Origin of the sequence: Bartonella vinsonii subsp. berkhoffii ATCC 51672, assembly GCF_902825225.1 — a bacterium.
Taxonomy (GTDB): domain Bacteria; phylum Pseudomonadota; class Alphaproteobacteria; order Rhizobiales; family Rhizobiaceae; genus Bartonella; species Bartonella berkhoffii.
Genome location: NZ_CADEAK010000001.1, coordinates 173,015 through 230,685 on the forward strand (window position 1 = coordinate 173,015; position 57,671 = coordinate 230,685).

54 protein-coding genes and 1 pseudogene (2 of these 55 running past the window's edge) are annotated in these 57,671 nt (G+C 38.5%); 32 read left to right on the top strand and 23 right to left on the bottom strand.

The features are described from left to right. Positions 1 to 565, bottom strand: the 5' portion of a protein-coding gene (gene lptC, locus J7R10_RS00630) for an LPS export ABC transporter periplasmic protein LptC (RefSeq protein ID WP_010704471.1). 80 nt of this gene lie to the left of the window's left edge; only the first 565 of its 645 coding nucleotides appear in the window; the start codon lies at positions 563 to 565; its stop codon lies beyond the left edge, outside the window. Between the two features lie 190 nt (positions 566 to 755). Between lptC and ihfB the strand changes: the two genes are divergently transcribed. From ihfB to J7R10_RS00665, 7 genes and pseudogenes are all read left to right on the top strand, one after another. Next, positions 756 to 1,034 carry an integration host factor subunit beta gene (gene ihfB / locus J7R10_RS00635; protein ID WP_010704470.1) on the top strand — a complete coding sequence of 93 codons (279 nt, stop codon included), beginning with the start codon at positions 756 to 758 and terminating at the stop codon, positions 1,032 to 1,034. An 8-nt stretch (positions 1,035 to 1,042) separates the two neighbouring features. Beyond that, positions 1,043 to 1,338: pseudogene (locus tag J7R10_RS00640) on the top strand (lipopolysaccharide assembly protein LapA domain-containing protein). 24 nt (positions 1,339 to 1,362) lie between these two features. Then, complete coding sequence (locus tag J7R10_RS00645; RefSeq protein WP_010704468.1) at positions 1,363 to 2,295, top strand: class I SAM-dependent methyltransferase; 933 nt, start codon at positions 1,363 to 1,365, stop codon at positions 2,293 to 2,295. 2 nt (positions 2,296 to 2,297) lie between these two features. Further along, a complete protein-coding gene (locus J7R10_RS00650) occupies positions 2,298 to 3,152 on the top strand; it encodes a TrmH family RNA methyltransferase (protein WP_010704467.1) in 855 nt (284 codons plus the stop codon). Further along, entirely contained in the window at positions 3,142 to 3,645 is a 504-nt protein-coding gene (lspA, locus tag J7R10_RS00655; RefSeq protein WP_010704466.1) for a signal peptidase II, read from the top strand. The genes J7R10_RS00650 and lspA overlap by 11 nt, the downstream gene beginning before the upstream one ends. A 664-nt stretch (positions 3,646 to 4,309) precedes the next feature. Beyond that, complete coding sequence (locus J7R10_RS00660; RefSeq protein ID WP_010704465.1) at positions 4,310 to 5,083, top strand: Bax inhibitor-1/YccA family protein; 774 nt, start codon at positions 4,310 to 4,312, stop codon at positions 5,081 to 5,083. A 110-nt stretch (positions 5,084 to 5,193) separates the two neighbouring features. Continuing rightward, the gene (locus J7R10_RS00665) at positions 5,194 to 6,063 is read left to right on the top strand and encodes an endonuclease/exonuclease/phosphatase family protein (protein ID WP_010704464.1); all 870 of its coding nucleotides are present in this window, start codon (positions 5,194 to 5,196) and stop codon (positions 6,061 to 6,063) included. Positions 6,064 to 6,068: 5 nt separating this feature from the next. Here J7R10_RS00665 and polA read toward each other — a convergent pair whose 3' ends face one another. The 6 genes from polA to J7R10_RS00695 form a co-directional block, all read right to left on the bottom strand. After that, positions 6,069 to 8,975, bottom strand: a complete 2,907-nt coding sequence (gene polA, locus J7R10_RS00670) for a DNA polymerase I (protein WP_010704463.1) — start codon at positions 8,973 to 8,975, stop codon at positions 6,069 to 6,071. A gap of 338 nt (positions 8,976 to 9,313) precedes the next feature. Then, the gene (gene dnaQ, locus J7R10_RS00675) at positions 9,314 to 10,021 is read right to left on the bottom strand and encodes a DNA polymerase III subunit epsilon (protein WP_010704462.1); all 708 of its coding nucleotides are present in this window, start codon (positions 10,019 to 10,021) and stop codon (positions 9,314 to 9,316) included. Positions 10,022 to 10,025: 4 nt separating this feature from the next. Beyond that, positions 10,026 to 10,613 (bottom strand): dephospho-CoA kinase, encoded by a 588-nt coding sequence (gene coaE / locus J7R10_RS00680; protein ID WP_010704461.1) that lies wholly within the window; start codon positions 10,611 to 10,613, stop codon positions 10,026 to 10,028. Further along, positions 10,610 to 11,488, bottom strand: coding sequence for a shikimate dehydrogenase (locus J7R10_RS00685; protein WP_010704460.1), 879 nt, complete (start codon positions 11,486 to 11,488; stop codon positions 10,610 to 10,612). Before J7R10_RS00685 ends, coaE begins: the two co-directional genes overlap by 4 nt. After that, complete coding sequence (locus J7R10_RS00690; RefSeq protein WP_010704459.1) at positions 11,481 to 12,077, bottom strand: Maf family nucleotide pyrophosphatase; 597 nt, start codon at positions 12,075 to 12,077, stop codon at positions 11,481 to 11,483. Before J7R10_RS00690 ends, J7R10_RS00685 begins: the two co-directional genes overlap by 8 nt. Positions 12,078 to 12,084: 7 nt before the next feature. Then, complete coding sequence (locus J7R10_RS00695) at positions 12,085 to 12,903, bottom strand: pyruvate, water dikinase regulatory protein (RefSeq protein WP_010704458.1); 819 nt, start codon at positions 12,901 to 12,903, stop codon at positions 12,085 to 12,087. A 560-nt stretch (positions 12,904 to 13,463) separates the two neighbouring features. Between J7R10_RS00695 and rho the strand changes: the two genes are divergently transcribed. The 6 genes from rho (at position 13,464) to J7R10_RS00725 (ending at position 20,444) form a co-directional block, all read left to right on the top strand. Next, positions 13,464 to 14,729, top strand: coding sequence for a transcription termination factor Rho (gene rho, locus J7R10_RS00700; RefSeq protein WP_010705954.1), 1,266 nt, complete (start codon positions 13,464 to 13,466; stop codon positions 14,727 to 14,729). Positions 14,730 to 14,758: 29 nt separating this feature from the next. Beyond that, entirely contained in the window at positions 14,759 to 16,066 is a 1,308-nt protein-coding gene (gene mnmE / locus J7R10_RS00705) for a tRNA uridine-5-carboxymethylaminomethyl(34) synthesis GTPase MnmE (RefSeq protein ID WP_010705953.1), read from the top strand. Between the two features lie 108 nt (positions 16,067 to 16,174). After that, complete coding sequence (gene mnmG / locus J7R10_RS00710; RefSeq protein ID WP_010705952.1) at positions 16,175 to 18,043, top strand: tRNA uridine-5-carboxymethylaminomethyl(34) synthesis enzyme MnmG; 1,869 nt, start codon at positions 16,175 to 16,177, stop codon at positions 18,041 to 18,043. Next, the gene (gene rsmG, locus J7R10_RS00715) at positions 18,043 to 18,699 is read left to right on the top strand and encodes a 16S rRNA (guanine(527)-N(7))-methyltransferase RsmG (RefSeq protein WP_010705951.1); all 657 of its coding nucleotides are present in this window, start codon (positions 18,043 to 18,045) and stop codon (positions 18,697 to 18,699) included. The genes mnmG and rsmG overlap by 1 nt, the downstream gene beginning before the upstream one ends. Then, on the top strand, positions 18,696 to 19,493 hold the full coding sequence (locus tag J7R10_RS00720) for a ParA family protein (protein ID WP_010705950.1): 798 nt from the start codon (positions 18,696 to 18,698) through the stop codon (positions 19,491 to 19,493). Before rsmG ends, J7R10_RS00720 begins: the two co-directional genes overlap by 4 nt. Before the next feature lie 45 nt (positions 19,494 to 19,538). Next, positions 19,539 to 20,444: a ParB/RepB/Spo0J family partition protein gene (locus J7R10_RS00725; protein WP_010705949.1), complete on the top strand. Its 906-nt coding sequence runs from the start codon at positions 19,539 to 19,541 to the stop codon at positions 20,442 to 20,444. Positions 20,445 to 20,488: 44 nt separating this feature from the next. Here J7R10_RS00725 and J7R10_RS00730 read toward each other — a convergent pair whose 3' ends face one another. From J7R10_RS00730 to dapF, 6 genes are all read right to left on the bottom strand, one after another. Beyond that, positions 20,489 to 20,923, bottom strand: coding sequence for a hypothetical protein (locus J7R10_RS00730; RefSeq protein ID WP_338071497.1), 435 nt, complete (start codon positions 20,921 to 20,923; stop codon positions 20,489 to 20,491). Between the two features lie 56 nt (positions 20,924 to 20,979). Continuing rightward, positions 20,980 to 21,741, bottom strand: coding sequence for a hydroxyacylglutathione hydrolase (gene gloB, locus J7R10_RS00735; protein ID WP_010705947.1), 762 nt, complete (start codon positions 21,739 to 21,741; stop codon positions 20,980 to 20,982). A 68-nt stretch (positions 21,742 to 21,809) separates the two neighbouring features. Beyond that, a complete protein-coding gene (locus tag J7R10_RS00740; protein WP_010705946.1) occupies positions 21,810 to 22,499 on the bottom strand; it encodes a septation protein A in 690 nt (229 codons plus the stop codon). Next, positions 22,496 to 23,737: a signal recognition particle-docking protein FtsY gene (ftsY, locus tag J7R10_RS00745; RefSeq protein ID WP_010705945.1), complete on the bottom strand. Its 1,242-nt coding sequence runs from the start codon at positions 23,735 to 23,737 to the stop codon at positions 22,496 to 22,498. Before ftsY ends, J7R10_RS00740 begins: the two co-directional genes overlap by 4 nt. 14 nt (positions 23,738 to 23,751) lie before the next feature. Next, complete coding sequence (gene mtaB / locus J7R10_RS00750) at positions 23,752 to 25,035, bottom strand: tRNA (N(6)-L-threonylcarbamoyladenosine(37)-C(2))-methylthiotransferase MtaB (RefSeq protein ID WP_010705944.1); 1,284 nt, start codon at positions 25,033 to 25,035, stop codon at positions 23,752 to 23,754. After that, the gene (gene dapF, locus J7R10_RS00755) at positions 25,035 to 25,886 is read right to left on the bottom strand and encodes a diaminopimelate epimerase (RefSeq protein WP_010705943.1); all 852 of its coding nucleotides are present in this window, start codon (positions 25,884 to 25,886) and stop codon (positions 25,035 to 25,037) included. Before dapF ends, mtaB begins: the two co-directional genes overlap by 1 nt. A 225-nt stretch (positions 25,887 to 26,111) precedes the next feature. Between dapF and J7R10_RS00760 the strand changes: the two genes are divergently transcribed. The 8 genes from J7R10_RS00760 to lpdA all read left to right on the top strand — a co-directional run bounded on the left by J7R10_RS00760 (position 26,112) and on the right by lpdA (position 37,238). Then, positions 26,112 to 26,657: an AprI/Inh family metalloprotease inhibitor gene (locus J7R10_RS00760; protein WP_010705942.1), complete on the top strand. Its 546-nt coding sequence runs from the start codon at positions 26,112 to 26,114 to the stop codon at positions 26,655 to 26,657. 99 nt (positions 26,658 to 26,756) lie between these two features. Further along, entirely contained in the window at positions 26,757 to 27,935 is a 1,179-nt protein-coding gene (gene zapE, locus J7R10_RS00765) for a cell division protein ZapE (RefSeq protein ID WP_010705941.1), read from the top strand. 282 nt (positions 27,936 to 28,217) lie between these two features. Beyond that, a complete protein-coding gene (gene mdh / locus J7R10_RS00770) occupies positions 28,218 to 29,180 on the top strand; it encodes a malate dehydrogenase (protein ID WP_010705940.1) in 963 nt (320 codons plus the stop codon). A 92-nt stretch (positions 29,181 to 29,272) separates the two neighbouring features. Further along, entirely contained in the window at positions 29,273 to 30,469 is a 1,197-nt protein-coding gene (gene sucC / locus J7R10_RS00775; RefSeq protein WP_010705939.1) for an ADP-forming succinate--CoA ligase subunit beta, read from the top strand. Positions 30,470 to 30,472: 3 nt separating this feature from the next. Next, the gene (gene sucD, locus J7R10_RS00780; RefSeq protein WP_010705938.1) at positions 30,473 to 31,375 is read left to right on the top strand and encodes a succinate--CoA ligase subunit alpha; all 903 of its coding nucleotides are present in this window, start codon (positions 30,473 to 30,475) and stop codon (positions 31,373 to 31,375) included. A gap of 156 nt (positions 31,376 to 31,531) precedes the next feature. Continuing rightward, a complete protein-coding gene (locus J7R10_RS00785; protein ID WP_010705937.1) occupies positions 31,532 to 34,531 on the top strand; it encodes a 2-oxoglutarate dehydrogenase E1 component in 3,000 nt (999 codons plus the stop codon). Positions 34,532 to 34,563: 32 nt separating this feature from the next. Beyond that, a complete protein-coding gene (odhB, locus tag J7R10_RS00790) occupies positions 34,564 to 35,799 on the top strand; it encodes a 2-oxoglutarate dehydrogenase complex dihydrolipoyllysine-residue succinyltransferase (RefSeq protein ID WP_010705936.1) in 1,236 nt (411 codons plus the stop codon). Between the two features lie 32 nt (positions 35,800 to 35,831). Beyond that, complete coding sequence (gene lpdA / locus J7R10_RS00795) at positions 35,832 to 37,238, top strand: dihydrolipoyl dehydrogenase (RefSeq protein ID WP_010705935.1); 1,407 nt, start codon at positions 35,832 to 35,834, stop codon at positions 37,236 to 37,238. 151 nt (positions 37,239 to 37,389) lie between these two features. Here lpdA and J7R10_RS00800 read toward each other — a convergent pair whose 3' ends face one another. Further along, positions 37,390 to 38,628 (bottom strand): saccharopine dehydrogenase family protein, encoded by a 1,239-nt coding sequence (locus J7R10_RS00800; RefSeq protein ID WP_010705934.1) that lies wholly within the window; start codon positions 38,626 to 38,628, stop codon positions 37,390 to 37,392. 57 nt (positions 38,629 to 38,685) lie between these two features. Further along, positions 38,686 to 39,783: a carboxynorspermidine decarboxylase gene (locus tag J7R10_RS00805; protein WP_010705933.1), complete on the bottom strand. Its 1,098-nt coding sequence runs from the start codon at positions 39,781 to 39,783 to the stop codon at positions 38,686 to 38,688. Between the two features lie 155 nt (positions 39,784 to 39,938). On the opposite strand from J7R10_RS00805, the gene J7R10_RS00810 reads away from it, so the two are divergent. From J7R10_RS00810 to mnhG, 7 genes are all read left to right on the top strand, one after another. Next, positions 39,939 to 40,376: a BA14K family protein gene (locus J7R10_RS00810; protein WP_010705932.1), complete on the top strand. Its 438-nt coding sequence runs from the start codon at positions 39,939 to 39,941 to the stop codon at positions 40,374 to 40,376. Between the two features lie 241 nt (positions 40,377 to 40,617). Next, the gene (locus J7R10_RS00815; RefSeq protein ID WP_010705931.1) at positions 40,618 to 43,539 is read left to right on the top strand and encodes a monovalent cation/H+ antiporter subunit A; all 2,922 of its coding nucleotides are present in this window, start codon (positions 40,618 to 40,620) and stop codon (positions 43,537 to 43,539) included. After that, positions 43,539 to 43,880, top strand: coding sequence for a Na+/H+ antiporter subunit C (locus J7R10_RS00820; RefSeq protein WP_010705930.1), 342 nt, complete (start codon positions 43,539 to 43,541; stop codon positions 43,878 to 43,880). The genes J7R10_RS00815 and J7R10_RS00820 overlap by 1 nt, the downstream gene beginning before the upstream one ends. Continuing rightward, the gene (locus J7R10_RS00825; protein ID WP_010705929.1) at positions 43,880 to 45,502 is read left to right on the top strand and encodes a monovalent cation/H+ antiporter subunit D; all 1,623 of its coding nucleotides are present in this window, start codon (positions 43,880 to 43,882) and stop codon (positions 45,500 to 45,502) included. Before J7R10_RS00820 ends, J7R10_RS00825 begins: the two co-directional genes overlap by 1 nt. Then, entirely contained in the window at positions 45,499 to 45,984 is a 486-nt protein-coding gene (locus tag J7R10_RS00830; protein WP_010705928.1) for a Na+/H+ antiporter subunit E, read from the top strand. The genes J7R10_RS00825 and J7R10_RS00830 overlap by 4 nt, the downstream gene beginning before the upstream one ends. Continuing rightward, on the top strand, positions 45,981 to 46,262 hold the full coding sequence (locus J7R10_RS00835) for a K+/H+ antiporter subunit F (RefSeq protein WP_010705927.1): 282 nt from the start codon (positions 45,981 to 45,983) through the stop codon (positions 46,260 to 46,262). Before J7R10_RS00830 ends, J7R10_RS00835 begins: the two co-directional genes overlap by 4 nt. After that, positions 46,259 to 46,645, top strand: a complete 387-nt coding sequence (mnhG, locus tag J7R10_RS00840; protein ID WP_010705926.1) for a monovalent cation/H(+) antiporter subunit G — start codon at positions 46,259 to 46,261, stop codon at positions 46,643 to 46,645. Before J7R10_RS00835 ends, mnhG begins: the two co-directional genes overlap by 4 nt. Before the next feature lie 39 nt (positions 46,646 to 46,684). Here the strand turns inward: mnhG and J7R10_RS00845 are convergent, their stop codons facing one another. From J7R10_RS00845 to J7R10_RS00860, 4 genes are all read right to left on the bottom strand, one after another. Then, the gene (locus J7R10_RS00845; RefSeq protein ID WP_010705925.1) at positions 46,685 to 47,077 is read right to left on the bottom strand and encodes an MliC family protein; all 393 of its coding nucleotides are present in this window, start codon (positions 47,075 to 47,077) and stop codon (positions 46,685 to 46,687) included. A gap of 17 nt (positions 47,078 to 47,094) precedes the next feature. Next, the gene (locus J7R10_RS00850) at positions 47,095 to 47,490 is read right to left on the bottom strand and encodes an MliC family protein (RefSeq protein ID WP_010705924.1); all 396 of its coding nucleotides are present in this window, start codon (positions 47,488 to 47,490) and stop codon (positions 47,095 to 47,097) included. A gap of 409 nt (positions 47,491 to 47,899) precedes the next feature. After that, on the bottom strand, positions 47,900 to 49,030 hold the full coding sequence (gene aroB / locus J7R10_RS00855; protein WP_010705923.1) for a 3-dehydroquinate synthase: 1,131 nt from the start codon (positions 49,028 to 49,030) through the stop codon (positions 47,900 to 47,902). Continuing rightward, positions 49,005 to 49,637 carry a shikimate kinase gene (locus J7R10_RS00860; RefSeq protein ID WP_010705922.1) on the bottom strand — a complete coding sequence of 211 codons (633 nt, stop codon included), beginning with the start codon at positions 49,635 to 49,637 and terminating at the stop codon, positions 49,005 to 49,007. Before J7R10_RS00860 ends, aroB begins: the two co-directional genes overlap by 26 nt. A gap of 261 nt (positions 49,638 to 49,898) precedes the next feature. Between J7R10_RS00860 and J7R10_RS00865 the strand changes: the two genes are divergently transcribed. From J7R10_RS00865 to J7R10_RS00875, 3 genes are all read left to right on the top strand, one after another. After that, positions 49,899 to 50,834 carry a site-specific tyrosine recombinase XerD gene (locus tag J7R10_RS00865; protein WP_010705921.1) on the top strand — a complete coding sequence of 312 codons (936 nt, stop codon included), beginning with the start codon at positions 49,899 to 49,901 and terminating at the stop codon, positions 50,832 to 50,834. Positions 50,835 to 50,910: 76 nt separating this feature from the next. Further along, complete coding sequence (locus J7R10_RS00870; RefSeq protein WP_010705920.1) at positions 50,911 to 51,867, top strand: acetyl-CoA carboxylase carboxyltransferase subunit alpha; 957 nt, start codon at positions 50,911 to 50,913, stop codon at positions 51,865 to 51,867. Between the two features lie 37 nt (positions 51,868 to 51,904). Then, entirely contained in the window at positions 51,905 to 52,654 is a 750-nt protein-coding gene (locus tag J7R10_RS00875; protein ID WP_010705919.1) for a L,D-transpeptidase family protein, read from the top strand. Positions 52,655 to 52,811: 157 nt separating this feature from the next. On the opposite strand, the gene J7R10_RS00880 is transcribed toward J7R10_RS00875, so the two are convergent. From J7R10_RS00880 to J7R10_RS00890, 3 genes are all read right to left on the bottom strand, one after another. Continuing rightward, complete coding sequence (locus J7R10_RS00880) at positions 52,812 to 53,873, bottom strand: CobW family GTP-binding protein (RefSeq protein WP_010705918.1); 1,062 nt, start codon at positions 53,871 to 53,873, stop codon at positions 52,812 to 52,814. Positions 53,874 to 53,882: 9 nt separating this feature from the next. Further along, the gene (locus J7R10_RS00885; RefSeq protein WP_010705917.1) at positions 53,883 to 54,986 is read right to left on the bottom strand and encodes a D-alanyl-D-alanine carboxypeptidase family protein; all 1,104 of its coding nucleotides are present in this window, start codon (positions 54,984 to 54,986) and stop codon (positions 53,883 to 53,885) included. Between the two features lie 97 nt (positions 54,987 to 55,083). Continuing rightward, entirely contained in the window at positions 55,084 to 55,893 is an 810-nt protein-coding gene (locus tag J7R10_RS00890) for a lysophospholipid acyltransferase family protein (protein WP_187287698.1), read from the bottom strand. A gap of 130 nt (positions 55,894 to 56,023) precedes the next feature. On the opposite strand from J7R10_RS00890, the gene thiD reads away from it, so the two are divergent. Beyond that, complete coding sequence (gene thiD, locus J7R10_RS00895) at positions 56,024 to 56,887, top strand: bifunctional hydroxymethylpyrimidine kinase/phosphomethylpyrimidine kinase (RefSeq protein WP_010705915.1); 864 nt, start codon at positions 56,024 to 56,026, stop codon at positions 56,885 to 56,887. Positions 56,888 to 57,485: 598 nt separating this feature from the next. Here thiD and J7R10_RS00900 read toward each other — a convergent pair. Next, positions 57,486 to 57,671, bottom strand: the 3' end of a protein-coding gene (locus J7R10_RS00900) for a helix-turn-helix domain-containing protein (protein WP_010705914.1). 345 nt of this gene lie beyond the right edge of the window; only the last 186 of its 531 coding nucleotides appear in the window; its start codon lies beyond the right edge, outside the window; it ends in the stop codon at positions 57,486 to 57,488.

Consider the following 57,671-nt stretch of genomic DNA (forward strand, 5'->3'; position numbering starts at 1 on the left):
CTGCAAGATGCAATCCTGCACGCTGAATATTGACACGTTGATCTGTGTTTAATTGCCCCTCAGATAAATTAATATTTGCTGCCATAAATTGTGCAGTCATTCCGTCATTTGTTGTAATAGTGAATGGCTTATCCAACTGTAAACAACCGTTCATGTTATCATAAACTCCCCCTTGTGCGTCGAGAAAAACGCGTCTTTTTTTGCCCACAAGTGCTTCAGCTGTGATATTTTGCAACCCAATCACTCCAGAACGGGTACGATCTTGAAATGCCTTTTCTGCTTTAAGCCAATAAGGCTCATGAGAACGCGTATAGCCTTCTAATTTTGGATTGAGCATCGTCAACTTCATCATCTCCCCCTCTTCACTCTTTAAAGTAACAGGATCAGAAGAAACGGGAACAAAGAAAAATGTAAACCAGCAAAAAACGAGTGCCGTTGCCAATGCCAAAAGAGGTAAAAAAAATTTTAATACGCTAATGCGACGCGAATGACGGGATGCTTTTCTAAAAACATCACTACAAGATGATTTTGTTGAAAAGGCTCCATAATAATTGTGTACGGACATACTACTCTAATCTCTTCAATACTCCGCGTTTTCCAACCTGTATAACCTTTATAAGAAGTATTTTCAAATTTTGTTTCTTGCAATTTAATTTTTCTTGGTTTTATTTTGCTTTCAAACATTTATATGTTGTAATATGCATGCATAAAATGCACAATTATAAAAATCTTTTTTGTCTGAAAGCGAGGCTATTTTGGTTAAATCGGAACTTGTGCAAATTATTGCCCGTCAGAATCCGCATCTTTTTCAACGTGATGTGGAAAATATTGTGAATGCTATTTTTGAGGAAATTTCAACAGCGCTTGCTAATGGTAATCGTGTTGAACTTCGCGGGTTCGGAGCTTTTTCTGTTAAAAGCCGCTCAGCACGTAATGGTCGTAATCCACGAACAGGTGAAGCCGTTGTTGTTGAAGAAAAATGGATTCCTTTTTTCAAAACGGGCAAGGATTTACGTAATCGGCTTAATCAGTGAGGAACTTTATGATAATTAAACGTATCCTTTCAGCAGCCGCTTTTGTAATTTTTACAGTGTTCTTGGTTGCTTTTATTTTAGTAAATCGTCAAATGGTTGCATTGACGCTTGTCCCTTTTTGGATAAAGTCTGAGAGTTTTACTTATCACGCTCCTTTTTTTATATGGCTCTTTCTCTTTTTTGGTTTTGGTCTTTTATTAGGAAGCTTCATCTATTGGATTGCGTATCATAAATGTAAAAAAGCGCTCAAAAAAGCAACGATGAGCTCGAGAAATTAAAGAGCTTTTTTAATGTAAAGTTTTAAAATACCTGTATCATGATACCAAACATGCCTGCACAATGCTCTCAATCTCACCACAGTGATCAATATCCGCAGGAAACGTTACCTCTTATTTTAGAAACAGGTATAAGTGCAGATTATGCTCTCATAGATTCTGGAAATGGGCAAAAATTAGAACGTTATGGGGCTTATCGCATTATCCGTCCTGAAGGTCAAGCATTATGGAAACCTGCTTTACCACAAAAATATTGGGCGGATGTTGATGCTATTTTCACAGGAAATCGAGAAGAAGAAGGGGTTGGTCGCTGGCATTTTCCCAAAAAACCGCTTGATGAAATTTGGCCACTCACTTGGAATGGATTGTCTTTTCTAGGTCGTTTTACTTCTTTTCGTCATGTGGGGCTTTTTCCTGAACAAGAGGCCCATTGGCGCTTTATAGAAGAACAAATTGTTAAAGCTACCCGTCCGGTAAAATTGCTCAATCTTTTTGGCTATACGGGTATTGCTTCTCTGATCGGAGCACGCGCAGGTGCACATGTTACGCATGTTGATGCTTCTAAAAAAGCCATTGCTTGGGCAAAAGCCAATCAAGAAAAAGCAGGATTAACAGATCATTCTATTCGCTGGATTTGCGATGATGCTGTAAAATTTGTCGAACGTGAACTGCGTCGTCAAAAAAACTATGATATGATTCTTCTTGATCCTCCTGCATATGGACGTGGACCTCATCGCGAAATTTGGCAATTGTTTGATCACTTACCGGCTATGATTACAAACTGTCGTAAACTCCTTTCTGATAAACCTCTTGCCATTGTCCTTACAGCTTATTCTATTCGTGCTTCCTTTTACGCACTCCATGCTTTAATACGTGATGAATTCATAAACCTTGGTGGCACGATCGAATCAGGAGAACTTATCTTGCGTGAAGAAGCCGCCGGACGCGCCCTTTCTACTTCCCTTTTTAGCCGTTGGATTGCCTGAATATGTGTATACCCAAAACTGGTAAGGTTAAAGAAATTATCTCCCTTAGCAATCCTATCATCAAAGATCTTCGCGCACTCAGCCAAAAGAAAAACCGTAATCGAGAAGGGCTTTTTATGGTAGAAGGGCTTAAATTGGTGATTGATGCTCTCAATCTCGGCTGGACTATACAAACACTTATTTTTTCTAAAAGCAAAATGGGTAATGCCGCTATCGAAAACACCGCTGCACGTACTGTGGCCAATGGCGGTTTTGTCATTAAAGCCTCAGAAAAAGTGATGGAATCCATTACCCGTCGTGATAACCCACAAACAGTTATTGGCATTTTCAAGCAACAATGGCGCTCCCTTGAAACGATAAAAGGACGTATCACAGATGTTTATGTTGCTCTTGATCGCGTGCGTGATCCTGGGAATCTTGGAACCATTATCCGCACGGCTGATGCCGTAGGAGCTAAAGGCGTTATTTTGATCGGCGAAACAACAGATCCTTTTTCGCCCGAAACAGTACGTGCAACAATGGGATCAATTTTTTCCATACCTCTCTATCGTTTGGATGAAAGCGCCTTTTTAAACTGGTCTTCTCACTTTAATGGCATAATCATTGGCACACATCTCAAAGGGTCTATTGACTATCGTACAATTGATTTCAAAAATGGCCCTGTTATACTTCTCATGGGAAATGAAAAACAGGGGCTACCAGATATTCTTGCCAATCGTTGTGATAAACTCGCACGTATACCACAAAGTGGACATGCTGACTCGCTTAATCTAGCGATAGCAACAGCTCTCATGCTTTATGAAATCCGCCGCCCTTATTTAACACTGGAACATATGAGGCCAGAACATGATACGTAAATCACTGCCTTTTTTTCTTCTTGGCTTGGTATTTACAATAGGACTTGATCAAGCAGTAAAATATTGGATTATGAATAATATGCTCCTAGGAACAGAAATTCCGCTTTTTCCTTTCCTTTCCCTTTACCATGTACGTAATTCTGGTATCGCATTTTCGTTTTTTTCTTCCTTTTCTCACTGGGGGCTTATTGCCATTACATTTGCTATCCTTGTTTTTCTTTTATGGCTCTGGAAAAATGTTGAGTATCATAAATCTTTAACGCGCTTTGGTCTTACCCTTATTATTGGTGGGGCAATTGGAAATCTTATTGACCGTATTCGCTTTCACCATGTCACTGATTATATACTCTTTCATATCGATAATATTTTTTATTTTGCCATTTTCAATCTTGCCGATAGTTTTATCACACTTGGTGTTATCGCTATCCTTTTTGAAGAATTGCGTACTTGGATAAAAACAAAACGTCATTCCAATCGCACATCTTTTCAATAAAAGCTTGTTCATTTATTGGGGATCATTGCATTTTCTAGGATATGTTTACAAGACATGCATATTTTTACATCTTATGTTTTTGAAATCATTCTTTATCATTTTGCATGTAGTGTTCAAAATCCTTGATATTGTCTTTTTTTGTTTTTTCAACGCCTCTTACTCTAAAACACAAAAAACGTTCAACAACAGATCAATAGATGAATCTCCATATGTCTTAAAAAGACTTTTTTAAAAAGCACTGTCGTTGATGAACTGTATCAATATAACATTGGAAGTTGAAAAGTATAATGTTTTACTCAATCATATAGCTTCATAAACGCAAAAATGGTCACACCCCATAAATTTTACAGAATACCATTGTGATAAGAAATAAAGAAACTTCACATTCTAAGCTTTTCCCTGTACAAACTCTTACAAAAAAGACTTTATAGTTTTCCTTAAAATAAGCCTTTTCCTTACCAATTTGTAAGGTTTCTTTCTCATGAAAATCTCTTGTAATTTTAAAATAAATCCCCATAATAGAAGGAGGTATGCTGGAATTCCACCAGCAGCGCCTGGGATTGGTTATATAGGGCAAGTGAGAATTTACACAAGCCTGCTCTTATAAAGGGATAACCTTTTGACCCCGACATCTGGTGGAACATATGCTAAAGGAATTTATATTATGGCTGATTTCAAAAATCTACGTTCGGCATCTGTTTCCCATGCCGATGCATCAATTGATCAAGGATTGCGCAGCTATATGCTGGGCATTTATAATACAATGACTATTGGATTGCTTATTACAGCTGTTGCTGCTTATGCAATTGCATCATTAACAACAACGACAGATATGACCCAAGCAGCCGCTCAAATCAATAGAAGTGTTTACTTAACTTCATTCGGAGTAACGTTTTACACATCGCCACTCTCCTACATTGTTATGTTTGCACCACTCGTGGCAGTATTATTCCTTAGTTTTAAAATCAACACATTGAGTACAAATGCAGCGCGTAGCCTCTTTTTTGGTTATGCCGCTCTGGTTGGTCTTTCACTTTCTTCGATCACTTTGCGTTATACGACAGAAAGTGTTGTGCAAACTTTTGTCATTACGGCTGCAGCTTTTGGTGCTCTTTCACTTTATGGTTATACAACAAAGCGTGATCTCACCGCGATAGGTTCATTCCTTTTTATGGGTTTGGTTGGTTTGATGCTCTCCATGATTGTGAATATCTTTCTTGGATCAAGCGCCTTGCAATTTGCTATCTCCGTAATTGGCGTGTTTATCTTTGCGGGTTTAACAGCTTACGATACACAAAACATCAAACTAATGTATTATGAAGGAGATGGAGCTGACACTCAAGGTCGTAAAGTGATTATGGGTGCATTAAATCTCTACCTTGATTTTATTAATATGTTTGTCTTCTTACTGCAATTTCTTGGCTCAAATCGTGATTGATTGTAAAAGCCATAGCTTAATTAAAGAACCTTGTTTCCTTTGAGAAACAAGGTTCTTTTGCTTTTAATCTAACATTTACCCTCTACCTTTTAGATATCCCTATTCACAAAATGACAAAGAAGCCTTACAAGCAGAAATTTCCTTGGTTCACTGCCTTCATCCAGCAAAAGCTTCATAGTTCTCTTTTAAAGACACTCCACAACCATTCTCATCATCAGTCAGATATCATCAACCAGAACAATCATTATGATCTTACTGTCGCTTCCTATAATGTTCATAAATGCGTAGGTGTCGATAAAATTTTCAATCCTACGCGTATTGTACATGTCATTTCTGAATTGCAAAGTGATATTCTCGCCCTTCAAGAAGTAGACAAACGTTTTGGTGAACGCGTTGGTTTAATTGATCTTCAACTTTTAAAAACTGAAACGGGACTGATTCGAGTGCCTATAAATCCCATGTCATCTTATGGTCATGGATGGCATGGGAACGCCCTTTTTATGCGAAAAGGACATGTACGTGATATCTTACAAGTCACTCTTCCTGGTATTGAACCACGTGGTGCTGTGATTGTAGAGTTGGAAATGGACGCAGGTCTTATTCGTGTTATTGCCGCTCATTTTGGCTTATTACGCCACTCTCGTAATCAGCAAACAAAAATGCTCCTTGCACTTTTACAAAAACGCTCCTTTATGCCTACACTCCTTATCGGCGATTTTAACGAATGGCGTATGGGAAAAGGTTCGTCTTTAAACCATTTCTCTTCTTATTTTGATAGCACACTTGGAACCGTACCAAGCTTTCCTTCTCGCTTTCCCTTTCTTGCCCTTGATAGAATTTTTGCTTTTCCCCAACAATTGGTAATAAATATTGAAAACCATGATTCTCCGCTTGCACGTATTGCCTCAGATCATTTGCCTATCAAAGCTTATCTTAATCTCGCCAATGCTATCACTATTCTGAAAAACAAAATAACTTAAAAAGGCTAATGTGCTTCACCCCAATTTTGAGCAACCATGACTTTCACTTCAAGGGGTACAGACAAAGAGAGGACTGGCATTGTAGCATTTTCCATAACCTTTTTAACAACAGCCATGGTTTTTTCACTTTCACTTTCCGGTATCTCAAAAATGAGTTCATCATGCACTTGCAGCAACATTTTTGCCAACAGTTTTTCCTTTTTTAAAGCATCTTCCATTTGAATCATGGCGCGGCGAATAATATCCGCCGCTGATCCTTGAATTGGGGCATTAATAGCAGCACGCTCATTAAAAGCACGAACTTGTGGGTTCGATGCTTTTATTTCTGGATAATGGATACGACGCCCAAAAATTGTCTCTACAAAACCATTTTGGCGTGCAAATGTTTTCGTCGTTTCCATATAGTCTTTAATTCCTGGAAATCTTTCAAAATAAAGCTGAATATAACGGCTTGCTTCTTGTCGGGAAAAACCCAATTGATTGGCTAATCCAAAAGCTGAAATACCATAAATAATACCAAAATTAATTGCTTTTGCACGGCGTCGTACATCTGAATGCATCCCTTCTATCGGAACCCCAAACATTTGTGATGCCGTAATAGCATGAATATCCTGACCTTGGGCAAAAGCCTCCTTTAACGCTGTGATGTTGGCAATATGCGCAAGAATGCGCAATTCAATCTGGCTATAATCAGCCGATAACAGCAAATGTCCTTTTGGAGCAATAAAAGCTGCTCGTATTTTACGTCCTTCAGCGGTCCGTACTGGAATGTTTTGTAAATTAGGTTCTGATGATGATAACCGCCCCGTTGATGTTATTGCCAAAGAATAATTCGTATGAATACGCCCTGTTTTTGGCAAAATGTAAGAAGGTAAAGCATCTGTGTAAGTAGATTTTAGTTTTGCAAGTTGCCGCCAATCAATAATTTTACGTGGCAAAATATGCCCTTCAGCAGCCAATTCTTCTAAGGTCTGGGCAGAGGTTGACCATTGTCCACCTTTGGTTTTAACACCACCAAGCAAGCCTATTTTATCAAAAAGGATATCGCCCAATTGCTTTGGCGAAGCAAGATTAAATTTTTCACCGGCGAGCTGATAAATTTCTTCTTCCAAAATAAAAGCAGCTTGCGCTAATTCTTCTGAAAGACGTAGTAAAATCTGTCTATCAATGAGAATCCCACGCTCTTCCATTCTTGCAAGAACTTCTATCAGAGGTCGATCAAAACGTTCATAAATTTTTGTCATTCCCTGCGCGACAAGCTGTGGTTTTAAAACTTGCCACAAACGAAGTGTTACATCAGCATCCTCAGCAGCATAAAGGGTTGCCTGTTGCAAATCTACTTGCGCAAAAGAAGTAATCTTTTTTCCATTATGCGTTAAATCCTTATAAGCAATTGGTTTATGCCCAAGCCAACGTACGGATAAATCATCCATATTATGTGTTAAAGTTCCAGCATCTAAAGCATATGAAAAAAGCATGGTGTCATCAAAAGAGCTTATCACAATGCCGTGTTGTTTCATCACTAACCAATCATATTTTATATTCTGTCCAATTTTTAATATCGCTTGATTTTCTAATATCGGCTTTAAAAGTGCCAAAGCCTTTTGTGTCTCAATTTGCCCGGCAATGCGCCCGCCCCCTAAAAGATCATCTCCTCCTTCAATGTGTTCAAGAGGTACATAAGCTGCTTTTTCCGGCTGTAATGCCAATGAAAAACCAACAAGCTTTGCTTGTAGTGGATCAAGCGAAGTCGTTTCAGTATCAAAAGCGAAAAAACCTTGCTCTTGTGCTTCCGATAGCCATTCTTTTAAAACTTCTTCATCAAGAATGGTCGTATAAGTATCTCTTGTGATTTTTTGCGTTTTTGCTTGATCTTTACGCTTTTGTGCTAACAATTGCGGAGAATTTTCAGAAAAACCATGAGAAGATACTCTTTCCGCTTTTTTAGCTTCATGATCAATCTCCTGTGTAGAATCCGACCATGCAACATTGATATCAGCTGCATCAATAACAGCTGCATCACATTCTGTTACCTCTGCCACACGACGTGTTAATGTCGTAAATTCCATAGCCTTAAGAAAAGCGATCAAACGCGGACCATCTTGTGATTCCAAAATAAAATCATCTAAACTATTGTCTATAGGAACGTCTCTTTTAAGCCGAACCAACTCACGGGAAATCTTTGCCTGTTCACTATAAGCTTGAAGATTTTCACGTCGTTTTGTTTGCTTAACTTCTGATATGCGCTGCAACAAAAGATCAAGAGTACCAAATTGATCTAACAATTGGGCTGCAGTCTTGGGGCCAATGCCTGGAATACCTGGTACATTGTCTGTCGAATCTCCAATCAAAGCCTGCAAATCAACCATTTTTTCAGGTGCCACACCCCATTTTTCTATAACCTCAGAAATACCGATATGCTTATCTTTCATTCCATCATACAAAGATACGTGTGCATTCACCAACTGCATAAGATCTTTGTCAGAAGAAATAATAGTTGTTTTTGCTCCAACCTTTGTTGCCAGTTGTGCATAAGTCGCAATGAGATCATCCGCTTCAAACCCTTCCTTTTCGATACAAGGTAAATTAAAAGCCTTTGTTGCTTGGCGTATGAGAGCAAATTGAGGAATAAGATCTTCAGGAGGTGTTTCTCGATTCGCTTTATATTGTGGATAAATTTGTTTCCGAAACGTATCGGATGAATAATCAAAAATAACAGCAAAATGTGTCGGAACAACACCAGTAGCTGTATTTCGCGCATCACAGAGCAATTTCCACAGCATATTACAAAAACCAGCGACAGCTCCTACAGGAAGTCCATCCCTTTTGCGCTTTAAAGGTGGTAAAGCGTAATAAGCACGAAAAATATAGCCCGATCCATCAACCAAAAAAAGATGATCTGTTGTTTTCATGACAATTTTACTTCTCCATTTCAGCCAAAAAACAATTCACTTTTATATATTTTTTTCATTCTTTTTTAAAATTTATCGAATTGCCTCTAAAAAGCCATTTTTTATTTCCATAAGGTGTGAAGTCGTTGCAATTTATAGTTCGTACCTAGAGCTTTTCTTTGCTGTTACAGGATATAATAGCTTTCATTTTGCTCCTCCTATGATAGCTGAGGTGCGGTGTAGCGACAGGGTCGTTGTGGTGTTCCCCTCCCCACAACGGCCATTTTTTTTGTGATATTTTAAGAGATCTTAGTTTTCTTAGATTTTTAAATAATCTTTCAGAGGAAAAGAGTGGTAAATTACTCAGGAATTTTGAAGTCATTCCACAGAGCCTTTTCACCCATTTTGTTGATAAAATCAGTATGCATACTTCTTTCTTGCACCGTTAATCTTGAAGGCAACGCCTGTGGGCGAAGTTTAACTGCATAGAGAACATCTTTGTCATTCTGGAGATCTTCATCAACACTCCCTTTGTTATCAAAACCTAATACGCCCTGTTTTCCACCAATGAGTTCAATATAAACATCAGCCAGAATCTCCGCATCAAGCAAAGCACCATGAAGAACACGATGACTATTATCAATACCAAAACGCTTGCACAAAACATCAAGGGAATTAGGTCCCATGGGAAATTTACGTCGCGCCATAGCCAATGTATCAAGAATATTATCAACACTAATAAGTGGTTTATTCACTCGTCCTAACTCTGCATTAAGAAAGCCAATATCAAAGTTCGCATTATGCGCAATCATGGTTGCGCCATTGATAAACTCCAAAAATTCATCGGCAATATCACTAAAGCTTTTTTCATTCTTTAAGCGTTCATTGGTCAATCCATGAATTGCTACAACTTCATCAGGAATAACAATACCTTGTGGGTTTAAGTAGACATGGAATCGGCGTCCTGTAAGATAACGATCAACCATCTCTACACAACCAATTTCGATGATGCGATCTTTCTCTTTATCTAAACCTGTTGTTTCTGTATCAAAAATAATTTCACGCATTATTTCAATTCTCTCGTAATTTTTTTATCACGCAAAAAACTTGTTGACGTGTATTCTCTAAATCTTTTCCTGTATCAACAATGAAATCAGCACGTTCTCGTTTTTTTTCATCAGACATTTGCCTCGCAAGAATAAGGGCAAATTTTTTTTCATTCATATTTGGGCGAATCATAGCACGCTCTTTTTGTATTGCTCGTGGTGCAGAAACAACAACGACATTGTCTACGCGTTTTTCACCATTGGTTTCAAAAAGAAGGGGAATATCAAGAACAACCAATTTTTCTCCCTGTTGGCGTGCTGTATCAATAAATTCTTTTTCTTTTTTTTGTACCAAAGGATGAATGATTTTTTCTAATGTTTGTAATTTTTTATTATCGTCGATCAAAATCTCCGAAAGCTTGCGGCGATTAACTTTGCCATTTTCAACAACATTAGGAAATGTACGCGCTATGAGGGATAAAGTTGGCTCACTTTTATAAAGTTGGTGCACTGCATCATCAGCACTAAAAACAGAAATACCAGCTTGTTTGAAAAAATCAGCAACTGTTGATTTTCCCATAGCAATTGATCCGGTCAACCCTATGATTTTCATCCTGTTTCTTCACCCATATCCTTTAAAATTTCTGTCCGTAGTGCTTTTGTGACCTGTGGTCTTATTCCAAACCATCGTTCAAAACCAGGAACAGCTTGATGTAAAAGCATACCAAGCCCATCTACTATCTTTAAACCATGTGCTTTTGCTTGTTGTAAAAAAGGTGTTCTCAATGGCGTGTAAACAATATCTGTCACTAACGCCGTTGCTTTTGTTTTATCAAAATCGCAAAAGAAAAAATTACTTTCTTTCTCATGGGGGTTTGCCATCCCCACGGAAGTTGTGTTGACGATTAAATCAGCTTGGTCAAGTATTTCACCAGCACGATGCCAATCATAAACTTCAACAGGCTTCCCAAAATATTCGGCCAAATCATCTGCACGTTTCTTTGTACGATTAAGTAAGAAAATACGTTCAAATCCACGCCTTTTTAAAGCGTACAGGACAGCACGGGCAGCCCCACCGGCACCAAAAACAAGTGCTGTTTCTCCTCCCCAATCGGGGATAAAATCATCAAGATTAGCACTGAAACCATAGGCATCACTATTTGTTGCACAAAGTTTATTCCCTTCATACCATAGTGTATTAACAGCACCAATCATTGTTGCTACATTGTCTTTATGATGTGCTAAATGAAAGGCTTCTTGTTTATAGGGTAGAGTGACATTCCCCCCACAAAAACCTCTTTTTCGTATAGATGTGACAAAATCTCTAAATTCTTCAGAGCTTACTTCCTGTGCCAGATATTCACCTTGTAAATTATAGTGTTTAAGCCAAAAATTATGAATTTTTGGTGATTTTGAATGATAAATAGGCGTACCAACAACAAAGGCACGTGGAATTGTTTTTTTACACCTTACTGTTATATCAACCATCAATAACCCCCAAATGCCGTAATTTCGCTAATAAAGGTAATAAAGGTAAACCAATAATCGTAAAAAAATCTCCATCAATTTTTTCAAAAAGATGCATTCCCTCCCCCTCAATTTGATACACTCCCACACTGTTTAAAACATCTGTTCCTACACGTTTTAAATAACGTTCAATGAATTCTGATGATAAAGGACGCACGGACATATGTGCACTAAAAGCTTCCACCCAAATTTCTTTACCATTTTGAAATAAAGCTACTGCGCTATGAAGCGCGTGCGTTTTTCCTGATAAATCACATAAACGTTGATGTGCTTCTTTTTCAGTTGTGACTTTATAAAAAACTTGTCCTTTTAAATCAAGCACTTGATCACATCCAATGACAAAGGCATCAGGAAAGCGATCAGAAACATCTTTTGCCTTTGCACTCGCAAGAAAACAACTAAGTTTTTTAGGAGGCTTCGTTTCTGCTGTTTTTTCTATCTCTCTTTCATCAAAAGAAGCTCCTTCAATGCAAAACTTTAAACCTACTTTTTTCAATAATTGTGCACGATAAGAACTAAGGGATGCTAATATTAACGTATCTTCTGCCATATTTTTCTCATTTTCCTTCACGAAATCGCGACAAAAGTTCGAATATAGCAGCAGCTGTTTCTTCAATAGAGCGTCTTGAGACATCAATAATAGGCCAACCAAAACGTTCGCAAATGCGTTTTGCATAAGTCAATTCTTCAGCTATATTTACACGATTAGTATAACTTTCAATACGCTCTCCAAAATTCCGATTTTGACGAATATGTGAGATTCTTTCAGCGGAAGCGATTAAACCGATAATCAAAGCATTTTTCGCTCCTAAAAGGGACTCTGGTAAATCAATACCTGGAATAAGAGGAACATTAGCTGTCTTAATTCCACGATTTGCTAAATAGATACTCGTCGGTGTTTTAGAGGTTCTTGAGATTCCTACAAGTATCACATCTGCATCTGATAAATCACTAGAAGACTGTCCATCATCATGTTCTATAGTAAAATCCAATGCCTCAATACGGCGAAAGTAATCTGCATTGAGATCATGCTGTGCACTCGCTCGTAAATTTGTTGGCATTCCAAGATAAGATTGAAAAGCATCTAGAACAGGTTGTAGTATGTCAATACAGGGAACTTTTATCTTTTCACATCTTCTCCTAAGAAGGCGTTTAATTTTTTCATCAATGATTGTGTAAAGAACAATACCAGGCTCTTGTTGTATCTCATCAAGAGCTCTCTGCAACTGTATTTCATTACGAATCATCGGATAAATGTGCTCTGTTGTTTGACTCATTGTATATTGTGATGCAACAGCCCTCCCAACAGAAATGAGTGTTTCTCCTGTTGCATCAGAAAGCATATGTAAATGAAAGGATTTTTTTTCTCTTGTCACAAAAATTTTAACTCCTTGTTAACAAATGTGTATATATCCTCATCATTTCTCATAAAACTAAAATTGAGGAAAATTTTTCCCTTATTATGCACAAAGTGAACTGTTGTGATAATAAAATCCCTTTTATGATAAAAGAACTTGGATAATGCCTTTAAAAGAATGTTATGCTTGTCTTTTTTTCTTTTTTCTTTGTGGATAAAATTGAGGATAAATGAAGTATAACTTATAATTCACATTAAACACAGACATAAATAAGAAAAATCTCTCCCTTATATAAAATCTTTTAATATAAAAAAATCTGTAAAAATTAAAAATGCTTTTGAAATTTAATTTATGAGTGCTATAGGATAAATTCATATTTAGATAAAATTATAAAGGTAAGTTTATCTTTATTTTATACAATTATTTAAATTCATACCAAGATAATTCGTATGAATGATGCTTGCAGATTAAAAAAATTGCGTGTACAATACTTTCTTCTTATAAGAATGTTTCGTTCTTTAAATTTTCCATAAATCAATTTAAGGATAATTCTCTTCACTACTTAAAGAGCATATTTGATGCAAGAAATGAAACTACAAGAACTTAAAAGTAAAAATCCTGTTGAACTTGTTTCTTTCGCTGAAACATTAGAAGTTGAAAATGCCTCTTTGATGCGCAAACAAGAATTAATGTTTGCTATTTTGAAAAAGCTTGCTTTGCAAGATGTAGAAATCATTGGAGAAGGGGTTGTAGAAGTTTTACAAGATGGATTTGGATTTTTACGGTCTGCTGATGCTAATTATCTTCCTGGTCCTGATGATATTTACCTTTCTCCTGCACAAATTCAGTCCTTTTCTTTAAAAACAGGTGATACTGTTGAGGGGCTTATACGAAGTCCAAAAGAAGGAGAGCGTTATTTTGCTCTTCTTAAAATTAATACAATTAATTTTGAAGATCCTGAAAAAATTCGTTATAAAATTCACTTTGATAATCTTACTCCTCTTTATTCGAATGAACGTTTCCAAATGGAAATACAAGATCCCACAGAGAAGGATATGTCATCACGGGTGATTGATTTAATATCCCCATTGGGAAAGGGACAGAGAGGATTAATTGTTGCTCCTCCTCGAACAGGAAAAACAGTTTTACTTCAAAATATTGCTCATTCTATCACCACTAATCATCCTGAATGCTATCTTATTGTTCTTTTGATTGATGAACGACCAGAAGAAGTTACTGATATGCAGCGTTCTGTAAAAGGAGAGGTTGTTTCTTCTACTTTTGATGAACCAGCAATACGTCATGTGCAAGTCGCTGAAATGGTTATTGAAAAAGCAAAACGCCTTGTCGAACATGGGCGTGATGTCGTTATTCTTCTCGATTCTATTACACGTCTTGGACGTGCATATAATACGGTTGTTCCTTCATCCGGTAAGGTTTTGACAGGTGGTGTTGATGCAAATGCTCTACAGCGTCCTAAGCGTTTTTTTGGTGCAGCGCGTAACATTGAAGAAGGTGGATCTTTAACCATTATTGCAACGGCTTTGATTGATACCGGTAGTCGTATGGATGAAGTTATTTTTGAAGAATTCAAAGGAACAGGTAACTCGGAAATTGTTCTTGATCGTAAAGTTGCTGATAAGCGTATTTTCCCAGCTATGGATATTTTGAAATCTGGAACACGTAAGGAAGAACTTTTAGTAGCGCGGCAAGACTTACACAAAATTTTTGTACTTCGTCGTATTTTGACGCCTATGAATGTAACGGATGCAATTGAATTTTTAATTGATAAATTAAAACAAACGAAAAACAATAGTGATTTTTTTGATTCAATGAATACATAAATATTAAGTTTTTCGCTTAGGAATGTCCCGTGGATACAATCTTTGCTGTTTCGAGTGGATTGTTACCTTCAGGGGTTGCAGTCATTCGTCTTTCTGGTCCTCATGTAGTAAATGTCGTTAAAACGCTTTGTGGTTGTTTACCTAAAGCGCGATTCATGCATTATGGAAATCTTACTGCTTGTGATGGAAGCTTTTTAGATTCTGCTTTGACTGTTTTTTTTCCTGCTCCTCACAGTTTTACAGGAGAAGATTGTGCAGAATTTCATTTGCATGGAGGAAAAGCTGTTGTTAATCGTTTTCTCGATGAATTGTCTACATTTTCTGGATGCCGTATTGCAGAAGCAGGTGAGTTTTCACGTCGTGCATTTATGGAGGGAAAATTAGATCTTGTTCAAGCAGAAGGTCTTGCTGATTTAATAGAAGCAGAGACGGAAAGCCAGCGACGTTTAGCAATTATGGGAACAAGTGGGCGTTTAACGACACTTTATCGCGATTGGCGTCATAGGCTTATGAAGGCACGTGCTTTTATTGAAGCAGAACTTGATTTTGTTGATGAAGCTGATATCCCAAATTCAGTATCTGATAAAGTTTGGAAAGATATGCAAGATCTTTGCTCTTCTCTTCAGGAACATATTGATGAAGGAGAACGTGCGAGTATTTTACGTGATGGGTTAAAAATTGTTATTGCTGGTGCACCAAATTCTGGAAAATCAAGCATTATGAATCGTTTGGCTGGGAGACCTGTTTCTATTGTAACAGAAGAAGCAGGTACAACGCGTGATGCTTTAGAAATGAGGCTCGTTCTTGGTGGTTTACCTGTTTTTTTAACAGATACTGCTGGTTTTAGAGAAACAGAAAACAAAATAGAACAATTGGGAATAGAAGTTGCTAAGCAGCATGTGAGGGATGCTGATTTGGTTATTTTGGTTTATGATATGGGAAATTCTAAGCAAGTTGATTTACCTGAAACATCAGCTGAAATATGGCATGTTGCTAATAAGCTTGATCTTTATGAAGATAATAAAACCCATTATTTTTTACAGTTTTCTGCATTAACTGGTTTAAATTTTGATTGTTTTATTAAGGAACTTGAGTTGTTTTGTTTACGTCGTGCTTCTGAAATTGGAAATCTTGTTCCAGCACGAAAAAGGCAACTTCAGTTATTAAAAGAGGCTGTTAAAGAAATTGAAGCTTCTGTGAATTATACTTCTCTTGATTTAAGTTTACGTGCGGAACATCTTCGTCGTGCGAGTGATTTTCTTGGGAGAATTACGGGAGATATAGATGTTGAAGATTTACTTGATATTATTTTTTCAGAGTTTTGTATTGGTAAATAATGATTCACGTGAAACATTCATTATTTCATAGACACATTTTAAAGATTATGTAATTTATATGCTGTTTCACGTGAAACTTTAGAATGATTCTTTATGGAATAAATCTCGATGCAATTATATGATGTTATTGTTATTGGAGGCGGTCATGCTGGCTGCGAAGCTGCTTCAGCTTCTGCTCGTGTTGGAGCACGGACAGCTCTTGTTACGCATAAAATATCAGCATTGGGTACAATGTCATGTAATCCTGCTATTGGTGGGTTAGGAAAAGGGCATCTAGTTCGTGAAGTTGATGCTTTAGATGGTCTTATGGGAAGGGCAGCAGATGCTGCTGGAATTCAATTTAGGCTTCTTAATCGACGAAAAGGACCAGCAGTAAGAGGCCCTCGTACACAAGCAGATCGACAACTCTATAAAAAAGCTATCCAAAAACTCCTGCAAGAACAAGATAACCTCGTTCTTGTTGAAGATGAAGCTGTTGATCTTATTGTTAAAGATAATTGTGTTTCAGGTGTTGTTTTAAAAAATCAAGGAACAATTTTTTCTGGTGCTATTGTTTTGACCACAGGTACGTTCTTGAATGGTTTTATTCATATTGGTGATAAAACATGGGCTGCTGGACGTATGGGGGATAAGTCGAGCGTACAAATTGCTGAATGCTTGAGAAGCTATAATATAAATCTTGGGAGATTAAAAACAGGAACTCCTGCACGTCTTAGTAAAAAAACAATTCGTTGGGAGTCTCTTCCAAAACAGCAAGCTGATGAAGATCCCTTTCCTTTTTCTTTTTTAACAGAAAAAATTGAACAGCCGCAAATTGCGTGTGCAATAACACGTACAAATACACAAACACATCAAATTATTCGTGAAAATATTCATAAGTCTGCTTTATATTCGGGAAATATTGAAGGATTAGGACCACGTTACTGCCCTTCTGTTGAAGATAAAATTGTTAAATTCGGTGAACGTGATGGACATCAAATTTTTCTAGAGCCAGAAGGATTGGAGAATGATACTATTTATCCAAATGGCCTTTCTACTTCTCTTCCTGAAGATGTACAAATTTCTTTTTTGAGAACGATTGAAGGATTAGAAAATGTTGAAGTTTTGCAACCTGGTTATGCTATTGAATATGATTTTGTTAATCCACAACAATTAAGTAAAACTTTAGAATTACGCTCTTTACCAGGGTTGTTTTTAGCTGGACAAATTAATGGTACAACGGGATATGAAGAAGCTGCAGCACAAGGCCTTTTAGCTGGGTTAAATGCCGCACGTAAAGTAGGTAAATTAGATGAAGTCGTTATAAGTCGTTCAACAGCTTATATTGGTGTTATGGTAGATGATTTAGTTTCGCGTGGGGTTTGTGAACCCTATCGAATGTTTACTTCACGCGCTGAATTTCGTTTGTCTTTGCGATCTGATAATGCAGATGCGCGTTTAACACCTTTAGCACAGCAATGGGGTCTTGTGAGTAAAGTGCGTTGGGATTGTTATAAACAAAAACAGCAACGTCTTGATCAAGCACGATCAATATGCCAAGAGCTTTTTCTAACACCTAATGAAGCGTCTGTTCATGGATTACAAATAAATCACGATGGAATTCGGCGTTCGGCATATGATCTTCTTGCTTATCCTCACATGACTATAGAACGTCTTTCACATTTTTGGCCACAATTGCAATCAATTGATCCTAAAACTGTTGAATCTTTAGAAATTGAAGCACAATATGCAGTTTATTTAGAAAAACAAACACAAGATATTGTGGCTCTTCAGCGAGATGAACGTTTAGAAATTCCTTCTTCTCTGGATGTTCAATCAATATCGGGTCTTTCCAATGAACTAAAGGCAAAAATTCAAAAAATATCGCCGCGTTCTATTGCAGATGCTCAAAAAATTGATGGAATGACACCAGCGGCATTATCACTTATTATTACGTATATTCAACGTCAACGGCGTGAAAAGGCTAAAACAGTTTAGTGGATATTTCTACAGAAAAAAAATATCAAGAACTCTTAAATATTGTTCCTTCTGTTTCACGTGAAACGATGAAAGATTTAATACAATTTGAAACTTTGATAATGCAATGGAATAGGCATATTAATTTAATATCCCCTGCAACAATCCCAGTTTTATGGACACGGCATATTTTAGATTCAGCACAAATCTACCCTCTCCACAGTGATTTTTTGCATTGGTGTGATCTTGGATCAGGTGGTGGTTTTCCCGCAATTGTTATTGCTATTTTTCTGAAAGGAAAAAAAACGGGGCATATTGATCTTGTTGAAAGTAATGGAAAAAAAGTCGCCTTTTTACGAACGGTTATTACTCAACTTAACCTTCCTGCAACAGTTTATCACTGTAGAATTGAAGATGTGTATAAAAAAATAGCACTGCCAGAGGTTATAACAGCACGAGGATTAGCTTCTCTCGATGCTCTTTTACGGCTTATTTTTCCTTTATCAACAAAAAAAACAATAGCTCTTTTGCAAAAAGGTCGGGATTACGCTATAGAAATAAAAAATGCCTCTGCCAATTGGCAGTTTGATCTGCTAAAACATAAGAGTAAAATTGATGAAAATTCTGTTATTTTAGAAATTTCTCATGTTCGATCAGTAGAGGGTAAAGCAAAATGAGCGAAACACGGATTATCGCTATTGCAAACCAAAAAGGTGGGGTCGGCAAAACAACTACGGCAATTAATCTTGCAACCGCTTTGGCAGCTATTGGTGAAAATGTTCTCATTATGGATGTTGATCCACAAGGAAATGCAAGTACGGGATTGGGAATTGATCGTAACAGCCGTCCTTTATCATCTTATGATGTGCTTGTTTCAGGGATTTCAGTCACGCAAGCAGCTTTAAAAGCAGCTGTTCCCAATCTCCATATTGTACCCTCTACTCTTGATCTTTTAGGGGTAGAAATGGAAATTGCTTCATCACAAGATCGCATACAACGATTACGTAAAGCACTCTGTGATGATCCGAAGATGGAAAAGAAGTTTAGTTATATTCTCATTGATTGTCCGCCTTCGCTTAATCTTCTCACACTTAATGCTATGGGGGCTGCAGATTCTGTTTTAGTGCCTATGCAATGCGAATTTTTAGCACTTGAAGGTTTAAGTCAATTGCTTGAAACAGTAAAACAAGTGCGATCCGTTCTTAATCCATCTCTAGAAATTCAGGGGATTGTCCTCACCATGTATGATGGACGTAATAATCTTTCAAATCAAGTTGTTGAAGATGTCCGCTCTTTTATGGGAGATAAAGTTTATCGCACTGTTATTCCACGAAACGTGCGTGTATCAGAAGCCCCTTCCTTCGGTAAACCAGTATTGCTTTATGATTTAACATGTGCTGGTAGCCAAGCTTACTTACGTCTCGCATCGGAAATAATTCAACGTGAAAAACAAGCACACGCGGCTGCTTAAAAATGTAAAAAATAATTTTTGTAAGAAAACGCAAAGAGCAAGATTATGAATGATGATCAATCAAAAAAAAGACTGGGTCGTGGATTGGCAGCATTGATTGGGGATATCAATTTAAACAGCGATCTTAAACGTTCATCAAATACCGACAAATTGACGGAGTTCAATACAGTTTCTTCTGTTTCTGAGCGATTTGTTCCACTTGAATCTATTTCGTGCAATCCACATAATCCACGGCGCCATTTTACCGATTCAGAACTTGATAATTTAGCGCAATCAATTCGTCAGCATGGTGTTGTTCAACCTGTTATTGTGAGACCTTCACGTGATCATCCTCATCGGTTTGAGTTAATTGCTGGTGAACGGCGGTGGCGTGCTGCACAACGAGCCAATTTAAGTAAATTGCCAGTCATTGTTCGCGATGTTGATGATAAAACGGCTTTGGAATTAGCAATTATTGAAAATGTTCAGCGTGCTGATCTTAATCCTATTGAAGAAGCAATGGGGTATGAAATTTTGCTAAATGAACATGGATATACGCAAGCAGATTTGGCACAAGTTATTGGAAAAAGCCGGAGCCATGTTGCTAATACGCTTCGTTTATTAAAGCTTCCACAAAAAGTACAGCAATTTTTAACAGAGGGACAACTTTCAGCAGGTCATGCACGCTGTCTTATTACTGTCGATAATCCACAAGATTTAGCTGAAAAGATTATTCATGAAGGACTCTCTGTGCGTCAAACGGAAATACTTGCCTATGAACAGGCAAATCCTAAAGTCAAAAAACGAACGGTTGTGGAAAAAGATACAGAAACAAAATCTTTAGAAAAATTACTTGCAGATGTTATTGGGATGAAAGTTATCATTCGGCATGGTAAAAAAGGCGGTGATCTAAAAATCCATTATTCTTCATTAGAGCAATTGGATGATATTTGTCGACGTTTGCAAAATTAATGGGGTATTGTGTCTTTAAGAAATTGCTCAAAATAGCTTATGTTCTATCTACAACTTTCCTTTGAAACAGACATTATTCTATACAGATGCTTTTTACCAAACTCCAAATTGCTTAAAAATACCGGATTTTTTTCAAGTGAAGAAAGACCTTCTCTTTTAAAATCTTCAGAAGAAGGTTTGTTTAAAAGCATTATTAAGGTTGTTTGAATTGCCAAATTACCAATAACAAAATCTCTAGGCGTGATGTTATTTTTTCTTAAAACAGCCATTAGTTTTGATTTATGAGAGATAGAAGCAATAATTTTTTCAAGTCTACTGTCGTAATTCTTATCATGATTTTTATTAGATGTTTCTGACTCTGGTGGTAAATTTTTACAGTCTTTTTCAATTTGTTCCATCTTTAAAAGGAAATCTTCAGTTAAGGTATAGTTTGCTATGACGTATGGGAAATCAAACTGATTGTCCGTTTCTTTTGCCATTGTCATTTGCGTGTAGAACATAAAAAGAAAAACAAAGGATATTGATTTAAACATAGTTAAAAATGATCCTTTCTTCTGCGGATTTCAGCAAAAACCTCTTCGTCTGTCTCCTTTTCCAACGCAAGATTTTTTCGTAAAGCACGATCATCCCAACGGAGAAAGGGATTGGTCGCTTTTTCTTGTCCTAAGGTTACTGGTAAAGTCATAGCGTTTTTTGCGCGTAGTAAAAAAACTTCTTCTATCCTTTGATGGAGTTTTTGATTGTGTGGGTCAATTATTAATGAAAAAAGAGCATTAGCTTTGGTGTATTCATGACCACAATAAAGAAGTGTTTCATCGGGTAATTGACGCAGTTTTTTTAAAGAACTCAGCATTTGTGAAGGTGTTCCTTCAAAAAGACGTCCACAACCGAGCGAAAAAAGTGTATCTCCAGCAAAGAGTAAACCATCTTCAGGAAGATAGTAAGATAATGCGCCTAAAGTATGACCGGGTGTTGAAAGAGCTAAAATTGGACGTGTGCCCAAGAAAAAACGTTCATCAGATTGAAGTGTTTGGTCAAGATGATGAATCTTTTCTTTTTCTGCTTCCGGTCCAATAACGACAGCCTTATAAACTTGTTTTAACTCTTCCAATGCTTCCACATGATCATGATGATGATGAGTCACAAAAATAGTCTGAAGTGTCCAGTTACGGCGTTTTAAGGCTCTCTGAATAGCTTCGCTTTCGGGTGCATCAATTGCGGCTGTGTAGCCGCTTTTTTCATCATGAATGAGAACACCAAAATTATCTTCTCGACAGATAAATTGCTCAATTAACACATCTTCTCTCCGTGATCAGTGTATAGCGATAAATCTGCAAAATAATTTGTCGTGATGGAGGTGTTATTTTAAGAATCAGATTTATCGTCTTCTGTAAAAAGCTCTTTTGAATGTTGAAGTATGAGAGGCATTTGGGTAAGCATGAAGAGAACTGTTATGGGCATGACACCAAATACTTTAAAACTCGTCCAAAAATTATCGCTAAAGTTACGCCAAACAATTTCATTCAAAAGAGCAAGAAATACGAAAAAAAATGCCCAGCGATATGTAAGCTTTTGCCATCCTAAATCATCAAGTTTTAAAGTAGGATCAAGAGCATAACGCAAAAGTGGTTTTTTAAAAAGCACACCACCAAAAAGAATAAGAGCAAATAAGCTATTAATGATTGTTGGTTTCATCTTGATAAAAGTGTCATTGTGAAGCCAAAGGGTTAAAAATCCAAAGATCAGAACGAATATTCCTGAGATGAGAGGCATTATGGGAATCTTCCGTGTAAGAACCCATGACAAACTCAGTGCAATTATGATCGCTACCATGAAAATAGCTGTTGCAGGAAAAATAGGTTTGCTAAAATTTTTAAAAATCTCAATGTTGTTTATCAGCCACTCGCCTTTGTAATTAGCAAGAAAGAAGACAACCAATGGCCCCATTTCCAAGAGAAATTTAAGTGTGGGTGAAGAGAGAGTTTCTTGATGATCATTGGTATTGTTCGAATCGAGATTGTTATGCAAATGTGGTTTAAATGAAGTTTTTTTCATGCGGATTTTCCTGAAATGGTTTCGGCAAAGTCAGAAGCAGAAAAAGGTTGAAGATCCTCTATATTTTCTCCTACACCGATAAAATAAACGGGTAATTTATATTTTGCAGCAATGGCAACGAGAATTCCTCCCCGTGCTGTGCCATCGAGCTTTGTCATGATGAGACCATTAACACCAGCGATATCACGGAAAATATCCACTTGGTTTAGAGCATTTTGCCCAGTGGTTGCATCAAGTGTTTGAAGGATTGTATGGGGCGCTTGGGGGGAGCGTTTACTGAGAACCCGAATAATTTTTGCCAATTCGTCCATAAGTTCAGTTTTATTTTGTAAACGTCCAGCTGTATCAATAATTAATACATCACAGTTTGCTTTTTTTGCTTTTTCATAAGCATCAAATGCCAAACTAGCAGCATCTGCTCCTAGTTTGGTTGAAATAACAGGAGAGCCGGTTCGTTCACCCCAAATATGTAATTGTTCAATAGCAGCAGCGCGGAATGTATCGCCAGCCGCTAGCATAACCTTTAATCCTCCTGCTGTGAGTTTTGCCGCAAGTTTTCCAATAGTTGTCGTTTTTCCAGTACCATTCACACCTACCAGTAGAATAACGTGTGGCTTATGATGAAGATCAAGTTCTAGTGGAATTGCAACAGGTTCCAATACTTTTTTAATTTCTTCAGCTACGATCATGTGAACATCATCTGGAGTTAAGTTTTTTTCATAACGGTTAGAAGCTAAGATATCGGTGATCCGTGTTGTCGTTTCTACACCCAGATCAGCTTGAATAAGGATATCTTCCAGTTTTTGCAATGTGTCTTCATCAAGTTTTCCTTTAACAAAAAGATCACTAATCGATCCACTTAAGCGTTGTGAAGAAAGAGCTAATCCTTTTTTAAGGTGTCCAAACCACGCTATTTTTTTCTGTTCAAGAGAAGCAATGGGTGAAAACTCTTCTTTTTTTTCACTGATTATATCTGTGACAATTATTTTGCCATAATGTGGTACTTTATTAGAAGCTGGTTCAAAAGATGGAGTTTTCCCATCAGACTTTGCAGATGTTGTATTTTGACTAGCGCCTTGTTGTTCTTTCTCTTTGTTTATGAAAGGCTGGTCGTTTTTTATATTTTTATATTCATTTTCTGCTATCTTTTCGGCATCATGAGGAATGGAAGTTTTTTCCATTTCCTGCTCTTTCGATTTGTTAAAAGAGAATATTTTTTTGATAAAAGATTTTTTCATAAGGGCTTTCCTGCTCAAGCGGCATTCAATTTTGGAAGGACAGCAATCAATTTATCACCATCATGGTCAACAATAAGTGCTTGAACAATTGTTCCAGCTTTTGCACCTTTAATTTGTACTAGAGTATAATCTTCTGTTCGTCCAATTTCATCTTTTTCAACGAGAATTGTTTGTTGACTATTTTGTAAGTGTGCAAGATGCTTTTGGTAAGCTTCATTTCCTGCTTTGCGCAATCTTTCTGCACGCATTTTCACCACTCTACGATCGATTTGTGGCATACGCGCGGCAGGTGTCCCTTCTCTTGGACTAAAAGGAAAGACATGTAGATGTGTTAAATTACAATCATTGATTAAAGAGAGACTATTTTGAAACATCTCTTCCGTTTCAGTGGGAAAACCAGCAATTAAATCAGCACCATAAACCATTGTAGGACGTTTGGCACGTAAATCTTGGCAAAATTGAATTGCGTGTTCACGTAAGTGTCGCCGTTTCATTCTTTTTAGAATCATATTATCGCCTGCTTGTAAGGATAAATGCAAATGAGGCATTATTCTCTTTTCATAGGCTAAAAGATTGATGAGTTCTTCATCTGCTTCAATAGAATCGATTGAAGAAAGACGTAATCGAGGCAAATCAGGAATATGATGCAAAATGGTTGAAGTTAATTTTCCTAGAGTAGCTTTTCCTGGGAGATCGTGGCCATAGCTTGTAAGATCTACACCTGTCAGAACAACTTCTTGAATACCATTGTCTGTCAGTTTTTTAATTTGTTCAATGGCTGCACCCATGGGAACTGAACGTGATGGCCCACGTCCATAAGGGATAATGCAAAATGTACAGCGATGATCGCATCCATTTTGTACTTGTACAAAAGCACGTGTGCGTTCTTCCATTGTACTCACCATATGTGGAGCAATTTGTTGTACCTCCATGATGTCATTGATACGCAGTTTTTCGGAATGGTTAATGCCAAAATCAGGAAGTTGACGGTAAGAATGCGCATGAAGTTTTTCTTCATTTCCTAAAACAAGATCAACCTCTGTCATTGAGGCAAAATTTTGACCTTCTGTTTGTGCAGCACACCCTGTCACAATAATGCGGGCATGAGGATTTTCCCGTCTTGCTTTACGGATAGCTTGTTTTGCTTGTCGTACGGCTTCGGCAGTGACAGCACAGGTATTAAAAATGATAGCACCATCTTTGAGTTGATCTAGCCCCGAAGAAGTACTTTCTTTCCGTATGATTTCCGATTCGTAGCTGTTTAGTCGACAACCAAATGTTACAATTTCTATTGTCATTAAGAGTGATCCTTTTTGTAACTCCCTGTTAAAGGGTCAAAGAAACCACTAAATTCATATTTGATTGGACCCGTCATGATAATGTGATCATCTTCTCGATAAAAAATATTCAGTGTTCCCCCTGGTAAATTCACATCGATATGGCGTTTTGTGAGTTCACGTCGATAAGCCGCTACTGCACTCGCACAAGCAGCACTTCCACATGCTTGCGTTAATCCTGCTCCTCGCTCCCATGTGCGTAAATTTAGGCTTTTCTTTGACGTGACATAAGCAATAGAAATATTGCAGCGCTCTGGGAAAAGAGGATCATGTTCAAGTTTTGGTCCGTACTTTTCTAATGGAATATATTGAATATCATTTCCAACAAAAAAAATAGCATGGAGATTACCAATGAATACAAGGGAAGCGTCTTTTAAAGGACCAGCAGTAAGTTCTACGTGATTGGTATCAACTATTTCACGTGAAACAGGCATCTCTTTTGCGTTGAAATGGGGCTTTCCCATGTCGACAGAGATAAGTCCATCAGCTTGGCGTTTTCCTTCAATAATTCCAGCGGGTGTTTCTAATTGAAAAGTTTCACCAAGATTATGGTCTGTTAGCCACGCAATTACGCAACGGGTACCGTTTCCACAAGTTTTAGCCATGGAACCGTCAGTATTCCATATTTCAATGCGAAAGTTGGCTTCTTTTTTTGTTGATGTGTGGACGGCCATAATTTGATCAAAATGTGTTTGAGGATCTTTCGATAAAGCAAAAATTGCTTGTTGTGTAAGAGCATCAGCGCTTTCGCGCATGTCAGCAACAATGATTTGATTTCCCAAACCGTTCATTTTACTGAATGGTGTTTTCATAAAATTTCTCTATTTTTAGTGATTTCTCACAAAAGCTATATGACTGAAAGCCTTATAAATTTCTAGTACTTAATCATAAAACGAGTAGTAAAAAATTATTTATCGTTTAAAATGGCCAATTTTATCCTGTTTTTTTTAATTTGTTAATTTATTTGTAGAATGCCATATAACAAATATTTACCTCGTTGGATGAGCTTATTTATTGTTGTGGGAAAGAGTATAGATATGTCATTTTCAAAAATTTCGTTTTTCGTTGCAATATCAATTGTAATTTCTTTAACAGGATGTTCAACATCTCGCTTTGACAGTAATAATGATGATAACACATTAGAAGTTTTTTATCCACTTCAACAAGTGCAAACAGAGGTGATGTCTGATCTGTCATCTTCTTATTCGTCGGCATCTGAAGCAGCAGATGTTTCTATGTATGAGAAAGGAGATGCCCAAAGTGATGGGCGAATGGCTAATCTCGAATTGCCAAGTAATGCCATTGATTTGTTTCCTGCAAATATTGCTGGGGTGTGGAATCTTTCTATGGGCGGTAAACTGTGCAGAATTGCAACACCACAAACGAAATTTGGCCAAGGGTATCGCGCTGGTCCTTTACACTGCCCAGGAATCGTTTCTCAGGTAAACTCATGGACTGTTAAAGGAAAAAGATTATATTTCTATAATAATTCAGGACGTGTTATCATGACTTTTTATTCCTCCAATGTTGATCGTTTTGAGGGACGTACACTTGATAATTATCCAGTCGTTTTGAGCCGTTAGATCATTTTTGGCTGCTTATGAAAAATAAGAAATTTGTACACATGTTTGTCAAGAGAACTTATATTTTTCATTGAGAATAGGTTGAAAAAGGTTGTTTGGATGGTGCTATTGTCAACGCGCTATAAGGAGCTGGTGTACAAAGGGGAAATGAGTTTTGATCCTGCTCAATTGGCTTTAACAAAGCATTTCGATCATTTATTACAAGATATTGCAGAGAGAAATGTTTCTCATCCTTGGGCATTTTTGCATTTCTTTAAGAAAAAAAAACAAACCTTTGTTCATGCTTCAAGACAAGGTGAAGCTTCCTTTCAGGGGTTGTATATTTATGGTGAAGTAGGACGAGGCAAAACCATGCTGATGGATTTGTTCTTTTCTTGTTTGCGCCAAGAGCGTAAAAAACGTGCCCACTTTAATGATTTCATGGCTGATGTGCACGAGCGGATTAATGTTTACCGTCAAAAATCATCTGCAAAAGCTGGAAAAGATAATCCCATTTTGGCTGTTGCTGAAGATCTTGCACGAGAAGCTCAAGTGCTTTGTTTTGATGAATTTAGTGTAACAGATATTGCCGATGCCATGGTGTTGGGGCGTCTTGTTTCTGCTTTATTTGATAAAGGGGTTTTCTTCGTTGCTACTTCAAACGTTGCTCCCGATAATCTTTATTATAATGGTTTAAATAGAGAACTTTTTTTGCCTTTTGTTCAAGTTTTGAAAGCACGTGTTCGCGTTATCAATCTTGATGCAAAAACAGATTATCGTCTTGAAAAATCAAATCCACAACATGTGTATATAACGCCGCTAGGATTGGAAGCCAATAAATGCATGGATCAAGCTTGGGCATTGGTGCTGCAAGGACAGAAGGAAACATCTCATGAACTTTCTATAAAAGGACGTATTGTTCATATTCCACGTACGGGAGCGGGATGCGCGCGCTTTGATTATCAAGATTTATGCGCAAAGCCTTTGGCTGCAGCTGAGTATTTAGCATTAGGTGAACGTTATCATACGATTTTTATCGATAATGTACCCGTGATGGATGATACATGTCGCAATGAAACGAAACGGTTTATTTTACTTATTGATATTCTTTACGAACGCAACATAAGATTATTTATGTCGGCTGCTGTTGTACTTGACGATTTATATAAAGGTTATGCACAGACGACGGAAACATTTGAGTTTAAAAGAACAAAATCACGTCTTTTTGAAATGCAAAGTCAGGATTATTTGAAATTTTGGGCAGAGCGCTTTCCTTTAAAGGAGAAAAGCGGAATATAATTTTACCTTTACGTAAACTGTAAAAATAATAACTCTTTGAACTTCAAAGAAGTGTAATAATTCTGTTGTATTTTTTTTTAATTCATTTTATCGATACTTCATGGTAATTTTCTGATAGTTGTTTCTGTGGAGAATTGTTGCTTCTATGAAAGAGAAATTTGGTAAGTTTCATCTTTTTCTCTTTTTAATGATTTATTGAAAATAGAGCTAGGGTCGAAGAAATATTCAGTATACTGGCGCTGATTAAGTGTGCGCTGAGTTCTCTAAGGTTAGGAAGAAAAAATGGCACGAAAAAAAATAGCTCTTATTGGTTCAGGTATGATTGGTGGTACTTTAGCACATCTTGTTGGACTTAAAGAGCTTGGTGATGTTGTCTTATTTGATATTGCAGAAGGTATGCCTCAGGGTAAGGCTCTCGATATTGCCGAATCTTCACCCGTTGACGGTTTTGATATCAGTTTAAAAGGTGCTAATGCTTATGAGGCAATTGAAGGATTTGATGTTGTTATTGTAACAGCAGGCGTTGCACGAAAACCTGGTATGAGCCGTGATGACCTTTTAGGCATTAATCTAAAAGTGATGGAGCAAGTTGGGGGTGGGATTAAAAAATACGCATCTTCAGCGTTTGTCATTTGTATTACAAACCCTCTTGATGCGATGGTATGGGCATTGCAAAAATTTTCAGGTCTTCCTACACATAAAGTCGTTGGAATGGCTGGAGTTCTTGATTCAGCACGGTTTCGTTACTTCTTATCTGAAGAGTTTAAGGTCTCTGTTAAGGATGTGACAGCATTTGTTTTAGGAGGGCATGGTGATTCGATGGTGCCTCTCGTGCGTTATTCAACGGTGGGGGGTATTTCTTTGCCTGATCTTGTGAAAATGGGTTGGACAACACAGGAGCGAATTGATCAAATTATTCAGCGCACCCGTGATGGTGGTGCGGAAATCGTGAGTTTGTTAAAAACAGGATCTGCTTTTTATGCACCCGCCGCTTCTGCTGTTTCTATGGCTGAAGCCTATTTGAAGGACACTAAGCGTGTTGTTCCTGTTGCAGCCTATCTTTCAGGGGAATACGGGGTGAATGATACATATGTTGGTGTTCCCGTTATACTTGGCGCAGGCGGTGTTGAACGGGTCATTGAAATTGATCTTGATAAAAAGGAAAGAGATGCTTTTGAGCATTCAGTGAATGCGGTGCAAAAACTTTGTGAAGCTTGTATCGCTCTTGTACCTAGTCTCAAATAAATTGAGCAAGGTTCTGTTCATGAAAACAGAGTATTTAAAATATAATAATTTAAGGATTAATGAAGTGATCCGTAAAAGAAAAGGACAAATGCATGAATATCCATGAATATCAGGCTAAACGTCTGCTTCATGAATATGGAGCACCAATTGCAAATGGTGTTGCTGTTTATTCTGTAGAGCAAGCTGAAAAATGGGCAAAAAAATTGCCCGGACCACTCTATGTGGTTAAAAGTCAGATACACGCTGGTGGTCGTGGTAAGGGTAAGTTTAAAGAACTCAGCTCTGATGCAAAGGGGGGAGTTCGGCTTGCAAAATCTGTTGAAGAAGTTGTTGCACATGTCCAGGAAATGCTCGGTAAAACTTTGGTAACCAAACAAACTGGTCCAGAGGGTAAGCAGGTCAATCGTCTTTATATTGAGGATGGTGCCGATATCGAGCGGGAACTTTATCTTTCACTTTTGGTTGATCGTACCGTTGGGCGAGTTGCTTTCGTTGTTTCAACCGAAGGAGGTATGGATATTGAAACGGTTGCTGAAGAGACACCAGAAAAAATATTCACTCTACCCATTGATGCTGTACAGGGTGTTACTTCTGCTGATTGTACAAGGCTTTGTGATGCATTAGAATTGCACGATAGTGCAAGAGAAGATGGTGAAAAACTTTTTCCAATTCTCTATAAGGTGTTTTGTGAAAAAGATATGAGTCTTCTTGAAATCAATCCGCTTATTGTTATGAAAGATGGCCGTTTGCGCGTTCTTGATGCAAAAGTTTCTTTTGATAATAACTCTTTGTTCCGTCATCCAGATATTTTGGAATTGCGCGATATTTCAGAAGAAGATCCAAAAGAGATTGAAGCATCAAAACATGATCTTGCTTATGTTGCTCTTGAAGGCACAATTGGTTGCATGGTCAATGGTGCGGGTCTTGCTATGGCAACAATGGATATCATTAAGCTTTATGGGGCAGAGCCCGCAAATTTTCTTGATGTTGGTGGTGGAGCTTCAAAAGAAAAAGTAACGGCTGCTTTTAAAATTATCACTGCTGATCCGAATGTTAAAGGTATTTTGGTCAATATTTTTGGCGGCATTATGCGTTGTGATGTGATTGCTGAAGGTGTGGTTGTTGCTGTGAGAGAAGTTGGTTTAAAAGTTCCTTTGGTTGTCCGTCTTGAAGGTACGAATGTTGAGCAGGGTAAAGCGATTATCAGTGAGAGTGGTTTGAACGTTATTCCCGCTGATGATTTAGATGATGCTGCTCAAAAAATCGTTGCAGCCGTGAAGGGAGCTTAAGCTATGTCCATTCTTGTGAATAAAGATACAAAAGTTCTGGTTCAAGGGCTTACGGGAAAAACAGGAACGTTTCATACAGAACAAGCGCTTGCTTATCACGGTACGCAAATGGTTGGTGGCGTTAACCCTAAAAAGGGGGGTGAAACATGGGAAGGTTCAAAAGGTGAAACACTTCCTATTTTTGCTAGTGTTGCGGAGGGAAAGGAAAAGACAGGAGCGGACGCTTCAGTTATTTATGTTCCGCCTGCAGGGGCTGCGGCGGCTATTATAGAAGCGATTGAGGCTGAGATTCGTTTGATTATCTGTATTACGGAAGGCATTCCTGTTATGGATATGGTTAAAATAAAGGCGCGATTGGAGAAATCAAAATCACGTCTTATTGGTCCTAATTGTCCTGGTGTTCTCACACCCAATGAATGTAAAATCGGTATTATGCCCGGTTCTATTTTTAGAAAAGGATCTGTTGGGGTTGTTTCTCGGTCAGGAACTTTAACTTATGAAGCCGTCTTTCAAACCAGTCATGAAGGTCTTGGACAAACAACCGCTATTGGTATTGGTGGCGATCCTGTTAAGGGCACAGAGTTTATTGATGTGTTGGAAATGTTTTTAGCTGATGAAGAAACCCAGTCTATTGTTATGATTGGTGAAATTGGTGGCTCCGCTGAGGAAGAAGCGGCACAGTTTCTCCAAGATGAAGCAAGAAAAGGTCGCAGAAAGCCGGTGGTTGGTTTTATTGCTGGTCGTACAGCTCCTCCAGGACGTACAATGGGTCATGCTGGTGCTGTTATCTCTGGTGGTAAAGGTGGAGCAGAAGATAAAATTGCTGCTATGGAAGCAGCTGGAATTCGCGTTTCTCCTTCTCCATCGCAGATAGGAAAGACTTTGATGTCGGTTTTGAAGGGGTAAAAAACTCACCTGAATAAGAATTTCTCCTTATTCAGGTGAAACATTAAATATAAAAAGATGAAGCTTTTTTGAACTTTCTGATCTTCATTTGCTTTACAGACATTTAGAGGTCAAAAAGAGATATAAGGAGACGGAATAAATGTTCCGGAGAGGTATATGGCAAGGCAGGACGAAATAAATAGTCTTTTTGCACAAACGTCTTTTCTGTATGGTGGAAATGCGGATTATATAGATCAACTTTATGCCGAATATGAAAAAGATCCCACCAGTGTAGATTCACAGTGGCGCACTTTTTTTGAAAACCTTCATGATAAAAAAGAAGATGTTCTCAGAAACGCTGAAGGGGCAACATGGCAGCGTGATCATTGGCCATTAAAGGCAAATGGTGAGTTAGTTTCTGCTCTTGATGGCGATTGGTCTGCTCTTGAAAAGCATGTTGGTGATAAATTAAAAGAAAAAGTAGCAGCGGGCGCTGTGCAAAAAGGAAAAGCTTCTAGCGAACAAGATATTATTCGAGCAACGCGTGATTCTGTTCATGCACTTATGATGATTCGTGCTTTTCGAGCACGTGGACATCTTCATGCACGGCTTGATCCTCTTCAATTGGCGGAAAAACTTGAAGACTATAAGGAACTCTCTCCGGAAGCTTACGGTTTTACTCCTGCTGATTACGAACGACCAATTTTTATTGATAATGTTTTAGGGTTGGAATATGCAACTATTCCGCAAATGCTTGAGATTCTCAATCGTACTTATTGTTCAACGATTGGTGTGGAATATATGCACATTTCTGATCCTGCTCAAAAAGCATGGCTTCAAGAGCGTATTGAAGGACCCGATAAACAGATTGCTTTCACACAGAAAGGCAAGAAGGCTATCCTTAATAAACTTATTGAGGCAGAAGGGTTCGAACAGTTTCTAGATACGAAATATAAAGGAACAAAACGTTTTGGACTTGATGGTGGTGAAGCACTGATACCTGCTCTCGAGCAGATTATTAAATGTGGTAGTGCTTTGGGTGTACAAGAAATTATTTTAGGTATGGCGCATCGTGGTCGTTTAAACGTTCTTTCACAAGTTCTTGCAAAACCACATCGGGCCATTTTTCACGAATTTAAAGGGGGGTCTTATAAGCCCGATGATGTAGAAGGATCAGGTGATGTCAAATATCATTTGGGAACTTCAGCTGATCTTGAATTTGATGGTAAAAAAGTTCATTTATCGCTTGTGGCTAATCCATCTCATCTTGAAATTGTTGATCCGGTCGTTATGGGCAAGGCACGAGCTAAACAAGATCAACTTATGGGGCTTACACACACGGATGCACTCCCATTAAATGAACGTTCAAAGGTTTTGCCATTGCTTATTCATGGTGATGCTGCTTTTGCTGGGCAAGGTGTTATTCAGGAAACTTTTGGTCTTTCAGGTCTTAAAGGTTACAGCGTTGCAGGCTCTGTTCATGTCATTATCAATAATCAGATTGGTTTTACAACGGATCCGCGTTTTTCGCGCTCTTCACCTTATCCATCAGATGTAGCAAAGATGATTGATGCTCCCATTTTTCATGTGAATGGTGATGATCCTGAAGCTGTTGTTTTTGTTGCAAAAGTAGCGACAGAATTTCGTCAAATTTTCCATAAACCCGTGGTAATTGATATGTTCTGTTATCGCCGTTATGGACATAATGAAGGAGATGAACCCTCCTTTACGCAACCGCTTATGTATAAAGCAATTCGTAATCACAAAACGACGCTGCAGCTTTATGGTGAACAGTTAGTAGCGGAAGGGGTGGTTGCTTCAGAAGAAATTGAGCAGCAAAAGAAGCAATGGCGTGATAAGCTTGAAAATGAATTTGAAGCTAGTGCTTCTTATAAACCCAATAAGGCTGATTGGCTTGATGGAAGCTGGACGGGTTTAAAGGCTTGCAGTAGTGCTGATGAGCTGCATTGTGGGACAACAGGTGTTGCGATAGAGACTTTAAAGGAAATTGGTCAGAAACTTGTTGAGATTCCAGAAGATTTTCATGTACATAAAACGATACAGCGTTTTTTGAGTAACCGCGCTAAAATTTTTGAAACCGGTGAAGGCGTTGATTGGGCAACTGCTGAAGCTTTAGCGTTTGGTTCACTCTGCTTAGAAGGAGCACCGGTGCGTCTTTCCGGTGAAGACGTTGAACGTGGAACTTTTTCACAACGTCATTCGGTTCTTTATGACCAAGAAAATGAAGTACGTTATATTTCTTTGAATCATTTGCAAGAGGGGCAAGCTTTTTACGAAGTTGTTAATTCCATGCTTTCTGAAGAAGCCGTTCTTGGTTTTGAGTATGGATATTCTCTTGCTGAACCACGAGGGTTAACGCTTTGGGAAGCGCAATTTGGCGATTTTTCTAATGGAGCACAGGTCATTTTTGATCAGTTTATTTCTTCTGCAGAGCGTAAATGGCTTCGTATGTCTGGTTTGGTGTGTTTGTTGCCTCATGGTTTTGAGGGGCAAGGACCTGAGCATTCTTCAGCACGTTTGGAGCGCTTTCTTCAACTTTGTGCTGAAGATAATATGCAGGTTGCTAATTGTACGACACCTGCAAATTATTTTCATATTTTACGTCGTCAGATTAAACGCGATTTCCGTAAACCTTTAATTTTAATGACACCAAAATCACTTTTGCGTCATAAGCGGGCCGTTTCTTCCCTCAGTGAAATGGGACCAGAAATGAGTTTCCAACGTTTGTTACTTGATGATGCAGAACGTCTCAAAGATTCTGCCATTAAATTGCAGAAAGATAGTAAAATTCGCCGTATTGTTCTTTGTACAGGTAAGGTTTATTACGACCTTTATGAAGAACGTGAACAAAGAGGCATTGATAATGTTTATTTGCTGCGTGTTGAACAGCTTTATCCTTTTCCTGCGAAAGCTTTGGTGGATGTGTTATCGCGTTTTTTACAGGCAGAAGTTGTTTGGTGCCAAGAAGAACCAAAGAATATGGGGGCTTGGTCATTTATTGAGCCTTATTTAGAATGGGTTTTGACGCATATTAATGCGCAATATTCGCGTGCACGTTATGCGGGGCGTCCTGCAAGTGCATCACCGGCCTCTGGGTTGATGGTGAAACATCTTGAACAGCTTGCTGCGTTTCTTGAAGACGCATTAGGTTCTTAATTTATGACTACTCTAATGTTTGGAAAAATATTATGACTACTGAAATCCGTGTTCCTACTTTGGGTGAATCGGTTACCGAAGCGACAGTTGGCAAATGGTTTAAAAAACTTGGTGAAGCTGTCGCTATCGATGAGCCTTTGGTTGAGTTAGAAACCGATAAAGTGACAGTTGAGGTTCCTTCACCTGTTGCGGGAAAATTGTTTGAAATCATTGCAAAGGAAGGCGATACGGTTGAAGTGAATGCACTTTTAGGAGCAGTTGAAGCTGGAGCAGCTAGTGTTGCTAAATCACCGTCGTCTTCTGAGACATCTGTGTCCGCAGCTCCATCTGAATTGGAACAGTCTTCTTCAAGCAATACAATGCCTCCTGCTCCTTCAGCAGCAAAATTGATGGCTGAAAATAATATTGCAAAAAGTGATATTTTGGGTTCTGGAAAACGTGGACAAATTCTCAAAGAAGATGTTCTTAATGTGTTAGCGCAAGGCGTAAAAACGTCACCTCCTGCTGTTTCTGCGTCCAGCTCTACACCTGTTTCTGTATCTAGTTCTGCTGTTGCTCCTGTTCAGGAAATGCGTGAGGAACGCGTTCGTATGACGAAATTACGTCAAACAATTGCACGCCGTCTTAAGGATGCACAAAATACAGCAGCAATGTTAACCACATTTAATGAGGTTGATATGTCTGCGGTAATGGGTTTGCGCAAGCGTTATAAGGATCTTTTTGAAAAGAAACATGGTGTTAAGCTTGGGTTTATGGGATTTTTTACCAAGGCTGTTTGTCATGCGTTAAAAGAACTTCCTGCTGTTAATGCGGAAATTGATGGGACAGATATCATTTACAAAAATTATGTTAATGCCGGAATTGCTGTTGGAACAGATAAGGGACTTGTTGTTCCTGTTGTTCGTGATGCAGATCAGATGTCGTTGGCAGAAATTGAAAAGGAAATTGGACGTTTGGGGCGTCTCGCTCGTGATGGAAAATTAGCAGTTTCTGATATGCAAGGCGGAACTTTTACCATCACCAATGGCGGGGTTTATGGATCGTTAATGTCGACGCCTATTTTGAATGCACCACAATCTGGTATCTTGGGAATGCATGCTATTAAAGAGCGGGCAATGGTTGTTGATGGCCAAATTGCCATTCGCCCTATGATGTATTTGGCACTTTCTTATGATCATCGTATTGTAGATGGCCAAGAAGCTGTGACTTTCCTTGTGCGCGTTAAGGAAAGTTTAGAAGATCCGGAACGCCTTGTTCTTGACTTGTAAAAATGCAGTTTTTAGAGTGAAGGGAAAAACGGATGTCTTATGATGTGGTTGTGATTGGAGCAGGACCGGGTGGTTATGTCGCAGCAATAAAAGCAGCGCAACTGGGCCTTAAAACAGCAATTATTGAAAAGCGTACAACGTTGGGGGGCACATGTCTTAATGTTGGCTGTATTCCTTCTAAAGCATTGCTACATGCTTCGGAAGTGTTTGCTGAAACGCAACATGGCTTTGAAACACTTGGTATTTCTATTGCAAAATCTAAGCTTAATCTTGATCAAATGATGGCGCATAAAAAAGCTGTTGTTACAGCCAATACCAGTGGTGTCTCTTTCTTGATGAAAAAGAATAAAGTTGACACTTTTTTTGGTACAGCCAAAATTTTAGCCGCAGGTCAAATTGAAGTTGTTGCTAGGGATGGTAACAAACAAACGATTGCAACCAAGAATATCATTATTGCTACGGGGTCAGAGAGTTCCAGCATTCCGGGTGTGAATGTCGAAATCGATGAAAAGGTTGTTGTTTCTTCTACAGGGGCACTTGCCCTTGAGAAAGTACCAACGCGCATGATTATTGTTGGTGCTGGTATTATTGGTTCAGAGCTTAGTTCAGTTTGGAGTCGTTTAGGCGCTAAAGTTACTATTATTGAATATCTTAACAAAGTTTTAGGGTCAATGGATGGTGAAGTTTCACGACAGTTCCAAAAGATAATGGAAAAACAGGGGATTGAATATAAGACTGGTGTAAAAGTGACAGCTATTACGCAATCTGGTTCAGGAGCTCAAGTGAGCTTTGAAGCGGTTAAAGGTGGGGAATCTGAAACTTTAGAGGCTGATGTTGTACTCATTGCTACTGGACGTTCTCCATACACGGAAGGTCTTGGTTTGGTAGAAACTGGTGTTAAAGTAGATGAGCGTGGTTTTATTGATATCGATGCGTATTGGCAGACGAATATTCCAGGAATTTATGCAATTGGTGATGTTGTTAAAGGACCAATGTTGGCGCATAAGGCGGAGGAAGAAGGTGTTGCTGTGGCAGAAATTTTGGCGGGTCAAAAAGGACATGTTAATTTTGATGTCATTCCTAGTGTTGTTTATACACAACCGGAAATTGCCAGTGTAGGAAAGACAGAGGAAGAACTGAAAGCCGCCGGTATTGATTATAATGTTGGTAAGTTTCCTTTCATGGCTAATGGTCGTGCACGTGCAATGCAAAAGAGTGATGGATTTGTTAAAATTCTTGCCGATAAAAAAACAGATCGGGTTTTGGGCGGTCATATTCTTGGGTTTGGTGCTGGTGAGATGATCCATGAAATTGCTGTCTTAATGGAATTTGGTGGTTCATCAGAAGATTTAGGACGTTGTTGCCATGCGCATCCTACTTTATCGGAAGCCGTACGAGAAGCAGCTTTAGCAACATTTGCTAAACCTCTGCATATTTAACTCTCTAGATGCACTTTTTGGCGCTCTGTAATGCCTTTTTAAAAAGGGTAAGGTACTTTTTTTGCGAATTTGTGCATTTATATACTTGTAGAAAAACCGCCTCTTTAAAAGGGCGGTTTTTCTGTATTTGTTTTTGGTATTGGCAATAGGTTTAGAATAATAACTTTTTCTCTTCTTGTTGTTCTCTTATCCAAGTTGAAAGTCCCATATGATCAAGAGATTTGAGGAAAGGGCGGGAGGGTAATTCTTCTACATTGACCATGGTTTTAACATCCCATTCTCCGGTGGCAATAAGAAAAGCAGCAACAGCTGCTGGTACACCCGCTGTGTAAGAAATGCCTTGTGCACCGGTTTCATGAAAAGCTTGTTTGTGATCGGCTATATTGTAGATAAAAACTTCTCTTGGCTTTCCATCTTTTTCGCCTTTAATAAGGTCTCCAATACAGGTTTTTCCTGTATAGGTTGGTGCTAAAGAAGCAGGGTCAGGTAAGACGGCTTTCACCACTTTTAAAGGAATGACCTCTTGACCTTCTGCTATTTTTATGGGTTGTTCCGATAAAAGTCCAAGATTTTTCAAAACGGTAAAAACAGTGATGTAATGTTCACTAAATCCCATCCAAAAGCGAATATTTTCAACATCGAGATTTTTAGATAATGAATGAATTTCGTCATGTCCTGTCATATAAGCTTTTTGCTTTCCAACAACGGGAAGATCCCATTCATGGCTGACTTCAAACATTTTATTGGAAACCCATTTTTTATTTTGCCAAGACCATACCTCTCCTGTAAATTCTCGAAAGTTAATTTCTGGATCAAAATTTGTGGCAAACCAGCGTCCGTGGTTTCCGGCATTAATATCGATAATATCGATATCTGTGATTTTATCAAAATAACATTCACGCGCTAACGCTGCATAAGCGTTTACAACGCCTGGGTCAAAGCCTGCACCTAAAATAGCTGTTATACCAGCTTTTTCACATTCTTGACGTCGGGGCCATTCATAATTGCCATACCAAGGAGGTGTTTCACAAATTTTCAAAGGGTCTTCATGAATTGCAGTATCGATATAAGCGCATTTTGTTTCGATACAAGCCGAAAGAACAGACATGTTCAGAAAAGCCGATCCAACATTAATAACAATTTCACATTTGGTTTTTTGGATGAGTTTTATGGTCTCTTCTACATTCATTGCGTTGAGTGCATGCCCCTTAAGAACGCCTTGTTCTTTCATTGCGTTTTTTTCTTTAATAGAAGCAATGATGGCTTCACATTTTTCGAGTGTTCGTGAAGCAATATGAATGTCACCGAAAATATTGTTGTTTTGAGCACATTTGTGCGCAACAACTCGTGCAACACCTCCAGCACCAATAATGAGAATATTTTTCTTCATTGTAGATTCGTCTCCTTTTCAATACTGTTATATGACGTTTCTTGAACCGTTATTTTTTTATGAAAGACTTTTCAGATAGTCATTATAGCTAAATTGGCGTTGAACTGTTAATGTACCATCAAATTCCTTAATAACAATGGCAGGCATTGCAACGCCATTAAACCAATTCTTCTTAACCATTGTATAGCCTGCTGCATCTTGAAAAGATAATCTATCACCTACTTTGAGCGGTTCAGGAAAATGAAATGTTCCAAAAATATCACCGGCAAGACAGGATTTTCCACAGACCATAATTTCATGGAGGCCCTGATTGGGTTCTAATTTGGCATTTTCACGATAAATGAGAAGATCAAGCATATGAGCTTCGATTGAGCTATCAACGATAGCGAGTTTTTTTTCATTATATAACGTATCAAGAACACTTACTTCTAGTGTGGTGCTTTTTGTTATAGCAGCTTCTCCTGGTTCTAGAAAAATGGTGACACCATAGGTTTTTGAAAAATGTTTTAAACGTTTTGCAAAAGTTTCTAGAGGATAATTTTCAGCGGTAAAATGAATTCCACCACCAAGGCTTATCCAGTCAACAGCAGCGAAAAGTTCTACAAATTTTTCTTCCATATGATTCAGCATTTGATTAAAAAGATTAAAATCAGCATTTTCGCAATTATTGTGAATCATGAGCCCATTGATAAGGGGCAAAACTTCTTTGATAGCGCTTTTATTGCTTTCTCCTAAACGGCTAAAAGGACGAGAAGGGTTGGCAAGATCAAAATTGGATGCGCTGATTCCTGGATTTAATCTGAGACCTCGTTGAATGTTTTTTGTTTTATCAGCAAAACGTTGAAGCTGTTGTATGGAATTAAAAATAATTTTGTCTGCATAACCACATGCTTCATCAATCTCATGATCTGCCCAAGCAACCGAATAGGCATGGGTTTCTTTGCCGAATTTTTCTCTTCCCAAACGCAGTTCATAAAGGGATGATGATGTGGTTCCATCCATGAACTCAGACATTAAATCAAAAACACTCCATGTCGCAAAACATTTTAAAGCAAGCAGAATTTTTGCTCCAGATATTTCGCGTAAGCGCGTGATAATTTCCATATTTTTTATGAGTTCAGATTTATCTATAAGATAATAGGGAGTTCTTATCATTGTTTATCCATTCTCTTTTGAAGGATCTTATTGCCAAGACTAACGTTTAATACAAAGAGGAACAGAATGTCTCAAAAAAAGAGGTCTGTTTCTCTCTAGCAGTAGAAAAATTTTCTGTAACTGCGTTTTGGTTTTGTGATGATGAGATTTGCGTTATGTGTGTGAAAAAAAAATTATATTATGCTTTAGCTCTTATATTCATTGGTAGTTTTTTCATTGTAACAGTCAATATTTTTCATTGGGGGAAAAATAAGAGTGATGTTGAAGCCAAAGCGGCTCCTCAGGTTTTTGTTCAAGAAAGTACGATGCCTCTGGTTTTTACGGGACGTAGAGAACTTAACGGTTTTAAAGGGTATCATAATTATCGGCGTGGTTATCGTAAGTATAGAGATAATTGGTGGTATCCTGAAGCGGCCTTTGTTGCATTGCCACATCTAAATGCAAAACACATACTCTTGAAAGGTGCATCAGATGCAAAAAAATTGCCTCAAGAGCATATTGAATCTTGTCGTGCACGTTATCATTCTTATAATAAATATCAACCTTTTTATGGGCCTCGTAAGCAATGTCTTTCGCGCTTTTTAAAAGGGTAGAGGTTGTTAAACGTGAAAAATTTCTGTCGAATCTTGTCGTATTCGTTCCTATTCTGAAATTAAAAAGGGAATTTATATGATGCGTATTTTTCACGCAAAAGTTATTTTTTAAAAATTTTAAGTGTTTTTAAGTTTTATTAAATCTTATTATCGTAAGTGCGGGATGAGGGGGTGACAATATAAATTATAAATTTTTATTTTGTTTATGACAAAATATTAAGGACAGTAGGGAGCTTAAAGAATGACAACACGGGAAGCAATGTTGATATTGCTCGTTTTGCTCCCCTTTGGTGGAAGTGCTGTTATTGGTTTCTTTCGTTCGACAGCAAAAAATAATGAAGCATGGTTTGCTGGTGTCATTGCACTTTTCAGCCTTCTTTTTACAATAATGCTTTATCCAGCCATATATGGAAACCACGTCGTGCGTTTAGATATTTCATGGTTTTCAGAGTGGGGCGTCGACTTGATTCTTCGTATGGATGGTTTGTCGTGGCTTTTTTGCTTGCTTATTACAGGAATTGGACTGCTTATTGTCGTCTACGCGCGTTATTATATGGATCCAGCCGATTCTGTACCGCGTTTTTTTTCTTTTTTCCTCGCTTTTATGGGCTCAATGACAGGAATAGTCTTGTCAGGAAATCTCGTCTTTTTGGTGGTTTTTTGGGAACTCACCAGTATTTTTTCTTTTTTATTGATTGGGTATTGGTATCACAATGCAAGTGCGCGTGAGGGAGCCCGTATGGCTTTAACGATCACAGGTTTTGGCGGTTTTGCCCTTTTTATTGGGGTTTTATTGATTGGGTTCATCGTTGGAAGTTTTGATTTGGATAAGGTGTTGCAGTCTGGGGATATGATCCGGTCAAGTTCTTTTTATAATCTTGCCCTTATTTGTATTTTAGTAGGAGGATTAACAAAGAGTGCACAGTTTCCTTTTCATTTTTGGTTGCCCAATGCTATGGCTGCTCCGACGCCCGTATCGTCTTATTTGCATTCGGCAACAATGGTGAAAGCAGGATTGTTTTTGCTTGTTCGTTTATGGCCTGTGCTTTCTGGAACAGAAGCTTGGTTTTGGTTGGTTGGTTTTTCAGGTCTCTCAACATTGTTGCTTGGAGCCTATTTTTCTATGTTTCAGCAAGATTTGAAAGGGCTTCTTGCTTATTCAACGATTAGTCATCTTGGATTGATTACCACGCTTTTAAGTCTTGGTAGTCCACTTGCATGTGTTGCAGCAATCTTTCACATGGCCAATCATGCTACTTTTAAAGCTTCTTTATTTATGGCTGCTGGCATTATTGATCACGAGACCGGAACACGTGATATGCGTAAACTGACAGGTCTTTATCGTTCTATGCCTATTACAGCAACTCTTGCTTTAGTTGCAAGTGCAGCGATGGCTGGAGTTCCTTTGTTAAATGGTTTTTTATCAAAAGAGATGTTTTTTGCCGAAGCGGTTGAAATGCATATGGAGTCATGGCTCGATTGGATTGCACCTTATGTAGCAACATTGGCAAGCTTGTTCAGTGTGACTTATTCTATACGCTTTATTCATGGCGTCTTTTGGGGACCAAAACCTCTTCATTTACCCAAAATGCCACATGAACCACCGCATTTTATGCGTTTACCAATGGAGCTTTTGGTCTTTGTTTGTTTGGCAGTTGGTATTTTTCCTAATGTAACAATAGGACCTATTTTGGATAATGCAGTTGTGTCTGTTTTAGGACCAATGACAGTTCCTTATAGTTTAGCTGTTTGGCATGGAGTGGATACCCCGTTAATGATGAGTTTGGTGGCTTTATTGGGGGGCGGATTGCTCTATGTTGTCGGACATCGTTATTTTTTATCCTGTGATGATGGGACTCCTTTCTTTCGTCATTTGAGAGGACCCCGTATTTTTGAGCGCATTCTCGCCATTATTTCTTGGAAATGGGCGCGCGCTTTGGAATCTATTTTATCAACGCGCCGTTTGCAAATACAGTTGCATTGGATTTTTGGGGTGTGTTTTGTCTTTGTTGGTTTTTTGCTTTGGTTTGATGGTTTCATTTCAGCAGGTTCTTTACCGCTTTTTCCGCTTGATATTCCTTTTGTTGCTCTTTGGCTGGTTGGCGGATTGTGCGCGCTTTTAGTTGCTTGGCAAGCAAAGTTTCACCGCCTTGCTTCACTTATGCTGTTGGGGGGAGCCGGTTTGATGACTTGTGCAACCTTTTTATGGCTCTCTGCACCTGATTTGGCAATAACACAGTTGGTTGTTGAAGTGGTAACAACTGTTTTATTATTGCTTGGTTTGCGGTGGTTGCCTAAGCGTTTGTATAGTCCTGCTCCAACCTCTGTTCATTTTTTTGTGCGTTTGCGTCGTATGCGTGATTTCTTTATAGCTCTTATCGGAGGCGCAGGGGTAGCGTGGCTCTCCTTTGCCATGATGACACGCCCTCAAGGGACAACAATTTCTGATTTCTTTCTGACGAATGCTTATTTTGTGGCTGGGGGGCGCAATGTTGTGAATGTGTTGTTGGTTGATTTCCGTGGTTTTGATACCATGGGAGAAATTGTCGTGTTGGGTGTTGTTTCACTCACTGTTTTTGCTCTTTTGCGGCGGTTTCGTCCTGCTCCTGAAAGTATTGAAGCGCCTTTTCAACAACGTATTCAAAAAGCCTTTGATATGGAACAGCCTGAGCGGGATGTGGGGGATACAGTATTGAATTATCTCACTATTCCTGCTGTTATGATGGGGTGGCTCTTTCCGGTTATTATCGCTTTTGCAATTTATTTATTTTTGCGGGGACATGATCTTCCTGGGGGTGGATTTGTTGGTGGTGTGACGTTAGCGATAGGCTTCATTTTACAATATCTTGCACGTGATATTCGTTGGGTGGAAAGTCGTTTGAGGGTTCTACCTTTGCGTTGGATGGGGGGTGGCTTATTGTTGTGCGTTGCAACGGGAGGTGGAGCTTGGTTGGTTGGCTATCCTTTTTTAACGTCATTTTTTCAATATACCGATCTTCCATTGATTGGAAAGATTCCTATAGCGTCTGCTTTTTTATTTGATTGTGGTGTATTTTCTCTTGTGTTTGGAGCAACAGTTCTCATTTTAATTGCGCTTGCACACCAGTCCATTCGAAGTTACCGAATTGGTAAGAGACCTCTTTTGAAAGAGAAGGAGGATTAATGGAAATTATTCTTTCTTTGGGTATAGGTATTTTTGTTGGATCAGGCATTTGGCTGGTTTTACGTCCACGAACTTTTCAGGTTATTCTTGGGTTATCTTTGATTTCCTATGGTGTTAATCTTTTTATATTTTCAATGAGTAGACCGCGTAGCAATGCTGCTCCGATTGTTGATCCTTCTATGGTAATCAATCCAGAGAATTATGTTGATCCTTTTCCGCAAGCTTTGGTTTTAACAGCAATTGTGATTGGTTTTGCAACAACAGCTTTATTTTTAGTGATTCTTCTGGTTTCACGTGGATTAACAGGGTCAGATCATGTTGATGGACGTGAGGTGCAGTGATGAAATCCTGCATGCAGCATCTTCTTGTTTTGCCTATTCTTTTACCATTAAGCACAGGAGCACTCCTTCTCTTTTATGATGAACGCCGTTCAAAACTTAAATCACTCATAAGTCTTTTTTCTGCGGGATTGTTGGTTATTATTGCGGTTTTGTTGATTATGCGTGCTCTTGAAGTTACACCGGCTTCGGAGGTTTATCGGCTTGGTAATTGGCCTTCTTCCTTCGGAATTGTTTTAGTTCTTGATCGTTTAAGCGCTATGATGCTTTTACTTTCTAGTTTGTTGATGATGAGTGCGTTGGTTTTTGCACAGGCTCATTGGTGCAAAGCGGGTTCTCATTTTCAGTCACTGATGCAATTTTTCATGGTTGGTATAAACGGCGCTTTTTTGACAGGTGATTTATTCAATTTATTTGTGTTTTTTGAAGTGATGTTAACAGCTTCTTATGGGCTGGCATTGCATGGTTCTGGTCAGTTACGTGTGCGTGCGGGGTTGCATTATGTTGTGGTTAACCTTGTAGCTTCGCTCTTTTTTTTAATTGGTACAGCACTCATTTATGGAGTCGTTGGAACCCTTAATATAGCAGATTTGGCTGTAAAAATGAAACAGATCGCTTCCAGAGATATTGTTTTATTCGAAATAGGTGCGGCAATTTTGGGTATCGCCTTTTTACTCAAAGCGGGTATGTGGCCACTTAATTTTTGGTTGATGCCAACTTACAGCGCAGCAGTAGCGCCCGTGGGGGCATCTTTTGCACTTTTGAGTAAGGTGAGTATTTATATTATTTTACGTTTAACATTGCTCTGTTTTAGTCCTGAAAGTGGATATTTTAGCCATTTTGGTCATATGGTTTTGTTTTATGGTGGACTTGCAACCATGGCTTTTGGTTTTATTGGGGTTTTGGCTAGCCAAATTTTGGTACGTTTGGCAGCTTATAGTGTTCTTGTCTCTTCAGGTACATTGTTGGCAGCAATCGGAATTGGCAGTACAGAGCTTATAGCAGCTGCACTCTTTTATATTGTTTCTTCAACTTTAGCTCTTGGTGCTTTTTTTCTTCTGGTAGAGCTTGTGGAACGCTGTCAAGATGTGGCCGCGAATGTTCTAACTGTTACAATGGAAGTGTATGGTGATGATGAAGAGGAGGAAGAAGATGAAGTTGGCATTTATTTGCCGGTAACTTTGGCAATTCTTGGGGCTTGTTTTGGTCTTTGTGCTCTTTTGATTATTGGTCTTCCACCTTTTTCAGGTTTTGTTGCAAAATTTATGATGTTCTTGGCAGTTTTAAACCACATGAAGAAGGATTTATCCGCTTCTCTACCGGTTTATCATGATTGGCTCTTTGTGATTTTTGTCACTCTCTCTGGTTTTGCAGCTTTAATAGCTCTTACTCGCACAGGTATCCGAACTTTTTGGGTTTCTCTTGAAGAGAGGATTCCGCGTGTGCAGGTGATTGAATTTGTACCTATTGTCGTTCTCCTTGCTTTGTGTTTTCTTATCACAATTGTCGCTGGTCCTGTTGGTCATTATATGTCGGAAACAGCTAAAACTTTATATGAGCCTCAAAACTATATTGGAAGCGTTTTAGGTGATTTTTCTCTCAAAAAAAGGGAGATGAACCAATGAATTCTTTTTGTCCTTTCCCTTTTTTTAGTGCAGCAATTGTTTTTATGTGGTTGACCTTAAACGGTTTTAGTATAGGTCAATTGCTTTTAGGGATTATAATCGCTTTGTTGAGTGGTTGGGTAATGCAATTTCTGGAGCTGGAAAAGATCACACTTAAAAATTGGCGTGCAATTTTTCGTTTGATTTTTCGCGTCTTTATCGATTCTATCGTTTCAAATGTTGCAGTAGCTTTCTTTGTTTTGACAAAAAGGATTCAAAAACAGCAATCTGGTTTTATTGTGGTGCCTCTTTTGCTAGAGAGTTATACTGGTTTGGCTGTTTTAGCGTGCATCCTTGCAATAACTCCAGGAACTGTTTGGATTGCCTATAATAGAAAAAATGGTGAACTTTTGCTTCATGTCTTAAATCTTAAGGATGGATATGATTACCAGCAATTGATCAAACAACGATATGAAAAATTACTTTTGGAGATTTTTTCATGAGTATGGTTATTCTGTATTGGGGGCTTTTCCTCTCACAATTTTTTTTAAGTCTTGCGATGATTCTCGCGTTGTTTCGATTGATTTTTGGACCACGGGCACAGGATAGGATAGTTGGTTTAGAAGCTCTTTATATCAATACTATCCTTTTATTTCTTACATTCGATATCCGTTCAGGGACAACTATTTATTTTGTCGCTGCTCTTATTCTTGGGCTTTTAGGTCCTGTATCAAGCGTCGCTTTGGCGAAATTTCTCATGCGCGGGGAGATTATTGAATGAAAGATGATGTATCGCTTGCAGTTGCTGTTATTGTTACGATTTTTTTAATATTAGGATCTGGTCTTACATTGATTGGAGCAATAGGGTTGGGGCGTTTTTCCAATTTTTATGAGCGTTTGCATATGCCTTCATTGAGTACGAGTTGGGGCGCAGGGAGTATTCTCATTTCCTCGTTTCTTTATTCAATATTTGTAGATCATCATTTTGTTTTTCATGAATTCTTGATGGTAATCTTTTTATTTGTAACTACGCCTGTAGCCTCTATGCTTTTGTCACAGGCAGCAGCTTATCGAAATCATTTGGAAAATAAATTAGAGAAGCCGCTGGCCCTTTTATCGCATCAGACGGACGAAAAATTATCCGCATCAGAAGAAATATCATAAAATTGAGAGCCAGCGTGGTTTTGGATGTATAAGAACTTTTTATTTTGTATCTTGTTCTTCTACACAGTGGAGGGGTTTTTCCTCCTTTGGATCATTAATGAGGTCATACAATAAGGCTTCGTTTTGTTTTGTCCACCAAATATATTCACCTCCCGCATATTTTGCTCCTGAAGCGGCAATAACATTTGCAGCGATAATACGCTTCTCATTCCATTTGAGATCAACCAAAGCAATATCACCGGTATTATAGTAGGTTGCTTCAACGCGCTCTTTTTTGTTTCCAATACTGCATTGGTAGGCAACAGATTCTATTGTTGGTTCTGGAGTGTTTGGTACTTCAATGACTAAAGAACCAGCAAAAGCACTCATTGCGCTAAACAGTGAGAGAGTTAAAGTGGATAAAAACTGTAAATTTAAAAAAGTTTTTTTCATAATGTTTACCTTATTATTTAGAACAATAATGTTGATTCATCTTTACACTGGATGGGTTTTTTTCTTTCTGGATCACGAACAAGATCATAAAGTGTGATTTCATTGTTGTTTTCCAACCAAATATACTCTTCCCCTTCATATTTTTTTCCTATGTCGGCGATTACATTTGCAGCAATGACACGATCACCTTTCCACTTGAAATCAAGCAACGAAATATTGTCAGCATTGAGATAGACTGCTTCAATCCGTTCTTTACTTGTTCCAGCATCGCATTGATAGACAATCGTTTGCGTTTTGGGTTCTGGAGAGTCTGGTACTTCAATGACGAAAGAACCAGCGAAGGCATTCATTGAGCTAAAAAGTGATAGAATTAAAGTGGCGAAAAATCCCAAAATTTGTAAAGTTTTTTTCATAATGCTTCCCTGTGTTATGCAGAAGAATGATTTGACTGATAGGATGGTGTCTACGGCAGGATTCGAACCTGCGGCCCCAGGATTCATGCCACTTCGATTTTCACCGCCAGCTTTTCAAAGCTGTTTGTGGTCTGGACTGTCTCTTCACCGTGAAGCTTGTGCCCTTTAGGTGCTGCCCGTTCAGTCTCTACACCTTCCTCTTGTTTTAAAAGAGGCTTGGCTCGGGATTGGCATATAGTCTCCTATGAAGCTTTCCCCGAATTTGAGCAGATCCACTTTAAGGATTTCTCCTTAAGGCGCCCAATTTCTTTAGGAATCCTGTGCTCTATCCTCCTGAGCTACGCAGACATCATCATACTTTATTTCTTTAATAGAAGTATAAAAACGAATCAATTATATTCAATATGAATTAACGAATTTCTGCTATTTTTTGTTCTAGAAAGGTTAAAATTGCCTCTGGAGAGACATTTTTTGCAATAAATGATTGACCAAGTCCGCGTGTTAGGATGAAGGTCAAACTGTTTTGCGAAACTTTTTTGTCTTGCACAATAAAGCTTATCAGTGTTTTAGCATCTGGAAGTTTCCCTGGAATGTCTTTTAATTGTGTAGGTAACCCCAGGGCTTTGAGATGTGTTTCAACACGTTGTGTGAGTGTGGGGTCTATTAAATTGAGTTGAGCAGAAAATTGGTGGGCTAGAACCATCCCAATTGCTACGCCTTCACCATGGATGAGGCGGTTTGAATCATAGGCGGTTGCTATTTCAAGCATATGCCCGAATGTATGACCAAGGTTTAAAAGTGCACGTTCTCCTCTTTCATATTCATCACGTGCGACAATATCAGCTTTAAATTGGCATGAGCGGATAATGGCTTCTGTTCGTATCGGACCATTGGAAAAAATTTCTTGCCCATTTTTTTCAAGCCATTCAAAAAAATCAGGTTGGTTAATAAGTCCGTATTTAACCATTTCTGCATAACCAGCGCGAAATTCACGCAAGGGTAATGTATCAAGAACAGATGTGTCGGCGATAACGCATTGTGGTTGATAAAAAGCACCAATGAGATTTTTACCATATTGGCTATTGATGCCTGTTTTTCCACCAACAGAGGAGTCAATTTGTGCAAGAAGCGTTGTAGGCATTTGAATGAAATTCATACCACGGCGTATCATACTTGCGGCAAATCCTGCTAAGTCTCCAATGACACCACCACCAAAAGCAATAACGCAGTCACCTCTTTCTAGACGTGCAGCAAGAATTTTATCGATAACAGTTTGCAGAGTTGAAAATGATTTTGTTTGCTCTCCTGCTTCTACGACGATTAGAACAAAATGGATTTCATTTTTTGTTAATTCTTTCTGCAATTTAGCCAAATGGAGAGATGCAACATTTGTATCTGTCACAACAGCCAAACGCGTTTGAAAACTTTTTTGGTTAAGAGAACGTTTAATGTGTGAAGCAGCTTGTGCAATCAGATCTGGGCCGATGATGATGTCGTAACAGTGCTTATCCAGTTTAATGGTGACGGTCTTGGTTTGCATTCTTGTTATCCCTATCATTGCTTTCTGTATACAAGTAGTGCTGGATGGACCGTATGACATTTTGTGCTACAGTATGGCGGCTTTCTTTATGACTGTTAATTGTTAAATTGGCTTTTGCATAGATTGGATTGCGTTGTTTTATAAGTTTTTGCATGGTTTCTTTAGGATTGGCTGTTTGAAGGAGTGGTCGCGTTGGGCGCCGTAAAACACGTTTCATGAGGATATCAAGATCTACTTTGAGCCATATGGATATCCCATTTTGGTGAATGGCTTTGCGAATATTTTCATTCATATAAGCTCCACCGCCTGTTGCTAAAACAAGAGGACTTTTTTTTATGAGGTTTAGAACAACACGCTGTTCAAGAGCGCGGAATTCTGCTTCACCATATATTTTAAAAAGTTCTGTGATTGTCATTTGTGCAGCTTTTTCAATTTCTTGGTCGGAATCATAAAAGGGCAAGTCAAGCATGGTGGCTATGCGTTGTCCAATTACCGTTTTCCCAGCTCCCATAAGGCCTACCAAGACAAGGGCTCGTTTATCAAGAGAGCATAAGAGTTGTTTCTTTATTTGTGCTATTGGAAGCTGCTTAGATCGATGACTGTTCATAAACTTTATTTCGGCATTTATCTGCCTTAAAGTCAATTCCTGTTAATCTTTGTAAGGCATGATAGAGGATAGAGTGTTTTTAGAGTGTTTATTGTTTTATGCCAACATTGACCAGATTTTTGAAGATTCTTTTCATTTCACTTATTGTGCTTTTCAGTATAATGGTTGCTCTCGTGGTTTGGGTGGAACCGGTGACTGTGGATATGTATGTCGATGTTCCTTTAGATTCCTTGAATCTTTCTTTGAAAGCGAATCAATAAAATGAAAAATGGTGCTGTGATAGATCATTTTCTTGAGATGATGAGTGCAGAGCGAGGGGCTTCTCCACATACGCTCGCGGCTTATCAACATGATTTACAGTGGGCACAAGATGAATTGTCTTCGCATTCTGCTTCGCTTTTTTCTGCACAAAAAGAAGATTTAATTGGTCTTTTGTCACTTATGCACACTCTTGGTTTTACAGCATCTTCACAAGCACGTCGTTTATCGACATTGCGTCAGTTTTATCAATTTCTTTATGCAGAGGGGTTGAGAGCAGATGATCCCTCTTATGATATTGATGCGCCTCGTCAGGGGCGCCCTTTGCCTAAAATTGTTAGTGAGGATGCGGTGACAAAATTGCTTGATTTAGCGCAGTTGGAAGTGGAACAAGCAGACTATGGATCAAAGAATTATTTTCGTGCATTGCGTCTTCAGCTGTTGATGGAAATGCTTTATGCAACAGGGTTGCGTATTAGTGAATTGGTGAGTCTTCCGGTACAGACTGTTCGAGGGGAGGGCTACAGTATTTTGGTGCGTGGTAAGGGTAAAAAGGAACGAATGGTGCTTTTATCGAAAAAAGCATATCAGGTTCTTTCACAATGGTTAAATTTTCGTGATCAAGGAAAGGATGCGGAAAGTCTTTATCTTTTTCCTGCACACTCAGAGACGGGATATATTGCTCGACAAGTTGTTGCACGTGAGTTGAAAAGTCTTGCAAGAAGAGCAGGAATCAAGAGTGGCTTTTCTCCCCATGTATTACGCCATGCTTTTGCTAGCCATCTCTTGCAAAATGGTGCTGATTTACGTGCAGTTCAGCATTTGTTGGGCCATTCTGATATTGCTACCACTCAAATTTATACACATGTATTGGAAGCAGGTCTTTATCGCCTAGTTAATGAACATCATCCACTTGCAGATAAACAGAAGGCTGGGTAAAGAAAAAGTGTTGTTAAAAAAATACTTTATAAAGCGAATTATAAGTCTATAAGTCACATCAAATAAGTTGAGTACAATGTATAATTATCTTGATTTTGAAAAACCAGTTGCTGATCTTGATGGGAAAATTCTTGAATTAAAACAGATTTCTCAACAAGATGGCAGCCTTGATATGAGCGATGAGATCGCGCGTCTTGAGGCCCGTTCCCAAACGGCATTGCGTGATATCTATAAAAAATTATCGCCATGGCAGAAAACGCAAGTGGCTCGCCATCCGGATCGTCCTCACTTTATGGATTACTCTGCACGCTTGCTCAGTGATGTGACTCCTTTGGCAGGAGACCGCAAATTTGCGGAAGATGAGGCTATTCAAGCGGGGTTTGCTCGTTTTAAAGGGGAAGCAGTTGCATACATAGGCCAGGAAAAAGGTCATGATACGCAAACGCGTTTGCGCTATAATTTTGGTTCTGCACGTCCTGAAGGATATCGTAAAGCCGTGCGTATTATGGAAATGGCTGACCGGTTTGGTTTGCCACTCCTTACTTTTGTCGATACGGCAGGGGCTTATCCGGGGGTGAGCGCTGAAGAGCGTGGTCAAGCAGAAGCAATTGCCCAATCAACAGCGGCAACTTTGCGCTTAAAAGTTCCTGTTGTCTCTGTTGTTATTGGAGAAGGTGGTTCGGGAGGAGCGATAGCAATTGCTGCGGCAAACAAAGTTTATATGCTGGAACATGCAATTTATTCTGTTATTTCTCCAGAAGGCGCTGCTTCTATTTTATGGCGTGATCCAACTCGTGCGAAAGATGCTGCAATGAATATGCGTATTACCGCTCAAGATTTGTATCGATTAAAGATTATTGATGACATTATTCCGGAGCCTTTAGGAGGTGCACATCGTGGCAAAGAAGTAGCAATTGATGAAACAGGTCATATGATTTCTTCTGCTTTAGAGTCTATGGCTGGAAAAGCTGGTGAAATTCTTAAACGAGAGCGTTGGGAAAAATATCTTCAAATTGGTAGGTCTCTAGCGTAAGTGATTGTTGTGAGGGGATAAATGGGAGTTTTATTTTATGATATTCAACAGATTCCTCACTGTATGTGTTGTGTTTGCAATGGGAATATTAACGGCATGCGGGACAAGATTACCGGCATCTATTCGGGCTAAAGTTGAGCAACCACTTCCACAAGAAATCCACAATAGAATGGCTCTCTATAATATTGATCCCTATGCACCAATTATGATGCGGTTTTTTAAGGAAGAGAATGTTGCCGAAATTTGGAAGCAATCTCGTTCGGGGCCTTTTATGCTGGTGGCTCGCTATGGTATTTGCAAATGGTCTGGGCAGCTTGGACCAAAATATAAAGAGGGGGATTTACAGACACCAGAAGGGTTTTATACCATTACTGCAAACCAAATGAATCCTTACTCAAAATATTATCTTTCCTTTAATATAGGTTTTCCAAATCTTTACGATCAGGTGCATGGTCGTACAGGAAAACATCTTATGGTGCACGGTTCTTGTTTCTCTGCGGGTTGTTATTCCATGAGTGATAAAAATATGGCACAAATTTATGCTTTTGCACGAGACGCGTTTAGAGGGGGACAAAGAGAATTTCAGTTGCAAGCTTTTCCTTTTCGCATGACCGAAGCGAATATGGAACGCCATCGTGCCGATCCACATTATCAATTTTGGCTAATGCTTAAAGAAGGCTATGATTTCTTTGAAGAAAATCGTAAGCCTCCAACAGTTCAAGTTTATGAAAAACGTTATGTTTTTAATCGTGACACTGATAAAATTTCCGCGTCTCTAATGCCCTGAACTATTCTTAATAATCGTGAATTTTTCTGCTTGTTTGAGAATGCTTTGTTCTTGACTGATCGTGGGTGATTGATTGTGGTGAGATGTGGTGGAGCGTGTTTGAAAATCCGCTCTCTCTGTCTGTTAGCAATTTTCTTATTGAACATTAAAGGAGAAATTAAAATTTCATTCCTGGAATGACTAGGGGGTTCTCTAATATAGCTGTTTTGTCTGCAGTATCTATTGCTAGTTTGTTTAGAAAAGCATCGAAGAGTTTTTGTATTGCTTCTTTTTCAATTCCATCTGCAATAATAACAAAACGGGTTTGTATGATTCCTTGTGGCCAAGCTGGAAGCCTTATGGGGGGATGAAAAAATGTCTGCACACCATGCAACACAAGAGGATGGTGTGGATCATTACGCAAGGCAATTATTGCTTTAAGACGTAATAATTTTGCTCCATAAAGGTTTCGTAGGAGATTTAAAAAAGCTTCAATAGTTGTATAATCAAGAGGTTCCTCGCAGTCTAATAAAAAGGTGCGAATGGTCCAAGGGTGGGTATGATCATGTGGAGTACTGGTAAGGTATTGTTTAAAGTGCCCATTTTCTCCTTTTTCATCCCAGAATGTCTTACCCATTAAGGCACTTGAACAACAATGGTCAGAATGGACATCAATGATTTGTGCTGTGGGATTTATCGTTTTGAGTGTGTTGATAAGCGTATTTGAAAGCGTTTTTTCATTCATAAGGTCTGTTTTTGTAAGAATAATTTTATCAGCAAGTGCTAATTGTTTTTGTATTTCAGGATAACGTTTCAGTATGGAAGGTGTGCTTAATATATCAAATGTTGCAAGAACAGCGTCAATAGAAAATGCTTGCGTTAAAAATGGATGGCTGAGAAGAGCTTGTAAAATAGGGGCCGGATCAGCCAAGCCTGTTGTTTCGATGATAATGCGGTTGAGCTGTTTGAGATCTCCTCCATCGATGCGATTAATCAGATCCGTTAATGTATCGATAAGATCACTGCGCAAATTGCAACATAAGCAACCATTTGTGAGTTCGATGATTCCTTCTGTCGTTTTTTCAACCAGAAGATGGTCAATCCCCACTTCGCCAAATTCATTGATAATAACAGCGCAATCAGCTAAAAGAGGATCGCGTAACATACGGTTGAGAAAAGTTGTTTTTCCAGAGCCTAAAAAGCCGGTAATAAGCGTGAGAGGAATGCGCGTTTTTTTCATATTTCATCATCAACCATGACTTATTGATTTTGTTATAGGGTTGTTTTCTTGCTTTTTGTAGGGAATGTGAAATTTTTTTAGGGGGTTTGTTTTTGCTTTATGTATCTGTGGCGTACTAATGAGTTGTACTGGTAAAGGAAGAGCAGAAGAAGGTGTAGGAGTAATAAAAGGTGAAGAGAGGATAACATTTCCTTGATCATCATAAGAATTTGCATGTATTTTAGCAGCTTCAGGCGTGCATGTTTGTTGTTTCATGTCACTTGCTTGTGTTATTTTAGTTCCATAGGGTTTGAGGGTTGCTAATGTTGTTTGGGGCAATCCTTGGTGCAAAAAACCTGTTTCAAGCAGTTGTGCAGCTTTTTCTTCTCTTTCACTTACGTTGTTGGATCCTAGAATGACAGCAATAATTGTGCGTTTGTTGCGGGTTGCCGAGGCAACAAGATTGAAACCGGAGGCACAAATAAAGCCTGTTTTCATGCCGTCGATTCCGTTAAAACGACCAATAAGATTGTTTGAATTGGGTTGAATTTTTCGTTTTTTACCAAAATCAATAGCTGGAATAGAAAAATAATGGACATATTGAGGAAATTCTCGACGAATCTGAACCGCTAAAAGAGCAATGTCACGTGCTGTAGAATAATTATAGGGGTTTGGTAATCCACTTGCATTCGCAAAATGTGTTCCAAACATGCCAAGACGTTGCGCTTCAGCATTCATTTTTCGCACAAAAGCTTCTTGTGAACCAGCAACTGCTTCACTCATAGCAATAGCCAAATCATTGGTGGAATTCACCAGAGTAATCGTTAAGGCTGTATCGAGTGTAAGAACAGAACCAGCTTTATAACCTGAGCGGTGTGCAGGAGCTTTTGCTGCATATTCGCTGATGGTGATGTGTTGCTTTGGTGAAATTTCTCCTGCTCTCATACCACGAAAAATAATGTAAGCGGTCATTAATTTTGTTAAAGAGGCAGGATACCAGCGATCAAAGGCTTGATTGTGATCTAAAATACGTCCAGTTGTCACGTCAACAGATATAAAAGGCTGGGCGTGAGTAAAGGTACTCATCACACTCATAATAAAAGATAACAATAAATTATAAAAAAGCTGCCACATTAAATTTCAGTCCAATTTCTGCTTATCAGTAACTTAGAACTCTTTTAATGTAGCACATAACACTTTCAAATCCAGAACCGTGAGAGCAAATGGTTAATTACCTCTCAATTTTTTGCAGTGATTTAAGTTCTTGAAGCCTTTTTATAGCGGAAGGAGGCATAGGGGGAGGGCTCGGATCTTTAGATGCTCGTAAAAGCAATTCATCACAGGCTTTTTCTGTTGTTTCGATAAGTTGGTCTAGAAAATCACGTTTACTTAAACCGGCATCTATGGGTGGAAGAATACGAACACGAATTGTTCCAGGATAACGGCGAAAATTGTTGCGGGGCCAATATAAACCGGCATTGTGTGCAATGGGAACAACTTGAAGGTCCAATTCATTGTAAAGCGCAACAATTCCTGATTTATAATCTGGTTCTTGACCTGGTTGTCGACGCGTTCCTTCGGGGAAGATCAGAATTTGACGCCCTTGTTTTGCTTTTTCTTTTGCTTTTTGTATGATAGTTTTTAAAGCTTTAATGGGTGTGGTTCGGTTGATGGGGATAATCTGTGTTTTTGCCATGTACCAGCCAAAAAGGGGAATCCATGTCAATTCACGTTTTAGGATAAGAGCAGGGTCATCAAGGTAGGGTAAAAGGCCAAAAGTTTCCCATGCAGATTGATGTTTGGGAGCTATGATATAGGATCCCTTTGGAAGATTTTCCAATCCTTCAATTTCATAGTGTGTGCATGCAATGTATTTTTGTAAAAAAAGTGTAACACGCGCCCATGTTTTAGGTACAATCCACGCTTTTTTGCGTGGCATTAAAAAATAGATGGGGGCGTAAAGAATCATTTGTAGGAAAGTCGTTGTATAAAAAGCGAATGTAAAAAGAAGAGAACGAAGAACAAGCACTGTATTTTCCATTTTATATCTGCAAAGAGACCATGTATATAACGTAATTTACGTGAGAAAACATCTCTCTTTGTGTTTTTTCAAATGTCTCTTTTTTCGGTAACCTCTTTTCTGATATTTAAAAACATAAGGAAACAGGCTCATGAAACTACAGGGTAGCCAAGATACTCTTTTGATCCCGCGGATTTTATCTATTGCGGGTACTGATCCTTCTGGTGGCGCTGGAATGCAAGCGGATTTGAAGGTTTTTTCAGCTATGAAAACCTATGGTATGAGTGTGGTGACGGCTGTTGTTGCACAAAACACACAAGGTGTACGTGCTTTTCAGGCTTTGGATGCTTCTTTTGTCGCTGATCAAATTGATGCCGTTTTTGAAGATATTCATGTGGATGCCGTTAAGATTGGTATGGTGGCAAATGCCCAAATTGCTCAAATTATTGCAGAGCGTTTGGCTTATTATAAACCTCGTTTTATTGTTTTTGATCCCGTTATGGTGGCAAAAAGTGGTGATGTCCTGTTAGAGCCCGATACGATTGAAATAATGCGTGATGTTCTTGTTCCATTGTCAACTTTGATCACGCCAAATTTGCCTGAGGCAGCACTGTTATTGGGATGTGATGTGCAATGGTCGTTAAACGCTATGTATCAATATGGTCCGCAGCTTTTGGCATTAGGCTGTTATGCAGCTCTGTTGAAGGGTGGACATTTAAGCGCTCTTACTAGAAAAAGTACAGCGAATCACGATGATTCAAGTCCAGATCTTTATTGTGATTCTAAAAAACTTGTTATGCTGGAAGCTTCTCGTTTTATAACCACGCATGATCACGGTACAGGTTGTACTATTTCAGCTGCAATTGCAGCTTTATTGCCAACGCAACCTTTGGTTTGTGCTGTTAAACAAGCAAAAGACTATTTGAATGGCGCCTTATCTGCTTCAAGTGCTTTGCAAATAGGAAAAGGACGAGGACCACTTCACCATTTTTATCAATTATGGAAGAATGGCTAAAGCAATTGCATAGGAAAAATTCTCTTTCAGAGCTGGTTGAGTGGCTCTTGTCGTTTGTTTGATAGGAGTTGTCTAAGAAATGGGATGGGAAAAAAATATGCGATTATCCTCTATTTTCTATAGTTTTTATTACCTCACTATAGTTTGACAGTAGGTTTTGTACTAAGTGGGAAGAGGTGGGATTAGGTAGGAATACGTGGTAATTTATTGTTTTTATGGATATTTTTTACCATTAAATGCGCGTTTTATCAAAATCTATTTTGACACCTAGAATTGCAAAAAAGAGCGAAAATCAGAAAAAAGTGCGTTTCAAAAGTAAAAATGAGAGAAAGCTTTGAAAGGTCTTTGAAAATGCTTTGAAGAATTTTAAAAAGTCTATGAAAGCCCAGAAAACCGGCTTTGAAGACCCTTTGAAAAAAATGAAGCAAAAAATGTAATTACCTTCAAAATCAGCCCAAAATGATCAAAAAAGCAAAATAGAAACGCTCGCTACCGAGCATTTCTATTTTTATTACATATAATCTTTTAAAAACAATAAGTTAATTTACTTTATTAATGTAAGGAGAAACGCTCGCATATTTTTCCTTTTAAAGGGGCATTACGCCGTATTTTGTGTGGTTGTTAGATGTGCTTTTTCAGCTTCAATTTGACGCTTTAAATGCAACTTTAGAAGAGGCAAAGTAAGCTCGACTTCTTCTGGGTCATTGATGTTTTGAACAAGCTCTTGCAACTTTCTATAAAGCTCTGCCGCTAATTCCGCTATATCTTCAGGGGGGAGTTTTAT

Coding starts and splice junctions, on each gene's coding strand:
- mtaB (WP_010705944.1), bottom strand. CDS start 25,035: ATGACAATAGAAATTGTAACATTTGGTTGTCGACTAAACAGCTACGAA.
- mdh (WP_010705940.1), top strand. CDS start 28,218: ATGGCACGAAAAAAAATAGCTCTTATTGGTTCAGGTATGATTGGTGGT.
- dapF (WP_010705943.1), bottom strand. CDS start 25,886: ATGAAAACACCATTCAGTAAAATGAACGGTTTGGGAAATCAAATCATT.
- dnaQ (WP_010704462.1), bottom strand. CDS start 10,021: ATGCGTGAAATTATTTTTGATACAGAAACAACAGGTTTAGATAAAGAG.
- coaE (WP_010704461.1), bottom strand. CDS start 10,613: ATGAAAATCATAGGGTTGACCGGATCAATTGCTATGGGAAAATCAACA.
- J7R10_RS00865 (WP_010705921.1), top strand. CDS start 49,899: ATGAAAAATGGTGCTGTGATAGATCATTTTCTTGAGATGATGAGTGCA.
- J7R10_RS00660 (WP_010704465.1), top strand. CDS start 4,310: ATGGCTGATTTCAAAAATCTACGTTCGGCATCTGTTTCCCATGCCGAT.
- J7R10_RS00870 (WP_010705920.1), top strand. CDS start 50,911: ATGTATAATTATCTTGATTTTGAAAAACCAGTTGCTGATCTTGATGGG.
- J7R10_RS00810 (WP_010705932.1), top strand. CDS start 39,939: ATGTGTGTGAAAAAAAAATTATATTATGCTTTAGCTCTTATATTCATT.
- thiD (WP_010705915.1), top strand. CDS start 56,024: ATGAAACTACAGGGTAGCCAAGATACTCTTTTGATCCCGCGGATTTTA.
- J7R10_RS00650 (WP_010704467.1), top strand. CDS start 2,298: ATGTGTATACCCAAAACTGGTAAGGTTAAAGAAATTATCTCCCTTAGC.
- J7R10_RS00800 (WP_010705934.1), bottom strand. CDS start 38,628: ATGAAGAAAAATATTCTCATTATTGGTGCTGGAGGTGTTGCACGAGTT.
- J7R10_RS00720 (WP_010705950.1), top strand. CDS start 18,696: ATGAGCGAAACACGGATTATCGCTATTGCAAACCAAAAAGGTGGGGTC.
- J7R10_RS00860 (WP_010705922.1), bottom strand. CDS start 49,637: ATGAACAGTCATCGATCTAAGCAGCTTCCAATAGCACAAATAAAGAAA.
- J7R10_RS00885 (WP_010705917.1), bottom strand. CDS start 54,986: ATGTGGCAGCTTTTTTATAATTTATTGTTATCTTTTATTATGAGTGTG.
- J7R10_RS00645 (WP_010704468.1), top strand. CDS start 1,363: ATGCCTGCACAATGCTCTCAATCTCACCACAGTGATCAATATCCGCAG.
- J7R10_RS00890 (WP_187287698.1), bottom strand. CDS start 55,893: ATGGAAAATACAGTGCTTGTTCTTCGTTCTCTTCTTTTTACATTCGCT.
- sucD (WP_010705938.1), top strand. CDS start 30,473: ATGTCCATTCTTGTGAATAAAGATACAAAAGTTCTGGTTCAAGGGCTT.
- sucC (WP_010705939.1), top strand. CDS start 29,273: ATGAATATCCATGAATATCAGGCTAAACGTCTGCTTCATGAATATGGA.
- mnmG (WP_010705952.1), top strand. CDS start 16,175: ATGCAATTATATGATGTTATTGTTATTGGAGGCGGTCATGCTGGCTGC.
- J7R10_RS00835 (WP_010705927.1), top strand. CDS start 45,981: ATGAGTATGGTTATTCTGTATTGGGGGCTTTTCCTCTCACAATTTTTT.
- lspA (WP_010704466.1), top strand. CDS start 3,142: ATGATACGTAAATCACTGCCTTTTTTTCTTCTTGGCTTGGTATTTACA.
- J7R10_RS00875 (WP_010705919.1), top strand. CDS start 51,905: ATGATATTCAACAGATTCCTCACTGTATGTGTTGTGTTTGCAATGGGA.
- lpdA (WP_010705935.1), top strand. CDS start 35,832: ATGTCTTATGATGTGGTTGTGATTGGAGCAGGACCGGGTGGTTATGTC.
- J7R10_RS00815 (WP_010705931.1), top strand. CDS start 40,618: ATGACAACACGGGAAGCAATGTTGATATTGCTCGTTTTGCTCCCCTTT.
- aroB (WP_010705923.1), bottom strand. CDS start 49,030: ATGCAAACCAAGACCGTCACCATTAAACTGGATAAGCACTGTTACGAC.
- J7R10_RS00880 (WP_010705918.1), bottom strand. CDS start 53,873: ATGAAAAAAACGCGCATTCCTCTCACGCTTATTACCGGCTTTTTAGGC.
- zapE (WP_010705941.1), top strand. CDS start 26,757: ATGGTGCTATTGTCAACGCGCTATAAGGAGCTGGTGTACAAAGGGGAA.
- ftsY (WP_010705945.1), bottom strand. CDS start 23,737: ATGAAAAAATCTTTTATCAAAAAAATATTCTCTTTTAACAAATCGAAA.
- J7R10_RS00850 (WP_010705924.1), bottom strand. CDS start 47,490: ATGAAAAAAACTTTACAAATTTTGGGATTTTTCGCCACTTTAATTCTA.
- odhB (WP_010705936.1), top strand. CDS start 34,564: ATGACTACTGAAATCCGTGTTCCTACTTTGGGTGAATCGGTTACCGAA.
- J7R10_RS00845 (WP_010705925.1), bottom strand. CDS start 47,077: ATGAAAAAAACTTTTTTAAATTTACAGTTTTTATCCACTTTAACTCTC.
- J7R10_RS00740 (WP_010705946.1), bottom strand. CDS start 22,499: ATGAAAAAAACTTCATTTAAACCACATTTGCATAACAATCTCGATTCG.
- J7R10_RS00820 (WP_010705930.1), top strand. CDS start 43,539: ATGGAAATTATTCTTTCTTTGGGTATAGGTATTTTTGTTGGATCAGGC.
- J7R10_RS00825 (WP_010705929.1), top strand. CDS start 43,880: ATGAAATCCTGCATGCAGCATCTTCTTGTTTTGCCTATTCTTTTACCA.
- J7R10_RS00805 (WP_010705933.1), bottom strand. CDS start 39,783: ATGATAAGAACTCCCTATTATCTTATAGATAAATCTGAACTCATAAAA.
- polA (WP_010704463.1), bottom strand. CDS start 8,975: ATGAAAACAACAGATCATCTTTTTTTGGTTGATGGATCGGGCTATATT.
- mnhG (WP_010705926.1), top strand. CDS start 46,259: ATGAAAGATGATGTATCGCTTGCAGTTGCTGTTATTGTTACGATTTTT.
- J7R10_RS00830 (WP_010705928.1), top strand. CDS start 45,499: ATGAATTCTTTTTGTCCTTTCCCTTTTTTTAGTGCAGCAATTGTTTTT.
- J7R10_RS00665 (WP_010704464.1), top strand. CDS start 5,194: ATGACAAAGAAGCCTTACAAGCAGAAATTTCCTTGGTTCACTGCCTTC.
- J7R10_RS00725 (WP_010705949.1), top strand. CDS start 19,539: ATGAATGATGATCAATCAAAAAAAAGACTGGGTCGTGGATTGGCAGCA.
- J7R10_RS00760 (WP_010705942.1), top strand. CDS start 26,112: ATGTCATTTTCAAAAATTTCGTTTTTCGTTGCAATATCAATTGTAATT.
- J7R10_RS00685 (WP_010704460.1), bottom strand. CDS start 11,488: ATGGTTGATATAACAGTAAGGTGTAAAAAAACAATTCCACGTGCCTTT.
- J7R10_RS00785 (WP_010705937.1), top strand. CDS start 31,532: ATGGCAAGGCAGGACGAAATAAATAGTCTTTTTGCACAAACGTCTTTT.
- J7R10_RS00690 (WP_010704459.1), bottom strand. CDS start 12,077: ATGGCAGAAGATACGTTAATATTAGCATCCCTTAGTTCTTATCGTGCA.
- rho (WP_010705954.1), top strand. CDS start 13,464: ATGCAAGAAATGAAACTACAAGAACTTAAAAGTAAAAATCCTGTTGAA.
- J7R10_RS00730 (WP_338071497.1), bottom strand. CDS start 20,923: ATGGCAAAAGAAACGGACAATCAGTTTGATTTCCCATACGTCATAGCA.